This is a genomic window from Shewanella sp. AC34-MNA-CIBAN-0136, assembly GCF_040309945.1.
Classification (GTDB): Bacteria; Pseudomonadota; Gammaproteobacteria; order Enterobacterales; family Shewanellaceae; genus Shewanella.
In genome coordinates this window covers 57,672-115,342 of the sequence record NZ_JBEOPJ010000011.1, presented here as the reverse complement: position 1 = coordinate 115,342, position 57,671 = coordinate 57,672, and the positions used below count along the sequence as shown (strand labels likewise).

General features: G+C 41.7%; 46 protein-coding genes and 1 pseudogene (2 of these 47 cut by a window edge). 12 read left to right on the top strand and 35 right to left on the bottom strand.

Going from position 1 to position 57,671, the window contains the following annotated elements; translation table 11 throughout:
• The 5 genes in view from AAEY94_RS12620 to AAEY94_RS12600 are tightly spaced (at most 21 nt apart) and all read right to left on the bottom strand, a layout consistent with a single transcriptional unit that may run on beyond the window.
• Positions 1-1,183, bottom strand: the 5' portion of a protein-coding gene (locus AAEY94_RS12620; RefSeq protein ID WP_350979000.1) for a type IV pilus secretin PilQ. The gene continues 866 nt to the left of window position 1, outside the view; only the first 1,183 of its 2,049 coding nucleotides appear in the window; its start codon is at positions 1,181-1,183; the stop codon falls past the left edge of the window.
• A gap of 21 nt (positions 1,184-1,204) precedes the next feature.
• Entirely contained in the window at positions 1,205-1,723 is a 519-nt protein-coding gene (locus AAEY94_RS12615) for a pilus assembly protein PilP (protein WP_101087309.1), read from the bottom strand.
• Positions 1,723-2,340, bottom strand: a complete 618-nt coding sequence (locus AAEY94_RS12610; protein ID WP_101087310.1) for a type IV pilus inner membrane component PilO — start codon at positions 2,338-2,340, stop codon at positions 1,723-1,725. Before AAEY94_RS12610 ends, AAEY94_RS12615 begins: the two co-directional genes overlap by 1 nt.
• Positions 2,337-2,921 carry a PilN domain-containing protein gene (locus AAEY94_RS12605; RefSeq protein WP_101087311.1) on the bottom strand — a complete coding sequence of 195 codons (585 nt, stop codon included), beginning with the start codon at positions 2,919-2,921 and terminating at the stop codon, positions 2,337-2,339. The genes AAEY94_RS12610 and AAEY94_RS12605 overlap by 4 nt, the downstream gene beginning before the upstream one ends.
• On the bottom strand, positions 2,909-3,988 hold the full coding sequence (locus tag AAEY94_RS12600) for a pilus assembly protein PilM (protein WP_101087312.1): 1,080 nt from the start codon (positions 3,986-3,988) through the stop codon (positions 2,909-2,911). The genes AAEY94_RS12605 and AAEY94_RS12600 overlap by 13 nt, the downstream gene beginning before the upstream one ends.
• 186 nt (positions 3,989-4,174) lie before the next feature.
• Here AAEY94_RS12600 and AAEY94_RS12595 point away from each other — a divergent pair, with 186 nt between their 5' ends.
• Positions 4,175-6,760, top strand: coding sequence for a penicillin-binding protein 1A (locus AAEY94_RS12595; protein WP_350978999.1), 2,586 nt, complete (start codon positions 4,175-4,177; stop codon positions 6,758-6,760).
• Positions 6,761-6,839: 79 nt separating this feature from the next.
• Here the strand turns inward: AAEY94_RS12595 and yjjG are convergent, their stop codons facing one another.
• From yjjG to AAEY94_RS12580, 3 genes are all read right to left on the bottom strand, one after another.
• Positions 6,840-7,541 (bottom strand): pyrimidine 5'-nucleotidase, encoded by a 702-nt coding sequence (yjjG, locus tag AAEY94_RS12590; RefSeq protein ID WP_162022138.1) that lies wholly within the window; start codon positions 7,539-7,541, stop codon positions 6,840-6,842.
• A gap of 133 nt (positions 7,542-7,674) precedes the next feature.
• The gene (locus tag AAEY94_RS12585; RefSeq protein WP_350978998.1) at positions 7,675-8,745 is read right to left on the bottom strand and encodes a phosphotransferase enzyme family protein; all 1,071 of its coding nucleotides are present in this window, start codon (positions 8,743-8,745) and stop codon (positions 7,675-7,677) included.
• A gap of 76 nt (positions 8,746-8,821) precedes the next feature.
• A complete protein-coding gene (locus AAEY94_RS12580) occupies positions 8,822-10,111 on the bottom strand; it encodes a DUF805 domain-containing protein (protein ID WP_350978997.1) in 1,290 nt (429 codons plus the stop codon).
• A gap of 363 nt (positions 10,112-10,474) precedes the next feature.
• Between AAEY94_RS12580 and gmk the strand changes: the two genes are divergently transcribed.
• From gmk to spoT, 3 genes are read left to right on the top strand one after another with little or no spacing between them, the layout of a single operon-like run.
• Positions 10,475-11,098, top strand: a complete 624-nt coding sequence (gene gmk, locus AAEY94_RS12575; RefSeq protein WP_102036136.1) for a guanylate kinase — start codon at positions 10,475-10,477, stop codon at positions 11,096-11,098.
• Positions 11,099-11,158: 60 nt separating this feature from the next.
• Positions 11,159-11,437 carry a DNA-directed RNA polymerase subunit omega gene (gene rpoZ, locus AAEY94_RS12570; protein ID WP_011635854.1) on the top strand — a complete coding sequence of 93 codons (279 nt, stop codon included), beginning with the start codon at positions 11,159-11,161 and terminating at the stop codon, positions 11,435-11,437.
• Between the two features lie 13 nt (positions 11,438-11,450).
• Positions 11,451-13,559: a bifunctional GTP diphosphokinase/guanosine-3',5'-bis pyrophosphate 3'-pyrophosphohydrolase gene (spoT, locus tag AAEY94_RS12565; protein WP_101087664.1), complete on the top strand. Its 2,109-nt coding sequence runs from the start codon at positions 11,451-11,453 to the stop codon at positions 13,557-13,559.
• Positions 13,560-13,616: 57 nt separating this feature from the next.
• Here the strand turns inward: spoT and AAEY94_RS12560 are convergent, their stop codons facing one another.
• Genes AAEY94_RS12560 through AAEY94_RS12550 form a run of 3 tightly spaced genes read right to left on the bottom strand, consistent with a single transcriptional unit; the run spans position 13,617 to position 16,473 of the window.
• Complete coding sequence (locus tag AAEY94_RS12560; RefSeq protein WP_350978996.1) at positions 13,617-14,420, bottom strand: hypothetical protein; 804 nt, start codon at positions 14,418-14,420, stop codon at positions 13,617-13,619.
• Positions 14,420-15,268 carry a hypothetical protein gene (locus AAEY94_RS12555; RefSeq protein ID WP_350978995.1) on the bottom strand — a complete coding sequence of 283 codons (849 nt, stop codon included), beginning with the start codon at positions 15,266-15,268 and terminating at the stop codon, positions 14,420-14,422. Before AAEY94_RS12555 ends, AAEY94_RS12560 begins: the two co-directional genes overlap by 1 nt.
• On the bottom strand, positions 15,265-16,473 hold the full coding sequence (locus AAEY94_RS12550) for a hypothetical protein (protein ID WP_350978994.1): 1,209 nt from the start codon (positions 16,471-16,473) through the stop codon (positions 15,265-15,267). Before AAEY94_RS12550 ends, AAEY94_RS12555 begins: the two co-directional genes overlap by 4 nt.
• 253 nt (positions 16,474-16,726) lie before the next feature.
• Between AAEY94_RS12550 and ridA the strand changes: the two genes are divergently transcribed.
• Together ridA and AAEY94_RS12540 are read left to right on the top strand one after the other, a co-directional pair.
• A complete protein-coding gene (ridA, locus tag AAEY94_RS12545) occupies positions 16,727-17,110 on the top strand; it encodes a deaminase RidA (protein WP_182697748.1) in 384 nt (127 codons plus the stop codon).
• A 157-nt stretch (positions 17,111-17,267) separates the two neighbouring features.
• Positions 17,268-17,484 (top strand): annotated as a pseudogene (locus AAEY94_RS12540) (transposase domain-containing protein); the annotation flags it as partial.
• A gap of 230 nt (positions 17,485-17,714) precedes the next feature.
• Here AAEY94_RS12540 and exeM read toward each other — a convergent pair.
• Complete coding sequence (gene exeM / locus AAEY94_RS12535) at positions 17,715-20,330, bottom strand: extracellular exonuclease ExeM (RefSeq protein ID WP_350978993.1); 2,616 nt, start codon at positions 20,328-20,330, stop codon at positions 17,715-17,717.
• A 579-nt stretch (positions 20,331-20,909) separates the two neighbouring features.
• On the opposite strand from exeM, the gene AAEY94_RS12530 reads away from it, so the two are divergent.
• A complete protein-coding gene (locus AAEY94_RS12530; RefSeq protein WP_101087669.1) occupies positions 20,910-22,349 on the top strand; it encodes a methyl-accepting chemotaxis protein in 1,440 nt (479 codons plus the stop codon).
• Positions 22,350-22,485: 136 nt separating this feature from the next.
• Here the strand turns inward: AAEY94_RS12530 and AAEY94_RS12525 are convergent, their stop codons facing one another.
• Together AAEY94_RS12525 and pmbA are read right to left on the bottom strand one after the other, a co-directional pair.
• Positions 22,486-23,853, bottom strand: coding sequence for a DUF4397 domain-containing protein (locus AAEY94_RS12525; protein ID WP_162024049.1), 1,368 nt, complete (start codon positions 23,851-23,853; stop codon positions 22,486-22,488).
• Positions 23,854-24,053: 200 nt separating this feature from the next.
• Complete coding sequence (gene pmbA / locus AAEY94_RS12520; protein WP_101087671.1) at positions 24,054-25,433, bottom strand: metalloprotease PmbA; 1,380 nt, start codon at positions 25,431-25,433, stop codon at positions 24,054-24,056.
• Positions 25,434-25,592: 159 nt separating this feature from the next.
• Here pmbA and yjgA point away from each other — a divergent pair, with 159 nt between their 5' ends.
• The 4 genes from yjgA to AAEY94_RS12500 all read left to right on the top strand — a co-directional run bounded on the left by yjgA (position 25,593) and on the right by AAEY94_RS12500 (position 30,570).
• Entirely contained in the window at positions 25,593-26,126 is a 534-nt protein-coding gene (gene yjgA / locus AAEY94_RS12515; protein ID WP_101087732.1) for a ribosome biogenesis factor YjgA, read from the top strand.
• Positions 26,127-26,172: 46 nt separating this feature from the next.
• The gene (locus AAEY94_RS12510; protein WP_350978992.1) at positions 26,173-28,653 is read left to right on the top strand and encodes an Ig-like domain-containing protein; all 2,481 of its coding nucleotides are present in this window, start codon (positions 26,173-26,175) and stop codon (positions 28,651-28,653) included.
• 291 nt (positions 28,654-28,944) lie between these two features.
• On the top strand, positions 28,945-29,346 hold the full coding sequence (locus tag AAEY94_RS12505; RefSeq protein ID WP_101087673.1) for a YajG family lipoprotein: 402 nt from the start codon (positions 28,945-28,947) through the stop codon (positions 29,344-29,346).
• A 333-nt stretch (positions 29,347-29,679) separates the two neighbouring features.
• Positions 29,680-30,570, top strand: coding sequence for a LysR family transcriptional regulator (locus AAEY94_RS12500; RefSeq protein WP_217351058.1), 891 nt, complete (start codon positions 29,680-29,682; stop codon positions 30,568-30,570).
• A 35-nt stretch (positions 30,571-30,605) separates the two neighbouring features.
• Here the strand turns inward: AAEY94_RS12500 and AAEY94_RS12495 are convergent, their stop codons facing one another.
• Positions 30,606-31,190 (bottom strand): aspartyl/asparaginyl beta-hydroxylase domain-containing protein, encoded by a 585-nt coding sequence (locus AAEY94_RS12495; protein WP_350978991.1) that lies wholly within the window; start codon positions 31,188-31,190, stop codon positions 30,606-30,608.
• A gap of 479 nt (positions 31,191-31,669) precedes the next feature.
• On the opposite strand from AAEY94_RS12495, the gene AAEY94_RS12490 reads away from it, so the two are divergent.
• On the top strand, positions 31,670-32,182 hold the full coding sequence (locus AAEY94_RS12490) for a tetratricopeptide repeat protein (protein ID WP_101087675.1): 513 nt from the start codon (positions 31,670-31,672) through the stop codon (positions 32,180-32,182).
• A 179-nt stretch (positions 32,183-32,361) separates the two neighbouring features.
• Here the strand turns inward: AAEY94_RS12490 and AAEY94_RS12485 are convergent, their stop codons facing one another.
• The 20 genes from AAEY94_RS12485 to AAEY94_RS12390 all read right to left on the bottom strand — a co-directional run.
• Positions 32,362-33,507, bottom strand: a complete 1,146-nt coding sequence (locus tag AAEY94_RS12485) for an ABC transporter permease (RefSeq protein WP_350978990.1) — start codon at positions 33,505-33,507, stop codon at positions 32,362-32,364.
• The gene (locus AAEY94_RS12480) at positions 33,504-34,676 is read right to left on the bottom strand and encodes an ABC transporter permease (protein WP_350978989.1); all 1,173 of its coding nucleotides are present in this window, start codon (positions 34,674-34,676) and stop codon (positions 33,504-33,506) included. The genes AAEY94_RS12485 and AAEY94_RS12480 overlap by 4 nt, the downstream gene beginning before the upstream one ends.
• 12 nt (positions 34,677-34,688) lie before the next feature.
• The gene (locus AAEY94_RS12475) at positions 34,689-35,678 is read right to left on the bottom strand and encodes an HlyD family secretion protein (RefSeq protein WP_101087678.1); all 990 of its coding nucleotides are present in this window, start codon (positions 35,676-35,678) and stop codon (positions 34,689-34,691) included.
• Positions 35,668-37,101 (bottom strand): TolC family protein, encoded by a 1,434-nt coding sequence (locus tag AAEY94_RS12470; RefSeq protein ID WP_350978988.1) that lies wholly within the window; start codon positions 37,099-37,101, stop codon positions 35,668-35,670. The genes AAEY94_RS12475 and AAEY94_RS12470 overlap by 11 nt, the downstream gene beginning before the upstream one ends.
• 180 nt (positions 37,102-37,281) lie before the next feature.
• Positions 37,282-38,730 (bottom strand): metalloprotease TldD, encoded by a 1,449-nt coding sequence (tldD, locus tag AAEY94_RS12465; RefSeq protein WP_101087680.1) that lies wholly within the window; start codon positions 38,728-38,730, stop codon positions 37,282-37,284.
• Between the two features lie 95 nt (positions 38,731-38,825).
• Positions 38,826-39,656: a carbon-nitrogen hydrolase family protein gene (locus AAEY94_RS12460; RefSeq protein ID WP_101087681.1), complete on the bottom strand. Its 831-nt coding sequence runs from the start codon at positions 39,654-39,656 to the stop codon at positions 38,826-38,828.
• Positions 39,580-43,896, bottom strand: a complete 4,317-nt coding sequence (locus tag AAEY94_RS12455) for a YhdP family protein (protein WP_350978987.1) — start codon at positions 43,894-43,896, stop codon at positions 39,580-39,582. The genes AAEY94_RS12460 and AAEY94_RS12455 overlap by 77 nt, the downstream gene beginning before the upstream one ends.
• The gene (rng, locus tag AAEY94_RS12450) at positions 43,896-45,386 is read right to left on the bottom strand and encodes a ribonuclease G (protein ID WP_059747760.1); all 1,491 of its coding nucleotides are present in this window, start codon (positions 45,384-45,386) and stop codon (positions 43,896-43,898) included. Before rng ends, AAEY94_RS12455 begins: the two co-directional genes overlap by 1 nt.
• 81 nt (positions 45,387-45,467) lie before the next feature.
• Positions 45,468-46,055 carry a Maf family protein gene (locus AAEY94_RS12445; protein WP_101087683.1) on the bottom strand — a complete coding sequence of 196 codons (588 nt, stop codon included), beginning with the start codon at positions 46,053-46,055 and terminating at the stop codon, positions 45,468-45,470.
• Between the two features lie 57 nt (positions 46,056-46,112).
• Positions 46,113-46,604: a rod shape-determining protein MreD gene (gene mreD / locus AAEY94_RS12440; RefSeq protein ID WP_011639151.1), complete on the bottom strand. Its 492-nt coding sequence runs from the start codon at positions 46,602-46,604 to the stop codon at positions 46,113-46,115.
• Positions 46,601-47,557, bottom strand: coding sequence for a rod shape-determining protein MreC (mreC, locus tag AAEY94_RS12435; protein WP_101087684.1), 957 nt, complete (start codon positions 47,555-47,557; stop codon positions 46,601-46,603). Before mreC ends, mreD begins: the two co-directional genes overlap by 4 nt.
• Before the next feature lie 63 nt (positions 47,558-47,620).
• Positions 47,621-48,670: a rod shape-determining protein gene (locus tag AAEY94_RS12430; RefSeq protein ID WP_011639153.1), complete on the bottom strand. Its 1,050-nt coding sequence runs from the start codon at positions 48,668-48,670 to the stop codon at positions 47,621-47,623.
• A 192-nt stretch (positions 48,671-48,862) separates the two neighbouring features.
• On the bottom strand, positions 48,863-53,509 hold the full coding sequence (locus AAEY94_RS12425; RefSeq protein WP_350978986.1) for a DUF6701 domain-containing protein: 4,647 nt from the start codon (positions 53,507-53,509) through the stop codon (positions 48,863-48,865).
• Positions 53,499-53,960 carry an MSHA biogenesis protein MshP gene (locus tag AAEY94_RS12420; RefSeq protein WP_335692192.1) on the bottom strand — a complete coding sequence of 154 codons (462 nt, stop codon included), beginning with the start codon at positions 53,958-53,960 and terminating at the stop codon, positions 53,499-53,501. The genes AAEY94_RS12425 and AAEY94_RS12420 overlap by 11 nt, the downstream gene beginning before the upstream one ends.
• Positions 53,950-54,777, bottom strand: coding sequence for a prepilin-type N-terminal cleavage/methylation domain-containing protein (locus AAEY94_RS12415; protein ID WP_335692191.1), 828 nt, complete (start codon positions 54,775-54,777; stop codon positions 53,950-53,952). The genes AAEY94_RS12420 and AAEY94_RS12415 overlap by 11 nt, the downstream gene beginning before the upstream one ends.
• A complete protein-coding gene (locus AAEY94_RS12410; protein WP_335692190.1) occupies positions 54,777-55,313 on the bottom strand; it encodes a prepilin-type N-terminal cleavage/methylation domain-containing protein in 537 nt (178 codons plus the stop codon). Before AAEY94_RS12410 ends, AAEY94_RS12415 begins: the two co-directional genes overlap by 1 nt.
• Positions 55,303-55,815, bottom strand: coding sequence for a type II secretion system protein (locus tag AAEY94_RS12405; RefSeq protein ID WP_443024146.1), 513 nt, complete (start codon positions 55,813-55,815; stop codon positions 55,303-55,305). Before AAEY94_RS12405 ends, AAEY94_RS12410 begins: the two co-directional genes overlap by 11 nt.
• A 253-nt stretch (positions 55,816-56,068) precedes the next feature.
• Complete coding sequence (locus tag AAEY94_RS12400) at positions 56,069-56,572, bottom strand: type II secretion system protein (protein WP_335692188.1); 504 nt, start codon at positions 56,570-56,572, stop codon at positions 56,069-56,071.
• Between the two features lie 65 nt (positions 56,573-56,637).
• Positions 56,638-57,243: a pilin gene (locus AAEY94_RS12395; RefSeq protein WP_335692187.1), complete on the bottom strand. Its 606-nt coding sequence runs from the start codon at positions 57,241-57,243 to the stop codon at positions 56,638-56,640.
• A 109-nt stretch (positions 57,244-57,352) separates the two neighbouring features.
• A protein-coding gene (locus AAEY94_RS12390; RefSeq protein WP_350978985.1) for a hypothetical protein crosses the window boundary here: on the bottom strand, positions 57,353-57,671 show its 3' portion. Its footprint extends 260 nt past the window's final position; the window shows 319 of its 579 coding nt (coding positions 261-579); the start codon falls outside the window, past its right edge — the gene reads right to left on this strand; the stop codon is at positions 57,353-57,355.

Below are 57,671 nucleotides of genomic sequence, written 5' to 3'. Positions count from 1 at the left end.
GAGATGATAATAACGTTGAATCCGTAGTTTTAAGTAACTCGGCAATATCGATCGCTTTAGCATAGTTTATTTGTAAGTATTCAGAATATAGTGGTGCTAACTCTTTTACTTCTTGGCGATTCTTCAGATCGTTACTTTCGCGAATGGCAAGCTCTTCACTCGGTGCCACCATTAAAATATTGCCTTCAATACGCTTGTCGAGACCTTTAGTTTGCAATATAAGATCTAAAGCTTGATCCCAAGGCACATCATCTAAACGTAAGGTAATCTCACCTTCAACGGTATCGCTGGTCACTAGGTTAAAGTTGTTATAATCAGCAATAATTTGCAACACAGTACGCACTGAAATATTTTGGAAGTTTAGTGATAATGAACGACCATTATATTTCTTTGCCTCTTTCGCGACAGAGACACGCTCAACTTTATCGACGCTAACTTTAAACACATTGCCATCTTGGCGGTAGTTATAATCATAGTTGCCATCAACATCCACCAAAATACGGGCAGTTAAATCATCTTTAAATGTTTCAAAACTATTTACCGGTGTAGCAAAGTCTTGTACATCCATAACGTAAAGTAAGTCATTGCCAATATCGGTGTTATAAAGTTTTATTTCAAGCTTTGAACCAACTTGTTCTACATTCGCCGCTACAGAACGATTGCTAAGATTGAATAATATTTCTCCACCGCCGGTTTTATTGCGGCGAAAATCAATACTACTAATACCATTAACAAATGGATTGTTTGCTTCTACCGGACCAGACACATCATCATTAATAGTTAATCTATAACTATTACCAACAATTTTACCTTGATATGGTTTTACGTTAGACATTGCAACAATGATTTGTAAATCGCCACCTTGTTGTTGTGTAGTTAACTCTATTACACCAACAGCGTTTATCGGAATTTTACTTTTATTTAAATTAGAAATAGTGTCTGAGAAATTCAACATAATTTCTGCTGGGTCTGCAGATAAATCCACAGACGGTGACACTATTGATGATTCAAAAATTAACTCTAATTCTAATTGGTGATCAACCATTGAATGATATTTGACGTCCATAAGACGATTAGCAGCTATCGCACTAGGTATTAAACCCATTAATAATACTGCGCCTAAAAACGCTCTAAAAAATAATAACTTTGTTATTGCTTTTTTTATCGCGGCAGAAGATTCCATTATTCTCTCATCCTTCGCACGTTATTTTCCTGATAATTCTAAATTGCTGGATCTTTCTGCCCAACAACCTGAACCATCAGGGATTAATTCTATAATTTCGATAAATTGCGGCGTTACTTTAGCAATTCGGCCATGATAAAGCCCTAAATACTCACCTACACCCATGCGATAAACATTGGCATCACTAGATTCGACTAAAGCCCAAATAGTACTCTCTTCACTCAATGTTCCGCGCATTCTTAAATTGTCTAATGCATAAGTTTCTAAGCGACCTTTGCGACGTTTCAAGTCTGGTTGTAAACAATCTCTAGATGTATCAATCACCTCTTCTGTCAATTCCCTTGATGGTGGAACAAAAGGACTGCGCATTAATTCAGCTTGATAAGCAAAATGTTCAAACTTCGGTGTTTGCTTTAATGGTGGTATACGGGCAACGTGTTGCGCCTTTGTAGTAGTAACAAATAGCTCTAAATCGCTGCGTTCGCCAATACAACCACTCAATAAAAACACCATTGATAACAATAAAGGCAAAAATTTCATTATTTCTGCCCCTTATCGGCCTGTTTCGTTAATTCAGCCCCTTCTTTAAAACGATACGTTTTGGCGAGAATATCCATTGATAATCCACCGGCATCGTTCTGCTTGATAGTAAAATCATGCAAACTGACAATTCGAGGTAATTTGGCAACACCACTGACCATATTACCCATTTGATGATAATCACCTACTACTGACATCTTTATCGGAAATTCAATATAGAAATCACGTTCAATTTCATCATCCCAATCTAGGCTATTAATTCTGAGGCCAGCATCAGTTGCAACAAATGTTAAATCATCTAATAAACCTGGCATTTCATTTTCGGATGGTAGCATTTTAAGCAATTCGGCAAACTGCACCTCCATCACGTCTAATTGTTCACGGTATAGCTTAAGATTAGCTGCTAAACGATATTTAGTTTCAAAATCTTCACGAAGTTGAATTTCTTTTTGCTGTTCAGCTTCCATTTGATCGATCGAATCTGAAATAAACAAATAATAACTAGCACCGATAACACACACAGATAAAAATGCAGCAAAGACAATTTTTACCAGCTTGGGCCAACCACCAATATTTTCAAAATCGATATCGTTAAATTGATCTAGGTCGAGATTCATTTTCTCGCTCCTTGGTTCGGATCAACATTAGTGACTTGTGAATCATCACGGATAGTGACACGTAATTTAAACCGCTGTAACTGTCTTAATTCTTCATTTTGCGTCACAATCGATTGCATACTCGGATCGTTAAGATAAGAAGATGTTTTAACTTTTCTCATCATATTCGCGACGTTATTATTTGATTCGCTTCGTCCTTCGATTAATAACACGCTACCTTTTTTCTCTATACTTGAAAGATAAATACCCGGTGGCACTATTCGGACTAATTCATCTAAAACATGAGTAGGTAAATTACGCGACTGCTGTAAGTTGAGAATAATTTCAGTTCGACGTTCAATATCTTTTTTACGTTCGGTAATTTTTCTAATTTCTGCTATTTGGGTATCAAGTAAGGTAATTTCTGATACTAAATATGCATTACGCTGACGCTGATCTTCAGTGACAACCTCTAGAAAACCCAGAAATAAATATACTACAAGTGATGTCACTAAAAAAACTAACGCTAAAATACCGATAAAATCGCGTTTTTGCTTCTCTCTAGCTTCTTCACGCCAAGGTAATAAGTTTATGTTCGCCATTGAGCATAACTCCTTAGCGCAAGACCACATGCCACCATATATTTACTCATATTAGGTTGAAGTTGACTTTTCATAACATCATCTGCATGCAAACACCCCTGAAAAGGATCTGCAACTATGGTATGAGTGCCTAACTCGTTAGTTAGTAATTCAACCATTCCTTCTAGCTTAGCTGTACCACCACACAAAACGATATAGTCAACTTTTTCACGTCCACTGGCAGTACAATATATTTGTAAAGTTCGTTTAATTTGTTGTAACAATTGCATTTGAAACGGAGATAAAACTTCGAACATATAATTACGCGGTAATTGTCCAGTAATCTTAGCGCGTTCAGCCTCATCATGGGGCATCCCATAAAATGACACAATTGACTGAGTGAATAACTCACCGCCAAAAGCTTGCTCACGTATAAACGTCGTGTCACCATTTTCAACCACAGAAAATGTGGTCATATTGGCGCCGATATCAACCATGGCGATTGATTTATCTTTAGCGCCATCAGGTAACTGACCATAAATTAATTCTGCAGAGCGTCCAAGTGCATAAGCTTCCACATCAACAACTTTAACGTCTAGTTCAATGGCATCCAAAGAGTCTACACGTGAATCAATATTTTCTGTGCGGCATGCGCTCAGTAATACGTTAACTTTGGTTGGGTCGGTAATATTCGGGTTAAGCCTTTCAAAATCGATGCTGACTTCATCAAGTGAATAAGGAATAAGATTGTCAGCTTCAATTTCAATTTGAGCTTCCATCTCCTCTTCATTTAACGCTGCATCCATATAAATGACTTTAGTCATAACGGCAGAGCCAGAAACCGCGACAGCTGCAAACTTTAGGGATTTAGGTAAACCCCGTCGAATCTGTCTTAGCGACTCAATTACCGCTTCAGTATCACGAATATCATGATCGACCACAGCTCCCTTTCTAACAGGAACTGACGCATGATTTTGAATTTTATATCCATCCGCAGTCTTGCTCAACAAAATGGCTTTTATTTCATGAGACCCAATATCAATCCCAACCATCTGAGGTGCTTGACGCTTCCACAATTTAGAAAGCATAGTCCGTCATCACAATTCTATTTTTATTTTCTAAGAGATTAGCACATAATCAACTCGTTATAAGTATTTGTATAAAATGTTTCAGCATTTTACAAATTATATTTAGTTATTTCATGTTTTACTTCACCAAAAACTCTCCCGCTTATATACTACCGCTACTATTTTTGATTTATCTGGAATTATTGAGTGAAGTGGTTTAAACGTTTATTAATTGCATTTTTTAGCCTATCACTACTTGGCATTGCTGCTATAGCTGCCGCTTACTTTTATGTGCTACCTGACTTACCCGATGTTAATTCGCTAAAGACGGTCCAATTACAAACTCCGCTGCGTATTTACAGCCGCGATGGCAAACTGATTTCTCAATTTGGTGAGAAACGTCGCATACCTGTCGAGTATGAAGAAGTGCCCTTTCAGTTAATTAATGCCGTACTCGACACTGAAGATGCGCGCTTTTTTGAACATAATGGTATTGATCCGATTGGTATTATCCGCGCGGCAATCATATTAATAACAACAGGTAAGAAAAGCCAAGGTGCAAGTACGATTACACAACAGGTTGCCCGAGGATTTTTCTTATCTAACGAAAAAACATACATTCGTAAAGTAAAAGAAATCTTCCTTGCATTGAAAATTGAAAAGGCGTTATCGAAAAAAGAAATTTTAGCTCTTTATTTAAATCGTTCATTCCTAGGTAACCGCGCTTATGGTGTTGGTGCTGCTGCTCAAGTCTATTATGGTAAAGAACTGAGCCAATTGACACTACCAGAAATGGCAATGATAGCAGGCCTACCACAAGCTCCATCTGCAGCTAATCCAATTAGAAACCAATCACGTGCAATATCTCGTCGTAATTGGGTATTGAGTCGTATGCTAGAGAAACGCAATATTACTCAAGCAGAATATCAAGAGGCGATCAGTAGCCCATCGACCGCGAAATACCATGGTGCTGAAATTGATTTATACGCTCCGTATGTTTCAGAAATGGCGCGTGATTACATGATCCAGAAATACGGTGAAGAAGCAGCCTATACTAACGGCTACAATGTCTACACCACGATATCATCCGAACTCCAATTGATGGCGCAGGAATCATTAAGAGATAACGTTTTTGCTTATGATCAACGCCATGGATTCCGTGGTCCTGTGACTGAATTATGGACTGATACTCCGCTCGACCATGATGAGATTGTCGCTACGTTAAAACGCACCGACTCAATGCAGGGCATTATGCCCGCTGCAGTTATAAGCGTTCAAGATCAACAAGCACAGGTAATGGATGACAAGGGCGAACTGATTACACTTGAATGGAAAGGCCTAAAATGGGCGCGTAAGTTTATAAGCGATAAACGCCAAAGCTTACCACCAAAACAAGCCAGTGATATTTTGACCGCTGGTCAACAAGTGTGGATCCGTCATAATGGTAAGTATTGGCAATTATCTCAAATACCACAAGTATCTAGTGCGACAGTGTCACTTGAACCTCATGACGGTGCGATTAAAACCCTCGTCGGTGGATTTAGCTTTAGTCAAAGTCAATTCAACCGAGTGACTCAAGCTAAACGCCAATTAGGTTCCAATATTAAACCTTTTATTTATGCTGCTGCGTTAGAAAAAGGTTACACACTGGCTACGCTCATCAATAACGCTCCGATTAACAAACCAGATACCCGTCAGGGCACTGCGTGGCGTCCTAAAAACTCACCAGACATTTACGGTGGTCCAACACGTTTACGTGTCGGTTTAGCTCAGTCTATTAATGTTATGTCAGTCAGAGCAATGCGCCACACAGGCTTAGATGACACTATCAAAAAACTAGTACAGTTTGGTTTTGATCCGAGTGATTTACCCCGAAATGAATCGTTAGCATTGGGTTCACCTTCAGTGACACCGTTACAGGTCGCCACTGCATTTAATAGCTTTGCAAATGGTGGTTATTTAGTTGAACCTTACTTTATCGATCGCGTGACCGACTCATACGACAACACGATTGAACAAACCATTCCCGCTATTGCATGCAGCAAACCAGTCCCCTCTGTTGAAGATGATGTGGTTATTGAAGATCCATTTGCTGCGATGGCTGAAGAATTCTCTCAGCAAACTCCAGAAGCATCAGTAGATACATTAGATGGAGAAGTTGAAGCAACGTCCATTACCGCTGAACAAAACATTTGCACTAATCCACAAGCTCGCTTTGCTAAGCGAGTCGTTTCAGAACAAACTGCATTTTTGATCACTGAAGCGCTAAAGAGCGTAATTTGGGGCGGCGGCGACTGGAGCAAAGGTACTGGTTGGAATGGTACAGCTTGGCGTGCATCTAAATTAATTAAGCGTCATGACATTGCGGGTAAAACAGGTACAACTAACGAATCTCGAGACACTTGGTTCAGTGGTTTTAACCCTACACTTACAGCAACTTTCTGGGTTGGCTTTGATGACCATGGACGTCAGCTAGGACGCTCAAGCTGGATGGCTACCGGCGAACCAGATCAGATATCAGGTGCGGAAGCGGGTGCTAAAACCGCTGGTCCTGGTTGGAATGACTATATGAATAAGGCCCTGTCTGGTACGCCTGAACCTTCTGTTATCCCGCCAAAAGGAATTGTATCTGCACGTATTGATTTAGCGACTGGCAAATTGACTCGCAAGACAGACCACACTACCGAGTTTGAGTATTTTGTTGAAGGTACAGAACCCAAAGAATATGTTACTGAAACACAGCAAAGTGGCGATATTTTTATCGACAATGTTGCTGAAGATTTATTTCAATAATAGGGTTTAAAATAAATTGATTAAAAAAGCCATTCAGTCGAATGGCTTTTTTATTACTGATTTTATAGCGTATTTAATCTTAGACAATGGTGTTGGGTATCAGTAATTGATGCAGTTCAGTTAAATTACGAACCTGATAACTTGGAGAGATATCATCACTTATAGGTTCGTCATGATGATTTAACCAACAAGTGTCGATACCTGCATTGATACCGCCTAAGATGTCAGAATGTAAGTTATCGCCAACCATAAGTACTTGATGCTTCTCCGGCTTTCCCATTAAGCTAAAAGCATGATGAAAAATAGCAACATCTGGCTTTGCTATACCTAGTTGTTCAGAAATAACCACCGGATTAAAAGCATCTTCAAAGCCAGTACGGCTCAAGCGGATATTTTGTAGCTCGGTAAAACCATTAGTAATTATACCAAGGTTAACTTTACCGCTTAGAGAATCAATCAGTTCCCGGGCACCAGGCAATGGCTGACAAATATCGGCCATAGCCGCAAGAAACTGACTGTTTAGATGCTGTGGAGTAACAGATAGTTTGTTCGCCCAGTGATGGAATCGGGTATGTTGTAAATGCGTAGCACTAATTAAACCGTTTTGATACTCGACCCACAAGGGTTTATTTACTTGCTGATAAACAGCAAAGTCATCAATATTAAAATCAACTTCAAAGCGCGAAAACATTAATTTCAATCCAGCAAAAGCATCGAAATGAAATAGCGTTTCATCGGCATCAAATAAAATCCATTTATATTTATTGAGCAAATTCGACATCTACGAAGTCCTTCTTTTGTTTAAATGAATAACTAACCTCAGATCAAAATAATGCCCATTATTATAAAACTTTTTGTGCTGCTACTTATGGTAATAGGTATGATCTCAAGCTGAAGTGAGTTAACGATGGTGACTACGAGTTAAATAATGACATTAACTGCGCTTCTTGCTGCAGTAGACTTTGATAAATAGTTAACTGATTTATAGCGCGATCAAGATTGTGAGTTTGATACTTGATCCCAAAATATGTATCGCCATTTAAATAATCCGTTAAAAACCGTACCCCAAGCATTAATGGCATCACTTTAGTGCCGAGCCATAAACTACGTTTTTCGAGCGGAGTAATAATGTCAGCTAGAGATTCCATGTACGATGTTGTAGCTGCAATAATAATCTCAGGTCGGGCATATACATTGGTTAAATTAGTTGAGTCCTCTGGCTCTGGAGAGCAAAAAGCGCGCACCATATCACCAAAGTCATACATCAAATATCCTTTCATGCAGGTATCTAAATCAATAATGGCCATGCTGGACATATCTCGCCCATCAAACAGCATATTATTGATTTTAGTATCATTATGACATATTCGAACCGGTAATTCGGCTTCGTATTGTACCAATGTTGCCAGTAAATCTGTCTGTGACAAACACAAATCGACCCAATCTTTACAATGACTTAATCGATTATGAGTGTCAGCTGCCTTTGCATCACGCAATTGAGCGATACGTTGAGGTAAATTCAAAAAATCAGGGATAACATCGACAATGTAACTAGGGTTCAAATCACTTAATGCTGCGGCAAAATGACCAAAAGCCTCAGCTGCCAACTTAGCTTGAGCTGGTGTATCAACCACTTCAATCGTGTTGCTATGAGGTAAGTAATCTATTGCTCGCCAAAAACCTTGTTCGCCTAAATCCAAATATAGTGCACCTGCTATAGTGGCTATTGGACTAACCACTTGTAATGGATAATGGTGCTGTTGGTGCTTAATCAATAAATGCTGGCTAATATTGGCAGCATTTTGAATGACCACCTTAGGTTCAATAAATACTTGGGTATTAATGCGCTGCAACACCAACGATTTTGATTTATCACTCACCAAGAAGGTTTGATTAATATGGCCATTACCCAATGGATAAAGCGTACTATGCTCACTACTAAAACCAAACTGAGGCAATACATTTTTACGGATAAAATTGACCAATCAAAAACTCCAAATCATGTTCATCAAAGCCAAAGATAACCAACACATTTCTTCTGTTTGGTTACCTTAATAATGGTTACTGGCTTAGTATCATTTCAAATTGAGGGTTTTGCATTAATGTTGCTTGGCTGCCCTTTAAACTAAATTCATAACCACACAACTTAAAGCTACCTCTAAGCGCAACATGATTAACAATGGCATCTTTATCCAGTGGCGTAAATCGAGCTTCACTGGCACCATCATCTAGTAGATCAACCGTTATTGGCCGGTAACGGCTACCGTCATTAAATTCAAGGTTGGTACAGGTTTTATCACCTATTGCAGTCGCTAAACGCCATAAATTTTGTTTATCACCACTTTCACCTAACCAACGTACGATAAGGATTTCGCCCTCTAAAGCGAGCCAAAACCCATCAGGCAGTTTGATCATTTGTCGAATGCTGGCTTGTTGTTGATTACTCATATCATCAACATGCTCAGTTTGCTCTGTGCCGTCGCCAGAAAATACACTGATTAAAGTGAAAACCAAATACACAACCACACTAACAGCAATAATAGCCGCGGCAATTTTACCGATTAAAATCAACTTTGTCTGGTGTAACTTAGCCACATTCAGCCAAGATTTTGCAAGTTCAGTAATCGACCCTGACTGCAACGCATCTTGATCAACATAAAGCGGCTGATGACTACGTTCTGGCGACGTCGAAAACGAATTGACCGGATCATATTCTGTTGCTGTATCGAAATGTTGATCCATGTGCGTGCCAGCTTGCTCGAAACTTGTTTGCGGCACAGCATCATCATTAAATGGATGTTTGTCTCTATCGGCAGAATCTGGATGAGTTACCCCCGTAAACGCTACTTCATCAGCTGGCTCTCTTGATGAAAAAGTGTTATCAGGCTGCTCATGAACAGGCATAACCTGCCCTTTCATTACCGGTTCTTGTCGATGAAAAACCGAGCCCGAAATGGATACTGATACCATGCTTGGTCCATAATATCCTTGCACATAGTTAATTGAATTTTTAGCCGGTAAGAATGCTAGGTAGCCACCACAAGCCAGGCCAAACAAAAACACTCCTGCTAGTGCGCCTAAAGGCGCCATTAAGTAGGTTAATATGCCAAAAACCAATACCGGAACAACACATACCATTGCCAATTTAATCGACTTATTGGCATCATTTAAGCGACGAACAGCCGATAAACCAACAACAGGCATTACTGCTAGCGTCACAATCCAATTAATTACACTTGCCGGAAATACAACAGCAGAGATTATTAGCAACAAAAATGCAGCTAAAATAACTCCCATTAACCTTAAGCCTGTGTCACGACCATCTCGGCACAGTAGGGTTTTTACAGACATCAATCATTCCTATTCATTTACAAAAAAATCAAAAAACAGCTGGCTACATAACAGAATGAGTCGGTGATTATCGTGCGTTATTACAACACAAATGGATTGTTCTCATCATCAAAATCGACACCCGCTATTAATAGCGCAAAGCCTACAGAATTTATCTTATAAAGCCATACCCAACCTAGATTTTGCGTTACTTTTTTATTCATTATCGCGTAAGTTACTTTTTATCAATCTAAGAGCTGATTTTACTAATCTAATAGCAATAATACACAATACCAATATCTATCATTGCGCTAGCATAACCCTACAGTTAACGAGTATAATATTAAGCTTTCTTAATGAATAATCGGATGAGAAACCCTTTTTATGAGCACTCGTGGAAATCTTTTTATTGTGTCAGCCCCTAGTGGCGCAGGTAAATCATCACTTATATCAGCACTATTAAAAGATAAACCCAGCGATAAACAGGTTTCAGTGTCACATACGACCCGCAAACCTCGTCCAGGCGAAGTCGATGGCCAACATTATCATTTTATTACTGTGGAACAATTTAAAGCACTAATTGCCCAAAATGCCTTTATTGAATGGGCCGAAGTTTTTGGCAATTTTTATGGCACTTCCAAGCTCGTCATCGAACAAACATTAGATAAAGGCATCGATGTATTTCTTGATATTGATTGGCAGGGCGCAGAACAAGTAAAAAAATTAATGGAAACGGCGATTGGAGTGTTTATTTTACCGCCCTCTAAAGCTGAGCTTGAACGTCGTTTAACTGGCCGAGGTCAGGATAGTCAGCAAGTGATTGATTCGCGCATGGCACAAGCCGTTTCGGAAATGTCACATTATGCGCAATACGAATTTATAATTGTAAATGACGATTTTGATAACGCGCTAGCCGATTTAAGCGCCATTATTCGCAGTCAAAGGCTAACCTGTGCTAGTCAGCAGCATGCGCAAAATGATATGATTGTTGATCTCTTGGCAGATTAATTGTCATAGTGTACAATTTTGCGTCATTTTTTCCCATAGATAACACTGGAGTTTCAACACATGGCTCGCGTAACTGTAGAAGACGCCGTAAATAAAATCGGCAACCGTTTTGATATGATCCTGGTTGCAGCGCGTCGTGCACGCCAAATCGCCGTCCAAGGTAAAGAACCTATGGTTGATGAGATGAATGATAAACCAACGGTTGTCGCTTTACGTGAAATCGAATTAGGTTTAGTCACCTCAAACACTTTAGATGCTGATGAGCGCCAAACTGTTCGTGAACGTGAAGCAGCTGAAATTGCCGCTGTCGCAGCCATTGCAGAAGGCCGCGTTTTATAAGGAGTAGCGCCACTTGTATCTGTTTGAAGGTCTAAAAGAGTCAGCATCCAGCTATTTAGAGCCGGATCAAGTAGAATTACTCAAGCAGGCCTATTTGGTTGCGCGTGATGCCCACGAAGGGCAAATGCGCACAAGTGGCGAGCCTTATATTACCCATCCGGTTGCGGTTAGCCGCATCTTGGCAGACATGCGTCTCGATCACGAGTCGCTTATGGCTGCCTTGCTTCATGACACCATCGAAGATACTCCTGTCACCAAAGAAGAACTCACAGAGTTATTTGGTGTGGCGGTTGCAGAACTGGTGGAAGGTGTTTCAAAACTTGATAAAATCAAGTTTCGTGATAGAAAAGAAGCCCAAGCGGAAAATTTCCGTAAAATGATGATGGCAATGACTCAAGATATTCGAGTTATCCTCATCAAGTTGGCTGACCGAACTCACAACATGCGCACACTGGGCTCACTTCGCCCTGATAAACGTCGTCGTATTGCTCGCGAAACCCTAGAAATCTACGCCCCAATAGCTAACCGATTAGGTATTCACAATATCAAAATCGAACTTGAAGACTTAGGTTTTCAAGCCTATTACCCTATGCGACATAGAGTGATACGTGATGTTGTCAAAGCAGCTCGTGGGAATCGTAAAGAATTAATTAACAGTATTGAAGTGGCCATTGAAACACGCCTTGAAGAAGCTGGGATCCCCACTAAAGTCAAAGGTCGTGAAAAAAACCTCTATTCGATTTATCGAAAAATGCGCAGTAAAGAACTGCAATTTCAAGAGGTTATGGATATCTATGCGTTCCGAGTTATCGTTGACTCTATTGATACCTGTTATCGCGTGCTCGGCGCTATGCACGGATTATACAAGCCGCGCCCAGGACGTTTTAAAGATTATATCGCTATTCCCAAAGCCAACGGTTATCAATCATTACACACATCATTATTTGGCCCTCATGCGGTTCCTGTTGAAGTGCAAATTCGCACCGAAGAAATGGATCAAATGGCCGACAAAGGTGTTGCTGCGCATTGGATGTATAAAAACAATACCGATACGGCTCAACAAAGCACTTCTCAAGTTCGTGCTCATAAATGGATGCAAAGTTTGCTTGAGTTACAGCAAAGTGCCAGCAGCTCATTTGAATTTGTTGAAAACGTTAAAACTGAATTATTCCCTGAAGAAATCTACGTTTTTACCCCTGAAGGTCGTATCTTAGAATTGCCGGTCAATGCCACTGCCGTCGATTTTGCCTACGAAGTGCATACTGATGTGGGCAATACCTGTGTTGGCGCACGCGTTAATCGTCAAGCATACCCGCTGAGCCAACCATTAATTTCAGGGCAAACCGTTGAAATCATTACCGCAAAAGGTGCTCGCCCTAATGCTGCATGGTTAAACTTTGTCGTAACGGGTAAAGCTCGTGGTAAAATTCGTCAAGTATTAAAGAGTCTTAAAGGCGATAACGCTATCGCATTAGGTAAGCGTTTACTAAACCATGCCTTAGGTGATACTAAGCTTGAGACCATTCCGGCTGAATTACTTGAGAAAGTGATCAAAGAAACCAAACACACATCTTTAGAATCGCTGCTAGCAGATATTGGCTTAGGCAATGCCATGAGCATTGTGATTGCCCAGCGCTTGGTTGGTGAGCAGTTTGATTCGCAAGATAGCAATAAAGAAAAACCACAAATGCCAATTCGCGGTGCTGAAGGTATGTTGGTCACTTACGCCAATTGTTGTCGCCCAATTCCTGGTGATGCCGTCATCGCCCATGTAAGCCCAGGCAAAGGTCTGGTAGTGCATATGGAAAGCTGTGCCAATATTCGCGGCTATCAAGGCGAACCTGATAAGTATATTTCAGTGCATTGGGATAACGTAGAAGGCGCAGAATACCAAGCAAATCTACGGGTTGAAATTGTTAACCATCAAGGTGCATTAGCAAAAATCACTTCTATCATCGCATCTGCTGGATCTAATATTCATAATCTCAGTACCGAAGAACGTGATGGCCGAGTGTATTTGATTAATTTACGTATTTCAGTTAAAGATCGTGTTCACCTTGCAAACGTTATGCGCAGAATACGTGTTTTACCTGAAGTGCTACGTACCTCACGCAATAGATAGAAATAATATGAGGTGAGGTGTGCAAAATTGGCATCTCATGAATATCCATATCAAAATTTAAATGTTACTTCCCAATAAGGTTTGCGGCGCCTCATCAACATAATCAGTTAATGACACCATCTCCATCACTCGTTGTTGAGTTTTATCAGCAGCCTTGCGCCACTTTTTATGCTTGTCAGAACGGTCAACTTGATGATTAAAGCGCACCACTAAATAATGGCCTTCATCTAAACCTAAACAATACATGTCGGTGCGACTGCGTGAATGGGGTTTAACCAGTTGATGAAACACCCACTCAGTACCATTTATTTGTACCGTAGTAGCATCTGGAATTTTTGGGTAACCACCATTGTTTATAGCTGCTTCTAATTGAATAGCCATTACCTCATCTGAAAGAGTGGTTTGTTTACTCATTTCTTGCCTTATCCTAGTGTTGCTACCTTTTCCTTTTTCGCCTGGAATAGGGTGATTATAATATTCATCATATTCTTGATTAAGCCATGAACCAAGCACCTGATTATCCAGCGCATTAATACCATCAGGGTTTTTTTTTATTCTAAACACACTGCTGAGCATACCGTATTCACTGCAGGGCTGAATGCCAATAATAGGTAAATACATCCACAACTCAGTATAAATATGTACATAGGTTTCGTGGGTGTGAGTTTCTTGTTTATGACTAAACCAGTAGTTGCTTCTATAAGGATAATTAACTTCTTTTGGGGGCTCTACCGTGGCAATATTGCTGACTGGCATAGTTATTTTTAACAGTTTATCTTCTAAAATAAACCGTTCAGTGACGAGCTGAGTAAAATCAGCACCACCAACAAAGCCTTGCCACAAGCTCTTCAATAAACCCATTATGCCGTTTCTTGCCTAGATGAAGTTTGCAGAGCTGACGAAGTATCATTGGATAGTCGCGATTGTGGTTCATCTGCAACATAATCAGTTAATGACACCATCTCCATCACCCGTTGCTGCGTTTGATTGGCCGCCTTGCGCCACTTTTTGTGCTTATCAGATCGGTCAACACGATGACTAAAACGCACCACTAAATAATGGCCTTCATCCAAGCCTAAACAATACATATCTGTCCGACTGCGTGAGTTCGGTTTCACTAGTTGATAAAATACCCATTGAATATTATTAAAGCTGACTGTAGTGGGAGCAGGAATTTCAGGGTAACCACTACCATTTATATAAGCTTGCAACTGTGAAGCCATATGAGAAGTAGTTAGATCACCGTGTCTTTGTTGCATTTCAGCAATTAAAGCAGTATTCCTTCCTTTAGATTTATCTCCTGGTTCAGGGTGATTATAATATTCATCATATTCTTGATTAAGCCATTGACCTAATGCCAGATTATCAAGCGCATTCACTCCCTCAGGAGTTTTCTTAATCCGAAATACACAACCTAACATGCCATATTCACTGCTAGGAAAAATACCGATAATCGGTAAATACATCCAAACTCGAGTATAGATATGCACATAAGTTTCATGAGTATGAGTTTCTTGATTAGTGTGAAACCAATGGTTATTTTTATAAGGGTAATTGACTTCTTTAGTCGGCTTTCGAGCAACAACATTACTAATAGGAATAGCGACTTTGAGTAGTTTATCTTCTAAAACAAACCGCTCTGTCACCAGCTGAGTAAAATCGGCCCCGCCAACAAAACCTTGCCATAATGCTTTGATTAATTTCTTCATAATAACTCGTTCATCTGTTCAGCTTGATTGATATATTTTCTAACATATGCAGCTCGTTTATGATCACCTAGCATCACCAGTTGCTGATGATAGGTTTTCACCCCAAGAAATGGCAAGGTATGCGGACTTACACCAGATGAGCCTAGCAATGCTCTGGCAAATTTTAACGACCGCGCAAAACTACTTTTTGACAGATCATTTTTACCGGCTAGATTAGGCACGGGATCGAATGGATTATTACGCGGCCGATGGGTTTTTAACCCTGCCAGTTTAGCGGCTTGTTGTAGCTCCGCTAAATTTGCACCACTGCCATGAATCGCTAGCTCTTGGCCCGTTAATTGCCCTTGATAATTAACTCGATAATATTGCAAAGCAGATAAAAATATTATCGCCCCTTGGCTGTGGGCAACCCACTTGACCTTTTTACCCAACTGTTGGTTTTGCTTTAATACTGCCGCCAAGTGCTGGGCATTATGGGAAGTATTGCTTTGGCTTTTATCAAAAGCACATTCAATAAGATCGCGCACCACTTTATCACTGGGGTTATGAAATAAAGTATAAGCTTTAATTGCATCACTTTGATACGCAGTATCTAAATGGGTACCCATTAGCCACTGCGCTTTAGTAAACTCATTTAGCATACCGTTAACCGCAGCATGAGTGGTATTCACTTGGGTGATTGGTTTAGGATCGCCCCATTCATTGGTAAGCTTCTCTATTTCATCTTCCGTTTTTACACCATCATATTTTGCCCCTATACCAATTCTTTCAACTTGATACAGCATGGTGCGCTCATCTGTGTGGCGATCTTTTTCACCATACAACTGTTTATCAAAATAAATATCGGTGACATGCACTTGGCAGTTGGTAGCTATTTTGTAATCTATAAAATAGTGATAATTACGGAAGGGGATATCTGTGCGGCGCATATGCCTAAAGGGATTACGGCTTTGTTTAACTGACGAGGCTGCTGTTGGGTGCAGGCTGATAAATTGAATTTCTTTAATCACCTGCTGTTGGTCATAATCATTAAGGCTTTGCAGCATAACAAATGCTTGATAGGAAAATTCAACTTTTTGGTAATTAAAGTCAACCGGTAATCGAAGTCCATGCTCTAATGCTGTTTGATGATCTAAACCCATTAAACTATGAGGTGAACTCGGTTGTAGTGCGTCTTTATTTGTACTGCTGTTTTTCCAAGTCATGCTATTCATCCGTGATACATAAATTGTGTATCATAAAATGGATTGTTGATTTTATATATAGCTACAAATGACTGATTTTATTAAAGTAAGTAATACTTGATGATAGTGTGTTAACAATAAACTCATGTCGATCAATTTAGGTCAGACGTTAGTCATAGTATTGAAACTGTTTAAGGAGGCTTGCTCAAACAGCGCTAAGCCGATACATTGACGAGTAATTTTTACCAAACAACACAATTAAAGAGAATTCAACATGGCTGAAAAAATTATCATCGCAACCGACAAAGCTCCCCAAGCTATTGGTACTTATTCACAAGCAGTTAAAGTCGGCAGTACCGTTTATCTTTCAGGTCAGATCCCATTAGACCCAAAAACCATGACCATGGTGAGCGATGATTTTGCAGAACAAGTTGTACAAGTGTTCGAAAATTTAACCGCGGTATGTGAAGCTGCTGGCGGAAAAATGAGTGACATCGTTAAGCTAAATATCTTCTTAACCGATTTATCTCATTTTGCCACTGTAAACGAAATTATGAGTCGTTACTTCCAACAACCTTATCCAGCTCGTGCCGCTATTGGCGTCAAAGAGTTACCAAAGGGATCATTGGTAGAAATGGACGGAATAATGGAAATTTAACGAAAAATATACCACTTTTAAAACGCGCCTAGGGCGTATACCGAATCAGTTAAGCGGTAAAACGACAAAATTTAACTGATCGGTTGACCGATCTTTCTAGCCTGCGAAAATCCGATAATCTTTATTATCGGATTTTTTATGGAACTTTCACCACCCCTTGCCTCACACTTCAATTAATCGTCTAACTGAGTTTTTTATCTCTCGCTGATGTACTAGAACCCGGGATTATTCAATCCTGCCTTAATTCAAATGGCGTAGCGACGTTAAGGCGATGTAAATTGCCCATGGACGCGATAGTTTGGGTTGTTATAGGCATGTCTCTATTCCGCTCAGAATACGTCCGTCAATTGATTAATAAGCTTGATACTGTGTTGCTAATGGCAGGGTTTCACCCGCTGAATATGAAAATCATCATTTTAGAACGTTACAAAGTGTCCAGTATTCCTAGGCCTTACCAAAGGCAAGCGAGAAAGGCGTTATCCACGGCACTTAAAAATTCATTAAAAACAGTATCCTGTAGCAAAAAAAAATACCGCTCACCTTAAGTGAACGGCATTACGCCTAGGGCGCCTTTTTTATATATGTATCATTAATAATGCAATAATTAACTGCGACGGCGTAAGCCTAGAGCACCTAATAACATCAATGCAAAGTAACCTAAACTACCACCATCACTGTCTTGAACAGGCTCTGGTGTTGGCGTAGGAGTTGGCGTTACTGGCGCAGGATAGCTTAATGCAATAATCACTGGATCATGGTCTGAAGCTGAGAATGGACTTTCAGTTTTAACCAGATCTCCGGTGTACTTGCTACCATATTCAAACAGGTTAGATTCAACTGAGTTAATGTGCCAGTCGTCAATACCGACTAACTTAGCCGCTAAACTCTCATTGGCTAAAGCATGGTCTAAATTACCTAATTCACCACTGTAACTATATGAATAAGTGGCTGCGCCATGTGCTTGAGTGTTTAAGTTAATTAAACCATAACCTTTATCTATCACGGTGCCTTCACGCTCGTACACTTTACCGTCTAAGGTAGTCCACGATGCAGTGCGGATAACATGATCTGTAGTTGAGGCATCGTAATCTGTTAATACTGCTACCGGATCTTCTTTGCCGTAGGCATTTAAATCACCAATAACCAGTACATCACCAGCAACATCTTTTAGTGACTCACCGAGTACTTTGGCTGCTGAGACACGGAATGCATTACACTTTCCTTGCAAGTCTGCTGGCTCAGCGTTTTCGTTAAATTCAGCCCAGTCTTCAATACAGCCTGAACCTTTCGATTTTAAGTGGTTAACCACAACAGTTAACTTTTCATCGTTAATGCTAAAGGTTTGCACTAAGCTATGACGTTGGAACTTTTCATAACTCGGGCTTTGCTCAACAACGCCATCTTTCTCACGGGTTTGCGCACCTTCTGCAGCATGTTGTTCTGGCGTCGCAATCACTTTTGCCGCGCCGTCTAATGTAATACGGGCTGGGCGATATAACATGCCAACTGTAATCGCATCACTGCCGATGAATTTGTCTTCATACTTATCAGCATCTTCAATTTCAACAAAGCGATACGCTTTATCATCAGTTAATTCTGCGTTCAATGCATCTACAAGATTTTGAATAGCACTTAACTCGCCAAAGCCATTGTTAGCGATTTCCATTAAGCCAACAACATCAGCATTCATGGCGACAAGCGCATTCACTATTTTAGTACGCTGCAACACCATTTCTTCTTCGATTAATGCACCACGATTGCTGTTTGATGGATTAGCATCACCGCCAACAACGTCATTAAAGAAGTTCAACACGTTAAAGCTCGCTACGCGAATGTCGCCCATATCTGCCACTGTAGGCGCATCGGTACGATCGTTTACACGGATAAAATCGCCAGCAGTAATCATGTTGGTCGGTAAAATACGGAATGCGTTGTAGCTATAACCAATCACACCTTCAAGGTTAGTCAATTGATCGCCCACACGAATGTAACCCGTTTCTGCGTTAAACTCTGGGAAATAAGGTACTTCACCATCTTTCGCTTTGAAATCAGATTCAACAAATAACTGGTTCACCGCGTTAGCTTGAGCCAGTGCAATAGAATCTGCTGAGTTTGGCTCAAATACTTGAGTTGGTTTCATTAATGGCGCTTTATGTGACAACACCATATTGTTACGACGTCCGTCATAATCGTAGCTAAAGGTACGGGTGATTTTCATCTCACTACCCGCATCTAATACTACTTTCATGCCTTCAACACGCTCTAATGCTTGCGTTAGGGTTTCGCCATCGGCAACATAAAATGCACTGGCTAGAGGCACTTCACCTAACGCGCCAACTTCAATTTTTTGATCGTCCTTAAGGTTAATCTGAGTCGAGCCGTAATACTCGTTTACTTTACCTTGCACACACACTTCAGTGCCTGGCTGAATAATGTCTGGTGCAGCTTCGTTCAAGTAGACGAAAATGCCGTCTGAAGTATAAGGTGAATTGTCACCTTGCATATCTTGAATAAAGAAACCTTTGTATAAACTGTCGCTTCTAGAAGTAACAATCCCTTTTATGGTCACTTCATTAGCCGATTCATAACTACCATCGGCAATTAATGGACTAGAGTCACCTGCACCTTGCACATCATAAATGTTGGTCAGTGTGGCGCCATTACAGGTAAATACTGTTGGTTCTGGTGTTACTGCCGCATCAAGCGAGCCTAAACCACTAAAGGTGTCTTTATCTAATGTGGCCCATTGGCTAGCATCATAAGTAGTGCTGGCGGTTAAGGCGTCTAATTTACGCTGGAATGTGGTGTCAAACCCCCAACCTGCTGGAGTTGGAATGTCACCAACAACATCAACCAACACACCGTCTTTTAATAGGCCGACAGCATCGCCACCATTAAAGTATAAGTTACCGGTCATCGAGTCGGTTGAGGCTGGTAAGGTAATCGCTGCACTTGAATGCAAAATGACTTTGACACTTTTAGCAGCAATAGTGTCAGTTAATTCCACCATATCAAGCGCTGCAGAGTCACCGTCTTTGTAACGTACTAATTTGTAGCCTGTTAAATCAATTGCAACGTCACTGTTGTTATACAGTTCAATCGCTTTGTTGTTTGAACTACCTTCAACGTATTCACTAATTAACACCTCTGCATTTGCCATTATCGGCATTGCAGCGGCTACTGCGAGTGAAACCGCCGTTAGTTTAGTCAGTCCTTTCATTTTTTAACCCCATATTTTGTAATATAAATGCTATTTTTTTGTAATATGCGGGGCGATTGTCCCAAAGTTTGTTTACAGAAAAAAGAACATTGATCACATTAATGGGGTAAACAAATTTACTATCTGATTGATTATCAAGTAATTTTGTTTTAATTAGAAAACGATGATAAATAAAATCAAAAATACCTCAACTAAAACAACATTTAGCGTAAAAACAAGCGTTGACGGGATGGTTGTTAAAAAATATAGATTTTGTAACACTTATTGTTCAAAAAAATAAAAAAATGACAACATACTGTTTGATATTTTAATTCATGTCATGAAATCATCTTGAAAATGTAAGGTTTTTACCCGATTATTACGCTAACATTGACCACCAACACTCGTGGTATGTTGAATACACCATGAATAAAAACCAATAAATCACTTAAGGTATGTGAGTTATTGTCGATATTGATCATGACTCGATGTCATGTTGGTCACAACAAAATATTATTAAGCTGACTATTTAGTATCAATATACTAAAAGCTCATCTAGTATTTGAATTTATTATCTTTACCGGTTTAGGTGCTCAAACCATGAAACAAGTTGATTTCAGAAATATCGATAAACTTTTCATCAAAATGTCCATTAACGATAAGTTCTGGGCTATTTTCGGACTGTTCCTGATTATTTTATCTAGTGTATCGATTAGTAGTTACGTTAATAAAATTGAAAATATAGAACAGCAATCATTACTGGTTTTAGAGCAAAAAACAGCAGCTATGGTTCAAGCACTTGATGCCACGAGCCAACTAGAACAAGCTTCAACATTAGGTTTACAAGTCTCAGGACGTTCACAAACAAGTTCACGCCAACGAGATACTATTACTGCCGTTTATGCATTAGATGGCCAATATTATACCCTGAGCGAATCTGTTTCTGGACAAGAAGCCAGCGCAAAACAAGCTGCTTTGATATCACTGTTAATGTCATTTTTATGGGTATTGCCTTTTGTAGTAGTGATTTATTGGACGGCCACTTTCCTTGGCGGTGCACTCTGGGTGTTATGGGATACCACGGAAAAAATTGCTAAAGGTGATTTAACCTCTCGTTTAGGCTTCCATCCTGGTCGTGATGAATTTGGCACCATTGGTTGCGCACTTGATAAAGCCATGGACACATTAACCGATCTCGTTGTCGCGGTGAAGAAAAGTGCCGATACATTGCAAACAACCTCGAGCTCATTCGCCAATGAAGCAGTACAAAGCGCTGAACAAATTGATTTACAATATGCTTCACTTGACTCGGTTGCTACAGCGATGGAAGAAATGACGGCATCAGCTGCTGAAGTCTCTAATATCGCTCGAAATTCAACTCAACGTGTTGAACAAGATTCAGAGTATACGCGTCAGAGTTATGACCGAGCTAAGCGTGCGATTAATGAAATTAAGCAGTTATCGACCTACATTGAACAAACATCAAACTCGGTCAATACCCTAAAAATTAATGCGACCAATATTAATGAAGTGATCACCACCATTAATGCTATTTCAGATCAAACCAACTTACTGGCATTAAACGCAGCAATTGAAGCGGCACGTGCAGGTGAAATGGGCCGTGGTTTTGCGGTGGTTGCCGACGAAGTAAGAACCCTTGCGGGTCGTACTCAAGCTGCGACGGTTGAAATTCATAAAATGATTGAATTACTGCAAAGTGAAACGCTCAATATTGACAGCATTACTCAAGATACTGTCAAACAAGCACAAACCAGTAGCGATCTAATTACTAATATTGGAACCGATATTAATGCCATTTCTGAATCTGCGAATTCAATTATGGACATGAGTTTCCAAATTTCTACATCGTCAGAAGAACAAAGTGCAGTGGCCAATGACATTGCAAAAGAGCTGACGGACATAAGACAGAAATCAAATATTATTAGAGGCTTATCGCAACAGTCTTCAAGTGGTGTTAAAGATCTAGCAAAAGCATCAGCTGATTTGGGTAAAATTCTTAGTCGATACCGTACTAATTAATCTCAGCTCAGATTATAACTTATTAGTTTGTATGTTTATTTGAATATAAGCGCTAAATGAAAAGCCGATATCGATGATATCGGCTTTTTTATGTTTAATAAGCAGTGGCTTAACTCACGGTTAATTCAACTTAATATTACTGTAATGACGTAAGTCTATGACCTAAAGCGCTTGTACTGTCTGGAGTCAGCACAAAAGTATAATTACTGTCGCCATCAAAGCTGATTGAATCAGACTGATAAACTAAGGTTTGCGTGCCATTATCGGCTTCGTAAACAATGTTAATTTCATAATCATCTTCAGGCAATGTCAGGCTGAGTTTTTCGACAAAATCTAAATCCGTTAAGGTATATTCGGCGGTTTCAATGGTTTCTGAAGCGCGGACAAAATACACGGTTAAGTCATCATAATCGTAAGCTAAATTCACCACATCGACTTTATATTCAAAAGCTCGAGGTCGTAAGTCTTGCTCGATCACCATACCTTTAACAGAACTGTCTTCTTGCTGATAAATCAGTAAAGACTTCACTTCATCTTGGTTAAACGTTACCAACAAGTTATCAAACAACTTGGCTTTACTGGTCGCATCTTTAGTGGTGATACCATAATCATTAAACGATGTTGATTGGTAATCCGTTACTGTGAAGGGTGAAATACCATACAAGTATTGTGTTTCTTGCTTACTGGCAATATCAACATCAATGCTTTGCGTTTCTAAACCATTAAACACGCGGTAATCGGCAGTTGCCTCTAACGCGGCGTAAGTGACAGGCGTTGTAGTTGAGTCAATGCTGTCGATAGTGACGTTAATATCACCTGCACCAAAACTGTTACGAATAATCAGTTTATAGGCGGTTTCGGAGGTTAAACTCATGCTACCTGTGGTGTAGAGCACATTTTTAGTGCCGGTTTCGGTCAGATAGACAATATAATCATCAGTATCGAATATCTGTTCGCTGGTGTAACTGCTATACGGCACATTACCCAGCATCACCGCTTGGTCAATGGTTTGGGTATCAAGTGAAATATAGGTATCAAAAGTACCTTCATCAGTCGCTACGTTAGCCACTAGCACTTCCATTTTGCTGTAGTCATTATCATCGTCGGCATTTAACTCGTCCATTTCATCGCGTGAATAGTTAATATCCAATAGTTCTGGATCGTGATAATCACCATAAAGTACAAACAAATGGTTCGAGTCGCTCGCTAAATCAACGGTGTCGCTGTAAACGGTTACCGTTTCACTATCTTCGTCTTGACCATAAATTTCCAGTTCTGTGCTCCCTGTACTATAAGCATAGCGCGGCATTGCATCAGCAAAATCAACCGCCGTATATGAATAGTCATCCAGTACTAACGAAGTCGATGTGCTATTAGGTGATGCATTATAAAACTGCACATAAGCGACATCATCACTGCTTTCTTCACTGTCTGAGCCACACCCTAGTAACAAGGCTCCCATTGCAGACACCATCATCAATCGACTTATTTTTTTGTTAAACATATTTACTCCATTAACCATCTAGTTACATTTGCAAGAGTTATGACAACCCTTGCCTGTAAACGACTGTCAAGAAAGGTAAAGTAAAGATATAAAGCGTAAAGAGCCAAATTAAAGTTAAAAAAAAGCCTCTTTATCAATTAGATAAGAGGCTTTAATTCTTTTTGCATTTAAACCATAAATGCATTTTTCAGCAAAAGGAGTTAATTACCCGCGATTTTCATCTCGCTCAGTAAAATACCGCCGGTGCGGATTGATGAACGTAAATCGCGATCTTTACCTACGCCTTGTATTCCCATAAACATGTCTTTTAAATTACCCGCGATAGTAATTTCTTCTACTGGATACAACACTTCGCCATTTTCAACATAAAAACCTGCCGCGCCACGTGAATAATCACCAGTAACGCCATTAACGCCTTGGCCCATCACTTCCGTAACAATTAAGCCGGTATTCATGGCTTTAACCAAGTCATCAAAGGTTTGATTTGAATGGCTTAGGGTCCAGTTATAAATACCACCAGCATGGCCTGTATTGGTCATCGATAATTTACGCGCCGAATAACTGGTTAGTAAGTAAGTTTCTAGTTGGCCACGATCAATAATACGACGGTCTTGGGTTGCCACGCCTTCACTGTCGTAGTTAGCACTGGCCAGTGCGCCAATTAAATGCGGTTGTTCTTCAATACTAAACCAGTCTGGGAATATTTGAGTATTCAGAGCTTCCATTAAGAAGCTCGACTTACGGTAAATACTACTGCCACTAATCGCGCCAATTAAATGTCCCATTAAGCCTGTGGCAAGTTCAGGAGCAAATAACACTGGCATTTTCGCCGTGGCTATTTTACGGGCATCCAAACGACTTAAGGTTTTGTTTGCCGCTTGCAAACCAACCGCTTCAGGTGACAGTAAATCATGATATTTACGGGCAACCGTATAGTCGTAGTCGCGCTGCATATTGCCATCAGACTCTTGGCCTATTACAACACAACTTAAACTGTAGCGAGAGCTGCAATAGCCGTTAAGAAACCCATGGCTGTTACCATAAACCCTAGCCGCAGTATGCGCATTGGCACTCGCGCCGTCTGAGTTACGGATACGGCTATCAACCGATAAACTGGCTTCTTCTGCGCGAATGGCCAACTGTGCGAGCTCTTCAGCATCGATATCTTGTGGATGATATAACTCCAAATCGCGAATATCTTGCGCCATCAAAGCGGGATCAGCCAAGCCACTAAAAGGATCTTCTGAGGTATATTTTGCAATGCCATCGGCTGCTTTTACCGCTTGGCGAATTGCTTCAGGGCTTAAGTCTGAGGTCGATGAACTGCCTTTGCGACCATCACGGTAAATGGTAATGCCCAACGCACCGTCTTTATTAAACTCAACGGTTTCAACTTCTTTTTCACGGGTTGAAACCGACAAACCTTGCTGCTTGCTGATAGCCACTTCAGCGGCCGAAGTGCCTAACTCTTTCGCATATTCTAATGCGACAGATACCGCGTCTTTTAACGCCGATAATTCAGAATCAATTCTAGGTGTTGGTTCAGTTGCGCTAGGCGCTGAAGAAGGATGAGAAGCCACAAATTTACTCTTTGATTAGTCTAATTGACGTTAGCATATCAAATTCAATTGGCGATTGATAACCGCGCATTTATATCGCAGTTGATCATCAATAAATTCTGCATATTCTAGGCCAAATAAATGCTATCATTAATGCATATTGACTTGAGGTTTATGACTATGAAAATTGTTGGCGATTCTGAGCTATTTCAGCAGCCCTATGATAATGATGACAACTATGTCAGCAGAACAGGCGTTAAAAAAGAAAGTGAGGATGCTCAAGCACTTGGCATGCGTTTAGTGGCCCTGAGCAAAACTCAATTAGACAAAATGGGTTTAGATGAATTTCTATATGATGCGATTCTAAAAACAAAACTGATTAAACAAAAAACTGAAGCCTATCGCCGCCATTTACAATACATTGGTAAATTAATGCGTGGCTTTGAGCATGAACCTATTGAAGCAGCACTGGATAAAGTGTTGAACAAAAACAATAATGAAGCCGCTCAAATACAGATTTTTGAAAAAATGCGTGAACGTTTATTAGCGAATGGCGACGATGAAGTCCAAGTATTACTGGATTTACACCCACAACTTGATCGTCAAAAAATGCGTCAACTGATCCGCCAAGCGAATAAAGAACTGGCTAAAAACCCAGAATCAAAATCGTCTAAAGAGCTATATAAGTATTTAAGATCTGAAATAAAAGACTAGGGTCCATCTCAAAAATAGTCTGTTTAATAGAATAAGGATGTTGCTAATGCGGCTAAAAATGATGACTCGCACACTATTGTTATTATTATCTTCAGTGCTGTTATTTACAGGTTGTAACGGTGCCGCGGACGGCACCGATACTGACACACTGAGTGGTAATTATAGTATTACCGTCAGCTATCAAAATGTCGTCAATGGCCAATGTGATGCGAATACGGACTCACTGATTTTTGATCTTGATGGTAGCTTTTGTGCCATTGCACATCTCAAAATTGGTAGTACTAACGTTAGTGGAGCGCTCATTACTTTTAGCACCACCAATGCAACAATATCGCCTACCACGGTGTTAACCTTATCTTCTGGTCTTGCGACAACTCTGGTCACATCAAGTAGTATCGACGCTGGCACGCTTAGCGCAACTTACTCTCCAAGTGATGCAGATGCTGTTAGTGCGACTCGCAATTATCAATTTAAAGAATATGACACCAGTATCCCTGTCGAAGCGATTAAATTAACCGCTTCGATAAGTGATGCTACCGGTCCTATTACCCGCTTTAATATTGATAAAACAGTTCAGCTCAATGCCTTGCTTACTGACAGTAATAATCAAGCTATTGCTAACCAAATTGTGACATTCAATGCCGGTAGCGCTACGTTAGCGCCAGCAACTGCACTGACAAAATCCTCAGGTATTGCTACGCTAAACTACACGCCGTCCGAGGCAGAGTTAGGCGCTAGCCTGTTAACCGTCACCACAGAGTATCAAGGTAGCACTCTCACCAGCAGCAGTGCTTTTGAAGTGTTAGCGTCTGACGATATTGCCACGAATGGTAATGTTAAGATGGGCTCGTATAATGCTAATGGTGAGTTTGTTGAAAGTGAATTAGCGACAACGCTAGTCGCAACAACTGATGGTAGTTATAGCATTAGTGCCGGTGGCACATTTGGGATTAGCGCTACGTTAGTTACCGAAAGCGCCGATGGCACATTTACACGCCTACAAAGCCCAACCAGCATCAGCTTTAGTTCCGACTGTTCGACCAATGACAACGCCACACTTGATTCACCTGTCACTAGCTTATCAGGTTCTGCCAGCTCAACCTTTTCAGATGTCAGCTGCAGTGGCAACAGCGAACGTAATGACATCATCATCGCGACAGCAACGGTTAATGGCGCTAGTTTAAACGCAAGTTTGCCTTTTACCTTAGCCCGTCAAACATTATCTAATGTGAGCTTTGTGTCAGCTGATCCAAGCCAAATCCGTATCAAAGGTTCAGGCGGCACCGGTTCAACAGAATCGTCGTTAGTGACCTTTTTAGTCACCAGTGCTAATGGCCAGCCGGCAGCACAACAAACGGTTAATTTCAGCTTAGACACCAGTGTTGGCGGTCTGCGATTTGCTAATGGTGAAGTGACCGACAGCAGTATTACCAATTCCCAGGGATTAGTCAGTGTGCGAGTGCAAGCGGGTACAATTCCAACCCCGGTAAGAGTGGTGGCATCAACCACAGACGCCGACACTAACCAAACCATTACCAGCCAATCAGAACAGCTGACCGTCAATACCGGCTTGCCACAACAGCTTGGTTTTAGTATTTCAAGATCAAATGGCAACCCTGAAGCGGGCGACTACAACGGCGAACAAGTTACCATTACAGCTTATGCCTCTGACAGTTTTGCAAACCCTGCACCAGACGACACTACCATCAACTTTACCGCTGAAGGTGGTCAAATTGAACCATCGTGTTCCATGGAAAACGGAAAATGTTCCGTCATTTGGACATCGGCATCACCACGGGTAAGTGACCATCGTGTAACGATTATGGCTTATGCGCTAGGACACGAAACCTTCTTCGATACCAATGGCAACAATGTATTTGACGATGCTGATGGTGGCGTGGTTAACGGCTGCTTAAGCGGCACAACGTCAGTAGCATGCAGTGGCAACGGCATGGATGTAGAAACTTACCATGGCGGTGGTTTTGTTGACTTGCCAGACGCCTTTAGAGATGACAACGAATCTCGCACCCATGATTCAGCTGAACCGTACTTTAATATTCAAGCGAGCAACACATACCAATTAGCTGACGGTCAATTTAACGGCCCACAATGCCAAGGTGCATTATGTGATAGCACGGCTATGAGCACTTATATCCGTAAAGCATTAGTATTAACAATGTCAGGCTCTGAAGCTAATTTTGTCGTTAGCCAAGATGGCAGCTTGATTAATGATTACGACACTGATGTTCAACCTATTGCACTAGATGAAACGACAAAGTTTGATGTGGTAATCACTGATAGCGCCAATCAAATATTACCTTCTGGTACAACCTTAACCGTTACTAGCACCGAAGGTGAATTGCAGTTCTCTGGCTATATCGTACCTAACAAGAGTTCAGCAGGAGGAACATCAACCCCATTTACCTTGAAAAATAATGGTACACCAGGCACAAGCCAAGTCACACTGACAGCAACTACGCCTAAAGGTGTGGTCACTAAATTGATATTTGATGTGACCTTGTCATAAGCTCAATATTCTCACTCCTATAATATTTATCGATCCTTCAAGCCTGCTACTTCAGCAGGCTTTTTTATACTTGGCATTCACAAATATGTTGATACAATAAGACGTGCAATACGGTATTTAATTGATATATTGTTGAAATAAAAACTATTTTTGCTACCTGACGTTATGTTCACGCCTTAAATAGTGCTCAACATTATGCGTTTCGATACCATCAATAGCATCTGTAAACAGGGCTAGTTTACTATTACGAGGGACCGATTTACGACTCTCGACGCATACTAAGGAATAATAATGCGCAAAATTTCTCTACTTCTTACTATAACTGCAGGTGTACTACTCACCGCTTGTGCCGCTAAACCACCAATCGTGGCTCAAAACAAAACGGTTGTCGTCAATGACCAAACCTTCGTGCTTGGCGGATCGTATGATAAAGCAAATAATAAACTGCTATTGACCGCTAATGGTGACCCGATCATGCAGGGTCGATTCCCGCCAATGACGCCTACCCAAAATCTTAATGCAAACTTTAAAGATATGAAATTTAAAGGTGATTGTTACTTTGGTTCGGTACTCGGAGATCAAGGTGGAAGCTTTGGTATTGTTGCTAGCATTGTTCAATCAGCAAAATCGAGCACTGCAGATAAATGCGACATTTTTATCGATGGCACCAAGCAAGAAACACTGTACTTCTAATTAGACATATTAATTAAGCGCTAGCCCTGCTTACCTACCTATTAATCCATTTCGTTATCTCAGTTGAGATAACGTAACATCAGTTAGCACCAAATTGGTGCGAACAAGGTTTATTCAGCACCAGAGCAACTCAATCAATTTTTATAAAATTAGTTAACACTATGTTTAAATTAGATTTTAACTACTGGTCTAATCCTTGCTTTCTCTTCAAGAATAGCCCCTAGTCTCACTAAACTATTACTCAGTAGTCGACCCGCATGCATTACAGATGTCATCACAATTGATTATCATCAAGGGGAAGTGAGTTGATAAACTGTCCTTGTTGAGAATTGAATGATCCCTTTACACACCTCCATGCGCGGCCTACGTTGTTTTTGCGTCGCTGCTGAATGCTTAAGTTTTAAAGAAACCGCTAAAAGACTGTATCTAACCCCTTCGGCGGTAAGTCATCAGATTAAACAGTTAGAGGAATCTCTAAACCAGAGCTTGTTTATTCGTCAAACCCGCGCGGTGACATTGACCGAAGTTGGCGCACGCTTTTACCAGGCCATCGAGCCGGTCATGCAGCAATTAGTCAACACAGTCAGTGAATTTAACCAGTCAGACAGAATGCTCGAAGTCAGTATTTCAATGCCAGAATTCTTTGCCAGTGAACTGTTTATGCCTAAACTCATTGGTTGGTCATCTAAATATCCCACCATCAATCTTAAGCTCGAAACCATTAAGTCGCGCAGCGATACAATTAAGCACACTGATGTATCCATTATGCTCTCTGGTAAACAACAAACGAATGCCGATGTGTATGATTTATTTCCAATCACTTATATCCCTGCGTGTAATGCACAACTGCATGCTGAATTGTCTTCACAAGGTTTTAAAGCATTAACTAAGGTGCCATTAATATTGCATAAAGCTCGACCTTACGCTTGGCATCAATGGGCCGAAAATGTTGGCTTTGATGCATTTCAGCCTAAGCAGATAATTCAACTAGACAGTATGTTCAGTGTCGCCCGCGCTGCAGAACAAGGATTAGGTATTGCACTCATTCCATTACCCATCAGCCAAGCATGGTTCGATAACGGCACCCTTCTACCATTATTTCCTCATCCACTTTATAGCCATGATCGCTATTATTTGATCCGCCACACCAATGAACAACAGCGACCAGAAGTGCAATTACTAATCGATTGGATCCTCAAAAGTTTCCATGATGAAAGTCATTAATAATTAGAGTGATAATGACTTTATTACACTGTTTATTATCGTTTCAATAGCTGTTCAGCGTATTGCCGAACGTCGTCTGGCACCATATCTTCTGTGAAGGAACAAATATCCGACCGAAGAAAATCCAACATTAATGTGGCACGATATTGAGCAGAATCATTCCAAGCTTCATGTTCAGCAGTATCATCAAATATTAAACATTTACCTTCTTCCCAATAACGGGTTTCGCTGGCAACACGAAGCCTGCAGTCAGGTGGCACCACTAATCCAAGATGTAAACGATATACATTATTAGCCCAACCGACATGTGGTGTTATATGCGTATGGGGGGCTAGTAGCGAAAAACCAGCGAGAGAAATGCCGCCGATGTTTTCAACGAGTTTCGCTGTTTGAGGACATTTAACGCATGCACCTTCAACACTATTCCCAAGCGCATACAAGCCGAAGACACTCCAGCCTTGACCATGCATTTGTTGTTGAACCCATGGGTCAAACGAGTCATTTGGTAGTGCAAGAAATTCATCTCGAATTATTTCCCAATTAGCTTCAAGCTCTTTCACAAAAGAAAATTTAGAGGCTTCAATAAACATAATCATTAATCCTAAATATACTCTTAGCATTATCAGCCACATTTTGGGCTAAAAATCAGTGATCATTGCCAATAGTTTCTGGCCGCCTTTTATTAAGTATCAATTATAATCCTACATGCCCTATCTTATTGATGTAAAGACATTAAAATCTTAAGCAGTGCAGACGCAGACAGTATAAATAGACTTTGAATCATATCAATATGGCTTACACACTATCAGTATTAAATCCCTTGATACCGTTGAAGACTGTTTATAAAAGAATGTGTAAGTCGTTAAGGTTTCAGGTTCAATGAAAATTGTGGAGGTTAAAGAAAATCGTTGGATGACCATGTCATGAAACACATCGACGTTAATTGCCGCGGCCATTAATTAAACAAAACTATCACACCTCCCCATAAGTGAATTTTTTTAACCCATTAATGCGTTTTTTATCGTTTGTCGACGCTAGTCGTTTTGACTAAAGTTCACCTGTAGCGCGGCGCTACACAAACGTTTAAAGGAGCGACATCATGAAAAAGAGCATCGTTAATGGCCTAATTTGTGCCACATTAGTACTGACAGCATCGACAAGCGTAATGGCTGATGAGCAAGGTCAACAGATCAAAAGTAATGCCTACAAAATGGTATTAGTGGAAGATGTGCCTGGTGTTAACGCATTGCAGTCTGGTGATGTTGAAGCAGGCTTAACCGCTACTTTGTCTGCAAGTAAGTTCGCCGTGGATGACTATTCTCGCAACGTGAACTTATGCGCTGGATATGTGCAATTAGCGGATATGGAAAAAGCCCAAAAAGCCTGTAGTGCAGCCGTGAAAAGTGCTCGTACCCAAGTGGCGATTCCATCAATGACGGTTCGGGCTTATGCCTATAATAATCGTGGTGTAATGAAATTACTGAATAATGACAATTTAGGCGCATTAGCTGATTTTAAATATGCTGCAAAAGTCGATCACAGCGAGATATACCAACATAACGTTAAACGTTTAGAAGCAGCTTTAAACAATGCCCAAAACGGAATGATGTAATTGGACTCTGACCAAGAAACCGTCACGGTTGCCCTTTATCAGTCAACAATAAACCCCATAAAACAAATGAAATAGACAGGTCTATCGAGAAGATAACTGTCTATTTTTTTTACTCAGTGACAAACCTAGCTATAACCTTATTTCGATATGATAAAACCTGGCTAACTTCTATGGGTGATTTATGATGCAACATCAACATTTTTCTGTTTCCGCCCAATGGCGACTATGGCCATCGTGACGAATACTGCAAACAAGCCCCACAATTGTAACCATTTAGGCATTACCGCCAACCAACCAGCTCCTAATTGATTTAACTCGAGCATCCCCATAATCGCTGGAACAGCTGGAATAACTTGAGATGCTAATACCAATGGTTCTGGAATTAATGCAATCGGCCACACAAACCCTGACACAAATAAAATCGGCATCGACACCAGTAAATACAATTGGGTAGGTAATTCTCGACGATTAAATAAACTGCTAAGATAAATACCTAACGATCCCGTGGCTAATAGAAAGGGCAACATAAATAGCCCAACTTCAATCACCGTAGCCACCACGCTTACTTTGTACCAATAAAAACAAAAACCTAAATAGAAACTACTAAATAGCGCGTAAATCATCATAAACACACTTAACCGTGCAAGCACCAAGGTTACTGGACGTACTTGCTGCCAATAACCGGGTTTGCGCCATTGGCCTGCACCCAAAATACCGGTGCCAATTAATAAGGTTTGATGCAGAATTAATAAAAATAATCCCGGCACCACATACGGTGTGTAACCTAAACTAGGGTTAAACGCTGGAACTGAATTAATATTAATAGAATTAACAGCTTGCTGGGCAAGTTGGGGGTTTTGGCCCCGAGCCAATAAACCAATTAACTGCACTTGTTTACTGGCATCTATACCTGCTGACACTAAGCCTTCTACTACGGCTGAATAAATCAGAAAGTAACTCGCATCGCCGCCGTAACTTAATGTTGCACCCTTGCCTAACAACAAATCGCGTCTAAAGTTAGCCGGAATAACCAGTAAGCCGTGAGCTTTACCTTGATCGATCCACATTTGTGCTTGCTCAATACTGCTTACCTTAGCGAGTATTTTTATCTTAGCACTGGCATCTGCGTGGCGAGTCACCAACCTACTGAGTGACGAATTATCGTGATCTACCACCACGACCTTTTGCTCTGTCGGCACCTGATTCAAATACGGTAACGGATACAGAACCGAGTAAAATAACACTCCACCAAATAGCGTCATCACAATCGCTTTGTCAGCCAATATAGCTTTGCATTCTGCTACGATTAATTGCCAGAAGTTCATCGGTTGACCTCCAGAGTAACCGGGTGACTAACATGACCCTGTGGCGGTATTTTTTGCGCGTGGCGGCCCAGCACATAAAGCAAAGGCAATAACAGTAAAAAGCCCCAATAAGAACTGATTTGAGTCAATACTTGCGGCAAGCCAACACCATAACTGACGACGCTGATATGAGAGTCTATATAGTGACTCGATGGCATCACCAACCGCCACCATTTAGCCAATAAGGGCATATCGTTTACGGGAAAGGTTATGCCCATAAACGCAAATGCTGGAGCAAATAATGCGGTACAGAAACTGACCGTGCGAGCACTGTCACGCATAATCATAAAAATCACCAATACTAACAACCACAATGCCATGAGCATGAACGCCTGCGCCAGTAACAGTAGCCATAATGACCCCGCAACGGGCAAAGCTAAATAGTGGTATAACCACACTAAAATAAAGCCACTATGAACGAGCATGATCGGACTATAAAATAACACTTTAACCCACACTTTTGGCCAAATGTTTCGAGCTAAATAATAGCGTTCACCTTGAGGAATAAGCTCCGCATTAACACTATTAACAAATACCAACATCGACAGTAATTGCCATAATGCAATCAATATAGGCGGGACTAAAAAACCAACATAGTTATTATTTCGGTTAAATAACGCCGTCGTTTGGTTACTAATAGGCGTTAAGCTCACATCAACGGTGGCTTTATTTGCGCCTTTAAGTAATAGGCTCACCTCGCCAATATGCGTTAACCCCTCAGCAAGGCTGAGTTGTAACTGGCTGGATAATAACTTACCTACTAACAAAAATTGGCTGTTATAGCGAATATCAATAGTGGGTTGTTTTGATGTGAGTAAATCTTTTCTGAGCTGGTAAGGTAAAATAACTAGCCCGTATACTTGCGCTTGACGCATAGCTTCAATCGCCGCAGCTTCATTGGCAAATGAACGTGGTGCAATTACGGCATTGGCCGATAATTGCCTTGTTAGCATGCGGCTAATTTGGCTGTTATCTAAGTCAACCACGGCAACAGGGAGCTGCCTTGGCAACCCCGCACTAAATAACCACCAAAGTGCGATCACGCTAATTAGCGGAATATAGCTCACCAAGGCAAGTTGCCATGGTGAATTCCACAACGCTTTACATTCTCGCCTGAATAAATGCCTCATCAGCAAGCCTTATTAATGTTCGGCAAGCTTGTCGGCACGAAACAATACCGACATACCAACTCGTAAATCGACAATCTTTTGCTTAGGTGTCAGTTCAACTTCAAAGGTACGCATATCAAAGTCATGGCCGCTCTCTGTCGAGCGCCAAGTGGCAAAATTACCCATAACACTAACGTGCGAAACGGTAAATTCGACTTGCTGCTGTAGTGCTGGAATATCTAACATGACAGTTTGATCTTGTTTAAATAGCTTCAACAAATCTTCTCTAACTTGTAAAACGGCCCACGCATCACTCATATCAATAATGCTTACCACCGGAAAACCACTCGGCGCAAGCTCACCTGCTTGTAATAATACTTCACTCACCTCCGCTTTTTTAGGTGAGCGCATTTGGCTGTCGGCTAAAATGGCATTGACCTCGTTAACCGCACCTTCTGCCATACGAGTTTTTCCTGCGGCTGCGGCTTTAGTTTCAACCCGCGCGCCTTCATTTGCCATTTGATACATAGCGTAAGCTGCTTGCTCGGTATATTTAGCCGCTTGCCATTGGGTATAAGCTTCATCGCGCTTTTGCCGTGCGACAACACCTTCATCAAATAAGTTTTCAATTCGTTGGTAAGTTTTTAGGCTAAGTTCGGTTGCAGCCTTGGCTTTTAACCACTGTTCTTTAGCTGCGGTAACTTGTTGCTGCCTTGCGCCATTTTTAGCTTGTTGCTGCATAGCCGTTGCCGCTTCAAGGCCGCCTTGAGCCTGCAGTAACTTAGCATCTAATTCTGGGCTGCTGATGGCAAACAAAATATCATTCACATTGACTTGGTCGCCTTTGCGAACCAAAACTTGCTCAACTCGTCCAGGAACTTTAGACGAGATATTATATTCACGAGCTTCTATTTGCCCTTGCAACACTGTCGGTTGAGGCGTAAAAGCTAGCATGACACCGTACCCTAACAATAATATAACTAGCACGAATGCGACCACTGCAATAATCTTGTTAGCCCGCATAAGCAGCCCCTTGAAGTTGAGTTCGGTTAATAAATTCATCTACTTGACCACTAATGGCCATCACTTTGGCATAGGCTTGCATATAACGATATTTTGCACCTAATTGCTGAGTTTTCACTGCAGTTAAGCTCAACTCGGCATCGATTCGGTCAATTGAAGTGGATAAGCCTTGGTTAAAGGACAACTCTCGCAATCGTAAATTCTCGGTCGCCAATGCTAATGACACATCCAGCGCATCCGCTTCTTCTTTAGCTTGCAGCATTTGCCGATAACTCTGATCAATCAACAAACTTAAATCTTGTTTGGTTTGTGCTTTGGTGTAACGCGCTTGCAGTAAAGCACTTTTCGCCGCGAGCACTTTTCCACTGCGACCATCACGGCTAATAAGCGGTATGCTCATACCAACACCCACCATCCAGTCCGGCTCTACTTGAGAAAATAAGCTGTCATCTTCATACAAGGTGTAGTTGCCGTATAAATACACCGTGGGGTAGTAACTGCCCTTTTCTAAGTCGACTAAACCATTGGCTTGAGCTTCTTTAGCTTCGAGTAGTTTTAACGCCGGATGCTGAGTTAATGTCAGCTGGCTAAGACGGGGCAATGAAGGTTGTTGTTCGAGTAAAAACAGTGCCGAAATAGGATCGACCGACGGTATATGTAACATTCTTGCTAGCGCAATTTCGGTCATTTCGTATTGACGCTTGGTTTTGCCCCAGTTGACTTTGGCATTTTCTAATGCGACCTGGGCATTTAAGCGTTCAACTTTGGCTATTTGGCCTTGTTGTTCTAATTTTTGGGCATGACTCACATGCAAAGTCAACGAGTCCACCAGCTGCTTTTGGGTATCGATTAAGGTTTTTGTCACCGATACTGCGTAGTAGCGATCAACTAACTGAAGAAATAACTCACGCTGAGCTAGGGCAAACTCTTGTTCTCTCTCTGAGACTTGGGCAGCATGTATTCCTTGGGCTGCAGTAATTTTACCACCGGTATAAATGGGCCACATGGCTTGTAAACTGGCACGAAACACATCTTGTTCGGTAAAAGGAGTGACAAAGAGAGAGCCTGGGATTTCAGCTAATGCACTACTAAGAGCTGCTGGTAATGTACTTGTGTCGAGAGTCGCTAATGGATTTAAGTCACGTAAATCAAGTTCGATAGGTTTTTCGAGGCGAGTATAGCTGCCAGCAATATTAAGCGATGGGTAATTTAACGCATCACCGGCATCCTCTTCCGCTTTGGCGCGGTTGACTAGCTGAGCTTTAGCTTGAAGCTGATCACTCACTTGCGCCAATTGCTGCCAAGCATGACTAAAGGTAACGGGTTCAGCAAAAACACTAAGATGGACAAATAAAACACTGAAACACAGAGTAAAGTTCACTCGTCTGCGACAATATGTACTGATATGACGTTGTGCAACCATAAACACCTCTAGAGTTAATACTCTAATTCCTTGATGAATTATAACGTAATTCCGTTATTATCACAGCCACTAGATCATAACGTGCATATTCACTCACATAAGATAGTGATCACAGTGTAGATCACCATAACTCACTGAGCATAAACACTCAGTGAGTGACCAACACAGTAAAAGTTAGTGTTAAGCGGTACCACCAACTGTTAGGCGATCAATTTTTAGAGTAGGCTGACCCACACCAACGGGCACGCTTTGTCCGTCTTTACCGCACACGCCAACACCTTTATCTAAGGCTAAGTCATTACCTACCATTGAAATGAGTCCCATAGCTTCAGGGCCATTACCAATTAAGGTCGCGCCTTTAATCGCCTGAGTCACTTCACCGTCTTCAATCAAATAGGCTTCAGAAGCCGAGAACACAAACTTACCTGAAGTAATGTCGACCTGTCCGCCACCAAAGTTAGGCGCGTAAATGCCTTTTTTAACCGACTTAATAATATCGGCTGGATTTGACTCACCTGCATTCATATAGGTATTGGTCATGCGCGGCATAGGTAAATGCGCATAAGATTCACGGCGACCGTTACCTGTAGGCTCTTGCCCCATTAAGCGGGCATTTAACTTGTCTTGCATGTAACCTTTTAAAATACCGTTCTCAATTAAGGTGGTTTTTTGGCTTGGCACGCCTTCATCATCGATGCTTAATGAACCGCGACGATTTTCTAAGGTGCCGTCATCCACGATGGTCACTAAGGTAGACGCCACCTGCTGGCCCATTTTACCGCTAAATGCACTGCTGCCTTTACGGTTAAAGTCGCCTTCTAAGCCATGGCCAACTGCCTCATGCAATAAAACACCAGGCCAACCATTACCTAACACCACGGTCATTTCACCGGCAGGTGCATCAATAGCGTGTACATTAACTTGAGCTTGGCGTACCGCTTCGCGGGCAAACTCAAAACTCTGCGGTAAGCCAGCTTCATCGGTGGCTAAAAAGGCGCTGTAATCGTGACGACCACCGCCACCAGCACTGCCACGTTCGCGCTTACCTTTGTCTTCTAAGATAACACTACAGTTAAAGCGCACTAATGGACGAATATCTGCTGCTAATGTGCCGTCACTGGCGGCTATCAATATTTCTTCATGTACGCCCGATAAACTTACGACGACTTGAATAATACGGCTGTCGAGGCTACGAATATAAGCATCGGCTTGCTTTAATAAATCGATTTTCTTCACTTCGTCCATAGCCGCTATTGGGTCAGCACTGTCATACAATTTATGGGCTGTTTGGCGCTTAAAAGCTTGTACTTTATGCTGCTCACCAGCACTGGCAATTCCGCGGGCAGCTTTTGCTGCTGCATCTAAAGCTGCTGGGGTGATTTCGTCAGCATAAGCAAAACCGGTTTTTTCGCCGGTAATAGCGCGCACACCTACTCCACGTTCAATGTGAAAGCTGCCTTCTTTTACAATGCCATCTTCTAATACCCAAGACTCATGACGACAAGCTTGGAAATACAGGTCTGAAAAATCGATATTGTGTTGATGAATGGTATTTAAGTAACCTTGCAGTCCATCTAAGGTTAATCCATCTTGCAATAAACTCTGCTCTACTTGGGTTAAAAATGGCATTAAAACTCTCTTTTTTAATTGGTAACGCGTACTGCGAATTTGGTTTCTGTCAGGCTCGTTCAGTGTTATTTAAACCAGTATTATTTAAGCCAGTGTTATTTCAACTGCGGTTCTATAAATCGATTATGGCCTATCACTGGCATTTGTTGACGAATACGTCGTAGTTCCGTTAAATCGACTTTAGCTTGTACCCAGCCGCATTCAGTGGCTTGCTCTGCAATCACTCGGCCCCATGGGTCGACGATCATACTGTGACCCCATGTTTCTCGACTGCCCTGGTTATGTTGTCCCCATTGGCCCGCCCCCAACAAATAACATTGAGTTTCAATGGCTCGGGCTTGTAATAACACCTGCCAATGCGCTTCACCAGTGACTTTGGTAAAAGCAGAAGGTAACGCAATATAGTCTGCTCCCGCTAAACGCAACGCTCGAAACATATCGCCAAAACGGATATCGTAACAAACGGCTAAGCCGACTTTGCCAAAAGGGGTGTCTATAACACAAATGCTATCACCGGGATGAAAGGTATCACTTTCACGATAAGTCTTAGTGCCATCTGCCACCTCAACATCGAATAAATGCAGTTTATCGTAATGACCTAGGGTGACGCCATGATCATCAAAAAAATAACAGCGGCTAAAGACTCTACCATCATCTGCACGCATGGGAATGGTGCCGGCAATAAAATACACTTGGTATTGTTTTGCCATTGCAGCTAATGCATCTTTAAGCTCACTTTGATGCTCGTTGCCAGCATGTTCAAGTTGCTGGCTTTCATGGCCACCAAACAATAAACAACACTCGGGCAACACCACTAATTGCGCTTCATCGGCCTCGCGGGGTAAGTCTTTAAGCTGCGAGTCGACAAACGCGAGATTGGCTTTGACATCGCGACTGCTTTGACATTGTAATAAGCTGATTTGCATTTCTCACTCCTGGTAGCATAACGACATTAGTTGCTGGCTCGGCTAAAGTTTTGCGCATTCGATCAACTTCAGTGTCAGTCGCTGACGGTTGATTTGCATCAGATGAATTATCGATATCTGGCATAAGTTGCGTGGATGGCGAACTTCTTGGTAGCGATTTATCTTCCGCTTCACGAGCGTTATCGCCACGCTGAACATCTGCCTCAACGTTATTTTCTGCTTTACTGTCTATGTTAGCTTTAGTTTCTACGTTAGCTGTAGTATCTAAGTTAGCTTTGGCTTTAGTTCCAATAGTCGTCTCTACACTGGTCTCGTCCGCTTGCGGTAAAATTGCTTTAGGTATTTCGATTTCTTTACTCTTACGCTCAAGCTCTTCTAGCTGCGGGTTGTCCATGGTACCGGTGACTCGGAAACGAATTTCAGAGATAACTTCAATAACCGGTTCTAACACTTTCGTTAGGGCAAACGCGCCTAAACCGAGGGTCCATGCACTCGTACTCAATAACACCACGGTTGGCACACTTGACGCAAGTTGCGGCACAAAACGAATGTCATAATTTAAGCTTTGGGTGGTTAAGTCGGTGTAGCCTCTTACTCGCATATTACCAGCAATAGCATCCATTTCAGAATCAGTGGTTTTAACCACTCCATTATCAATCGTCAAGTTACCGTTAAATGTATTGAAATATAAACCTTCGCCAAACACGTCCGAAAAATCTAACGATAATTTGCGCAACAACGAATCTAAACTAAATAACGAAAACACTCGGGCGCCTTTATCACTAATTTCCGATAAATGACCTTTGCCCAAATCAAACTTAAGTTGGCCATTTAAGGTGTCGAGGGCGAAGTGATAAGGTGCGCCTTGCCAAGATAACTGACCAGAGAGGTCCAGTGGTGCATCTTGTAGCCCAGGGTTTATTTTTAACATCGTCGATAAGTCATCAAACTTGTCAGCCTGTAAATTAACCTCAAACAGGGTTTTATCGATACCATTTTCAACAGACCATAAACCGTTGGCCTGTAATGCTACCGTCGGTTTTGTGATGGAAACAGTTTGAAATTGGTAGCCTTGTTTATGTGGTAAGCCTTGCAGCACTAAGTGACCTAGTGATAAATCATTAACGCTAAAGTCATCAACATCTACAGCTAAAGTGGGCAGATGCTCTAGCATCGACGTTGGCGCTAACGCAACGGTTTCAGGGCCACTCACTACCGGGAATAAATGCAGCTTTTTCGCGACCACTTTGATGCCTTGGTCACGCCAGTTAGGATAAAAATCGATACGTCCCGCAAACTGCTGCGAATCAGCGTCAACGCGCCACACATGTTCAGTGGGTTGAGCATCAAAATGCAATTTATCAAATGATTGCCCCAATACATTTAATTGAGCGATGTTGGCATGAATACCGACTAATTTAGGGAATGCGGGGGCTTTAGCGTCAATCGAAGAGGTGGCATTTTGTTGTGCTGTAGCGCCAGGTAGCTCTGCAGCCGTTAAGATGCGGTCGCGTACCGATGAGGTGATCACTTCAGGTTCTGAGGTGGCACTAAAGCGATTAATGAGCGGGAGCCACTGCGCTAAATCCACTTTTGGCAAGTCTAAATGTAGATGTCCTTGTTGCTTATTTAAGTTATCACCTAGTCTAAAGTGGCGACCAATCATGACATCATAATAGGCAAGCTGACTGCCACTATCAGCATTAAATCCCCCCCAAAACTCCAGATCATTGCCCAGTTTAATGCTCAATGATGATTGTTTGTTATCGCCAATAAGATCCGCACTTAGCTTTCTGGGCTCGTCTGCAGATTTTTGATAAGGCATAGGTAAATCCAATGACGTACCGATAAGATCGGAATTAGCAGAGACTTGTAAGCTGTAACCACTGGGGTCAAAAATCATGGTTAGCCCGCCGTTCCAGTCTAGCTGCCCATGGTACGTTTCCGTCATTGGGTTATGTAAACTGGCAGGCAGAGCATCAAGATCCCATTTGCCACGCATATCGACATTCAATGCTAAATTGCTGTTGTGTTTACCGGTCTTTACGCTAAACGTTAACGGCTGTTGAAATAATCTGGCCTTAATATTTTTACCTTCAATCAATTGATTTACAAAGCTCACTTGACCTGACACAGCCTGTAAATCTAAACCAGGCGAGTTAATAAACACTGGGTTATTATCAAGTGTGACTTGGCCTTTAATTAATTGTTCACCCCCTTTATATAAGGGAATGGAAAGATCTAATGTGGTATTAATATTTCGCTGAATTTGCACCACATCTAACGTTGCCCCAACAGAACCCCGCAATGAAGAGGCATTAATCACCTTAGTGGCGGCTTGTGCATCGGTGGTGATATCTGCTTCTACTCTTAATAAAGATTCTTTACCAAGATGTGGAATAGAAACTCGCGCACCGTCCACCACCACGTTATCGAGTTTGCCCTGATCAATATGCAAATCCATCATGTCATTTTCAAATAATGCGGAAAGCGTGAGCGAGCTAACGGCAGGCCAATTTGGTTGAAATTTAAAGATGCCGCTATCAAGGGTAAAGCCCGCTTGAAATACTCCACTGCTATCTTGATAAGGATAATCGCCTAATGCACCATGCCAAACGACTTGTGCATCGTTTATATTCCCAGCCACTAAACCGTCATTCAGGTAGTTGATTAAATTGGGGCTCATCGCCATTAATGGAAAATAACGCCCAAGATGAGAGACATCATTAATAGTCACATGAGCAGCTAAACCCATATGTGTCTGCTGGGAAAACTCAAGATTCAAACCTGCTTGCAGGGCAATATCATCATTAATAAATTCAATATTAGGTACTGTTAAGCGTTGTTGTTCGACATTATAACGCCCCATAATTGGGCTGCCGCGCAGCACAATTGGTTGACCAAAATCACCGCTAAAATCGAGCGTATACTCCTGTTCTGGTAAGGCAAACTCGAGTTGATTATTGGCCCAGGTTAATTGAGCATCAATAGGGCTAATACCAGGTACTGACAGATAAGGTTGCCACTGTAATTGCTGTAACTCGACCTTGGCGATAAGGGGTTTGTCGTCCGGTTTATACAGCCTAATCGGCCCAATTAGCCCTTGAGGGTTGAGTTGTTGCCAAATATTCACTTGCTGCTTACCCAAATCGGGCACTAGCGGCAACATTGGGGTTAAGTTCGCTGGAATAATCTGGTTAGCGTAACCAAAAAAGTCACCCTCGCGAGTGCCAATTGCCAATGTTAATGATGGCCAAGTTTGATCATTGGTCGATAAATCTAAATCGTGGCTGTCTATTTTCCAACCATCGGGTTGTAGAGTCCATTGCAATGAACCTGAGTTAATTGCAAATTTTTGCTGGGTGTCTGCATCGTGCCATTGTAACCAGCTGGGTTTAAAAACCAATATGCCATCACGAATTTGACGATGAGCAAATGTCATCCACGCATCGAGGTTTATCACGCCTTGAAATTCAATATTATCAGTGTTTGTTTGAGCGGTATGCTGCCTTGACGCCCATTCACCTAGGTCTAATGAATCTGCAGTAACATAAAGCTGGCCTGCTACAGTATCGGGTTGATAACCATCCCCTGTAAGGTCAATGCGTAATGTTAATTGCTCTTGCTCCGACTTAAGCTGATCAACGTGGATAATACCTTGCGCTTGGTGACGATTAGCCGTGTTTTGCCATAGCAGATTATCGATAAAAATCGGCTGATAAGCATGTTGTTTACTCACCAGTTGTAAAGACGCGTCGGTAATTGAAAAATGTCCCAGCTGCTCTAATAACAGACCATATAACCAATCAAGATTAGCTTTATCGCCCACTTTAGCCTGGTCATCACTAGCCGCTAACTCATCAAGATTTAACGCGACTTTAACGCCATCAAATACTACCGTTTCAATCTGTGGGCTCAAGGTGAAAAGCGACTGCCAAAAATCGAGTTTGATATGCACATTTTCGCTGATAACGGTAATCGGTAAGTTATCTTGTGGCGGTAAGACTAAATTATTAACGGTAAGTGCTGGCCCAAAAGCTTGCCATTCTGCACTCAGTTTATCCATCTGCACATGCAGTTGGTATTCACTTTCAAGATAATGGATTAACTCAGTACGTACTTCAGGAATATGGGGCAATAAACCACGAATAAGGCTCACAACCAGTGCAAAAAGCACCAGCGCGATAGCCAAAATTTGCCAACATAATCGGTTGATAGTTACTGCCTGAGTTGTCGACACTACATCATCACCACATCATATTTACTTTGAATGTATAACGGTTCATTTTGCAAACGAATACGCTTACCAATGTAGACTTCTAATTCTGCCAGCAAATGCGATTCATCACCACTAAAGCTCATATACACCGCCGGCGAGCAATACAGTAAAAACTCATCGGCTTTGTATGCTCGGTCTAAACGGATAATCTCTCGAAAAATTTCATAAGACACGGTTTCAATCGTTTTCATGGTGCCGGTGCCTTTACAGGAAGGGCATTCACCACACACCACATGCTCTAAACTTTCGCGAGTACGTTTACGGGTCATTTCCACTAAACCTAAGCCCGAAAAACCACTGACACTGGTTTTAACGCGATCTAACGCCAATGCTGCATTTAAGCTTTCTAGCACCCGCGCTTGGTGTTCCTTACTTAGCATATCGATAAAGTCGATAATGATAATCCCACCCAAATTGCGTAACCGTAGTTGCCTTGCAATTGCTTGAGTGGCTTCAAGATTAGTATTGAAAATGGTTTCTTCTAAGTTGCGATGGCCAACAAATGCGCCGGTATTGATGTCGACGGTGGTCATGGCTTCAGTTTGGTCAATGATTAAATAACCACCAGACTTAAGTTCAACTTTACGGCCCAAAGCCCGTTGAACTTCGTTTTCAACATCATACAATTCAAAGATAGGTGCGGGGCCGGCATAATGTTCAATTTTATCCGCAATTTCAGGCATAAACTCTTGCACAAACTGTTGCAGCTCTGCATAAGTTCGACGCGAATCGACTTGAATATGGTCAAGTTCGGTTCCGACAAAATCACGAATGATCCGCACTGGTAAGGCTAAGTCTTGATACAGTAAAGTGACGCCTTTACGCTTACGACGCTCGCTGACTTTAGCCCACACCCGGCGTAAAAAGGCCGCATCTTGAGCAAGTTCATCTTCACCCACATTTTCAGCCGCGGTACGAATAATAAAGCCGCCGTCATCATCAACATAAGGAAGAGTAATATTTTTAAGGCGTTGACGTTCGTCTTCAAGCTCAATACGTTGCGATACGCCAACATGACTAGAACCAGGCATAAAGACTAAATAACGTGAGGGTAAGGTAATGTCAGTCGTAAGGCGGGCGCCTTTGGTACCGAGTGGGTCTTTGACCACTTGCACCATAATGTCTTGCCCTTGACGCACGAGCTCAGCAATATCACGCACCACAAAGTTGCCTTTTTCGACATCGGCAACACATTCGGTATGAGGAACAATATCTGAGGCATGTAAGAAAGCAGCTTTATCTAAGCCAATATCAACAAACGCGGCTTGCATACCTGGGAGGACACGGCTGATTTTACCTTTGTAAATATTGCCGACCAAACCTCGCTTCATGCGACGTTCAATATGCACCTCTTGTAAAACACCATGCTCGACTAATGCAACACGCGCTTCTGTTGGCGTGACATTGATAAGTAATTCTGTGCCTTTTTTACGTTGTGCTTTTATGTTCATAAGCCACCAGTATTCGGGTCATGCTCCAATCGTAATATTGACAGCAGTTGTACCACCGTAGATGACCGATTAAAGCAAAGGTTAAGTTTGCTGCATCATGCAGGCTAATAATTCACGTGTTTCGACTAACGGCAAACCAACCACTGCAGAGTAACTGCCAGTAATCGATTTAACAAAACAACCACCCAAAGCTTGTATACCGTAAGCACCGGCTTTGTCCATCGGTTCACCTGAGGCAACATAAGCATCTATGTCTGCTGCAGACAATTCACAAAAGCTCACTTGGGTACGGCATAGTCGGTTAAAGGTGTGTTCACCGTCTGTTAATGCTACCGCGGTCATCACTTCGTGAGTTTGACCGGATAATAATGCCAGCATACGTTTGGCATCATTTAAATCTGTTGGTTTACCTAATATCAGGCCATTTAACACCACTATCGTATCTGAACCCAGAACTTGAGGCTTAACCACATGACCGCTAAGCACTAGGCCCGCTTGGGCTTTTTCAAGTGCGAGACGACAGACATATTGCTCTGCCGTTTCAGTCAACAAAGGTGTTTCATCAATGTTGGGTGCGACAAGCTGAAACGAAAAATCGAGATGACTAAATCCCGCTTGCGCCAATAATTCTTTTCTTCTTGGTGATGTTGAAGCCAGTACCCATGCCATCGGTTATTTACCCTAATTAGTGTACATTAAAATCATACTCACTTTAGTGCGTAAGGATTAACGTACTTTATAATGGCGGCGCATATTGCGTAACACCCAAAACACCCACCACCAAATAAATAAACTCGAAATAGCGGGTAAAAACATGTCCACATTAAATGGGGCTGCGCCTACAACAACAAACTGCACCCAAAATATCACAGCATGATAAATACAAATAAAACAAGCAACCAGTAACGACTGTTGCCAGCGAGGATAGTTACGTAACTGTTGGCACAACAACACCACAATATAAATCACTAATGATAATGCTAATGAACGGATCCCTAGATGAGCTCCCAACAACACATCAAGCATCACCCCTAACAACCACGCAGTGAGAATACTGTAACGATGCGGTAGCGCCATGGCCCAATACATCATCACCATCAATAGCCAATCCGGTCGCCAGGCTTCTACCATTTTTGGCAACGGCATGATCTGAAACATCATCCCGATGAATAAGGTCAGCCATACCACTAAGCGACCATTTGCAATATGTGCGCTCATTGGTTTACCTCGCTTGTTACTGGTGTAGTGGTTGTTTCTACGGGTTGAGGTTGGGGTGCTGAAGAATTTGCAGTGGCAGCGGCTTTATCTGCCGCTTCTTTTATTAACTCTTGTACGTCATTAGGCAGCGTAAACGGTTTGGTTTCATCAGGCCAAATCAGTAACACGTATCGAATACGATCTAGCGCTGCCAAAGGCTGAGCATAAATTACGGCATAACTCTGGCCATCATCACGCGACACACTAATAACGCGCGCGACAGGATACCCTTCAGGAAAACGATTACCCAGCCCTGAAGTGACTAATAAATCACCCACTATAATGTCAGTGCTTTTCGCCACATGACGTAGTTCAATTTGATCAATATCACCCATGCCATTCGCAATGGCCCGCACATCGTTACGGGTAACACGTACCGGAATACCATGAGTGGTATCTGACACCATCAATACTCGACTGGTAAACTCACTAACCTCCACCACCTGTCCCACAACGCCCTGGGCGTCAACCACAGGTTGACCAACATAAATGCCGGTTTGTGAACCATGATTTAACACCACAAATTGACGAAATGGATCACTGGCAACTTCCATCACTTCAGCCACCATTTTACGAGAATCCATGTGCACAGGCGAACCGAGTAATGCACGTAAACGCTCATTTTCTTGGCGAACATGCTCAAAACGTTGTAAACGTTCTGACATAACCAGTTGTTGGCGTAACAGTTCTTTGTTTTGCAGTTCAAGCATATTGCGGGTGGCAAAAGCCTCGGCTGACCAGTCGAGCATCACCCCTGGTACATTGGCTAAATACTGTAGAGGACTTAATACTGAGGATAAAGATTGGCGTATTGGATCAAGGCGATTATTGGTCATAAGTAATGCCACCGACAAAATAATTGCCAGTGTCAATCTAAATTGACTCGAGACGCCACGAACGAAAATTGGTTTCATAAATTGTTCGCAACTTTGTTAACCCATAAAATGCCATTAACAAAGCCGCTCAGCAGTTGATAATTAGTTCTCTTCAGAGAACAAATCACCACCGTGCATATCAATCATTTCAAGAGCTTTACCACCACCACGAGCAACACAGGTCAGTGGATCGTCTGCGACCATAACTGGAATACCGGTTTCTTGCATTAATAAGCGGTCTAGGTCACGAAGTAAAGCACCACCGCCAGTTAATACCATGCCGCGCTCAGAAATATCTGACGCTAGCTCCGGTGGTGATTGCTCAAGGGCAACCATTACCGCGCTCACAATGCCAGATAATGGCTCTTGTAATGCTTCTAAGATTTCATTGCTGTTTAAGGTGAAACTTCTTGGTACACCTTCAGCAAGGTTACGACCGCGCACTTCAATTTCAAGTACTTCGTCACCAGGGTATGCGGTACCAATAGTATGTTTAATACGCTCAGCTGTTGCTTCACCAATTAAACTACCGTAGTTACGACGAACATAATTGATAATGGCATCGTCAAACTTATCTCCACCGATACGCACTGATGAAGAATACACCACGCCATTCAATGAAATAATCGCCACTTCGGTCGTACCACCACCAATATCGACAACCATAGAACCGGTCGCTTCAGATACTGGTAAACCCGCACCAATCGCAGCAGCCATTGGCTCTTCAATTAGGTAAACTTCACGAGCACCAGCACCCATCGCTGATTCGCGAATAGCACGGCGTTCAACTTGAGTCGCGCCTACCGGAACACACACGAGTACGCGAGGACTAGGACGGAAAAAACTGTTGTTGTGCACTTGTTTGATAAAGTGCTGAAGCATTTTTTCGGTAACATAAAAATCGGCAATTACGCCGTCTTTCATTGGACGAATAGCTTGAATATTACCAGGCGTTCTGCCTAGCATTTGTTTTGCCTCTCTACCGACTGCAGCAACTGACTTTGGTCCATTGCTATTGCGTTCGCCGCGAATGGCAACCACTGAGGGTTCGTTCAACACGATGCCTTCATCGCGAACATAAATAAGAGTATTTGCCGTACCTAAATCGATGGATAGGTCGTTAGAAAAAATGCCGCGCAGCTTTTTGAACATGTATCAGGCCTGTATTCTGTGAAATCAGAAGAAGAAAAATCAGCTAACTTTATCAATGACACCCCCATTCTACAAGACCGAACAGGTTAACAATTGCTAATCTGACGTTTTTTTTTGTAAAAGTATCTAAAAAAATGCTAATCGGTCAAATTTAATCCTAAAAAGCGTAAAAGAGATGCTTTTTTATTCGGATCATTGACTCACCTCACGCCAATAAATGATCTTATCATGGCCTCGGTAGCGACCAAAGTACGCACTTGCTCTTGGCTCATAGAGCTGAGTCGGACTTACTTGGTCCCAATTCCAATACCACTTAAGCCAATCCTCGACTTGTAGCGGTGCGGTCACTTGACCTCGATATGCGACAGAACCAGTGTTTTGCCATAATAAGGGGAGTTGGCCATTGTTCATCGTAACGTTCACGGCACTGTTGCCATCACTACGGGTAACGGTTTCACCAGAGGTTAATAATGGGTCGTATATTTCGCTACCATCAAGTAGATCGACTACTCGAGTACAGCTATCACTGACGTTAGTTATCCAGCCGCTACCATTCCAATATTGAGCATACGTTGGCATGCGTAAAATTTCATTTTCAGGGCCATAGGTATTATCCATCACCACTCTGCCATGACGAAAATCTTGAGTCGACAATTGTTTCGCATTGCAGGTGTTACTGTCAGCGCAAATAGCACTGCTGTCTGCACGCATATCAGGTGAGGCAATAAACGACACCCCTCCATCATTATCAAATGCTTGTACGCCAAGAGCTAACTGACTAAATGGTCCATCCACAGCCGGTGCCACGGTACGACGAAAATTTGCTTGATAAGATAATCCGACGTTTGCTTCACCCAAAGCCCAAGAACCAGCATTTATTGGTAAAGCACTTAATCTACCACTCAAATCTACACCATTATTGATGTTTTCACCCACAAGGCTTGCACTACCTTTAGCAAAGGCTCCTTGATAATTTTGGGTTACGTAAGTACCGGTATTCAAGGCACTTAATGTTAATGTCAAACCAAACGGTTGATCCATGTAGGTAAAGCTACCGCAAGATGGCAATACACTTGAACTGCTGACTAAAAATCGGTCTGGTATAAAACGACCTATATTAGGAGATGCTGCTAATGGAATGTCATAAAAACTCGACCCTAAATAGCTACTCGGTGGATTAGCGGTAAAGCTAAAGACGCCCACTTCGGTTACCGACTGAGACACGGTATTACTATTAGTGGTTTGGGCGACATGATTGTATAGCGATGATCCCACAGCCCCTAACACACCTCCGGCTGGAGCAACCAACTGATGACCTAATACAATATTAGTATGGGAATAATTAGGGGTATTTACATTATCGCAGTAATTTGTGTCCCCATCCGCTTGCCATGCTTTACCTTGAATAATTAAATCAAATGACTCGCCAGCTTTTTTATATCGATTACAAGTACTACTAATATTTGCAGAGCACTCTGCAACACTATCTTTGGGGGTAACGCATAAGCCCACAGGGAAACTAACAAACTGATCTGAACCTAACATGATCAACCCCTGCTCATCGCCTGTGCCAGTATACTTTGCATCTAGCTGCATTTTTCCTGCATCAGGATAGTTAACAATAATATCTGCTTTTCCTTCTGCATCGAATGCCAACGCAAGCGTGGTTGCAGTGCTACTCTGTTTACCTACCACGGTATTATTTACAGTCGATGACTGGCCATTAATTGGTGTATTTGGGGTGATATAAGAGCTCCAAAAGTCGACATTTTTAGTCATTTTAGAAAACAGAGGTACACACTGTTGAGTGATATCTGAGGTTTTCACTGCACTAATAGTAATTTTCTCGGTTGGTTTATTAGCCAACTTATCCGGCACAGCAAAAATAAACCCGCTGCTTGCAAAACTTAAAGTACAGCTTGCTGTATTTAACTCGCCCGAACCACTGCGGCACAGGGTATTACTGCCTGCTATGGTTAAAGGAACGGAAGATGTCACCCCAATAGTGGTTGGCGTAGTCACATTGTTGCGTAAAGCGACCGTTGTACTGCCATTTTCAAATTTCACTACATTGGTTTTATTACCGTCAACATACCAAGCGCCATTTGAATTAGGAGCAAGCGATAGATTAGCCTCTACAGGCTCAGTAAATAAATTACATACCGCATTTTTACAGGCTCTGACCGTCATAGTTTCGGCCTTACAGGTAAATGGCGAGCTCGTATAGTCAAACTCAAAATGATGAATTTGTTGACCGACCGGATTGGATTTAAGGGCACAAACCTTAAAGTTATCCATCTCATGATTATTATTGGAACCACCCGTGGATCCTGTAATTGATAGGTAAAAATCTTTAGGGACAGGAGCTTGCCCTGAGAAACTTAATGCATCAAAAGGAGCTATTAGCGTTTCGTAATTATCCGTGATGCCATTATTCGTGGTATCTCGCAGCACTGACACCATTGCCTTCCCCGACACTCTTGAGTCAATAATGATTTTATATTTATGATTAGGCTGAGCACTGGATGTACTTCGAACGTCAATTTTAGGACTAATATCAGCACTAGTACCGATTAAATACCGATAACTTGTTGCTGCAGAACCACGAATTGCCACGGCTTGCCGCCTAAACCCGGGGCCGCCATTTTTACCTTCGTTGGGGCTAGAAAAGTTACCGTATTCATCCAATGCTATACCCAACCAACCACCAGCAAAACCTGGAGTGCCATTATTACGCTGGGCATATCCCAAAGCACCACCAAAGCTGCCAGGTTGAGGGGTAATGCTTGCATCAGACAAAATAACGGCAATGCCATCAGCACCCGTCCCACTTTTGTCCGACCAAGCATAATAATCAAACTCCAGCTCAACTAAATTATTCGCAGCAGGGAATAATCGCTGATAAGTACTGGATGTCGCTTGATTACCGCTAGCAGAGGTAAAACGCAGACGCCCTTCTTTTATTGAGGGCGGTAATGAAGAGCCTAAGACCTTGAGCGCCCAATCATCACCAACATCAGAACGCGTAAATTCGTCACGAAAACAAACTAAGGTGTCTACTTTTTTCTCAAAAGCCACAAAACTGTAATTCTCCCAACGATGTTTGCGGTCGTTATCTCTAAAAGTATCTTCGTCAACGACCATACTCACTTTGTCGTTAGTCAACTGACAACGACGAAGCCAGCCGCCATCGCCACCTAAGCGGCTATTTTTACCCGCCACCAACATAGGAGCATTAGTAAACCCCTTTAATTCGGTCGTTACAGCACATTGATCTGTAATATCCTTAGTGCCGTTATCCGTAAACGTTTGCGCTTGACCAAAGTGGTAATTGGTTTCTACACCATTTAAGGTCATGGTACCGCTAGCCGTTGTACCGCTAGGGGTGCTCAACGATAAATAACCAATGGTTTCATTTTGAATTGAATTGTTATTTAAATTATCTGGTTGACATCGACTATTGCTATAAACCTCTGACGCATCTAATGCAAGTTGAATTCCTGTGCCCGTAAACTCGGAGGTACTCGTTAACCAACAGTCATTATTCTGAGTTTGAATCTGATTCAACACCACATCTTGGGTAGCAGGTAAAGTAACAGAGGTATAAGGGGCACTGGAACCAAATATAGCCTGATCATAATCAACTGAACCTGCAATTAGTGTTACGTCGTCTGGGAGTTCATAAGTGCCAGCTGTGACGGCTATCCAGTGTACTTCAGGCATTTCAGTCGATTTCACATAACGGTTTGTGGTTGAACTAGGTTCTTTTTTAGACCAAGTAAAACCTTGATTAGAAACACTGCCAAGGAATACCGATGCAGGACCATCGTTGTTACTTTCTTCGGTGGTTGGCATTAAGAAAATTAATGGTGTGACGGCAGTGGGAAATGCTGCGTCAAATGTTACATATGTTGAGCCGCTGCCAGATACAGTAGATTTACCATATTGAATATGAAATTCCGCCTGAGGTATATTAATAGTGCAATTAGGCACTGTGGTAATATTAGATACTTTATTATCAAAATTGACCCAGCTATTACCCTCTAACTTTATTTTGCTTGCCGTTAATGCCCCATCCAACTGGGCACTACCACTAATGGTCGCGTCCCCCTCAGCAAAGACATAAGCATTAAGTTGAGCATTACCATTAAGCACAAAATCGCCATAGGTATAAATCATAAATCTTTCAGACTCATTTATTAAGTTTAGATTGTAGTGTCTATAATCATTTTTAATAAAAAACGTCACTGTACCTGTGGTTGGAAACTCAAATTCCACACCATTGTTTATAGATAAGGTTTCAATCCAATATTGCCCAGACGATAGCACTATTTTACCTGATGATGCCGTCAGAGACTTCATTTTGTAAATGCCATTTCCCGTATTGAAAGTCAGTGTCCTATCACTGCCGCCGCTTAAATTGATATCGCCATATTCCCCCTGTTCAACAGTGACATTGGGGGCAGCCGATGTAGGAGGCCCTATTTGTTCAGTGCTAGTAGAAGTACATTGACTAAAGGCTAAGCGGTCGCTGGGAATAGTCGCAATGGGAGACGAAGCCTTACATTTTTTTTCCTTGTCATTATTTGGCACGCAGGACTTATCCACCTCATCGACTCGAGTCGCGGGCAACTGACCATTGGTTGGTGCATTATATAATCGAGCTCCACTGGCAAAATCTATGGTGGCATCAGTACCGTGGGCATTAAGCCCTTCAATAAAGCTACTGTCCCAACTCGCCATCAAAGGGAAACCAGTTAAGCCGAAACTAAAACAGAGTAAGAACTTAAAAAATAAGCCCCAAGCTTTACCTTTCAGTAACCCAGCTTTATTTCCCACGCGCTTCTACCTCCACTTGGCGACTCACTCGCAAACACGTTGAACTGCTGGAGTTACCAGCACAATTACCGGTTTTACATACCGCTGAGCTGTTAATTCGATATTGCGTGACACTGCCCACAGAGGCAGTATTGCAGCTAATCGACACAGTGCAGTTATGGAACCCATTGAAGCCCAACCCTATTGGCGGCATCCATGTTGAACTGACATCAGTACAACTTTTGGCAGTGCCATCGACAGGAAACAGCTGAGCTAACGCGGCATCAGCGCCACTGTTAGCACTAAATAATGCCCGAGTGCCCCACACTTCTTGATTAACTGACTCATCAGCATCACCAACAATGCGGATTAGACTCGCCGCAATAAGAAACATCACCGTTAGCACAAACACACCAATGATGAGTGCGCTACCTTGTTGTGAATGTTGGGTTAATTTCAGCTTAGGGAACATTCATCACCTGTACTTGATGTTGATATTGAAATGTTTCACCATTGACGCTAAATAGTGGCTGCAAATGCACTATAGCATTAGTCACCAGTGTCGATGGAGTCAAGATCACCGCAGGATTAACAGCTAAGGTATTAGTGACATTTTGTGCCATCAATACGCCATTGCCCATTGCTGCTGGTGCAGGCTGATTGACCTTATAACCATAGTTTTGGTACAGGCGCAGATCAACATTGCTAGCTGTATTAACAAAACAGTAGCTTAATGGGCTATCGGCAACAAACAAGCGTTTTAACGGTGAGGCCTCAGTAAAACGCACACTTTGGGTTAAGGTAATGGTAAGTTGGTCGCCTAATTCAGTTACACTTTGCACAATAAATCGTTTCGCCGTTGTCCCTTGAGGGTTATAAATTTCTGCGGTGGTAAGTGGATATATCAGCACTGACTGATTGTTAACTATTGGACGAATACTTTTAATTGCTGTTAAATTGTTTTGCGCCGTTTGCGGCACAAACGGTGCATTAATATAAGACGTACTGGCTGCAATAGGCAACAACTCCAAACATTGAAAACTACCATCGATTGCGGTTAACGTTCGCATACTGTTGGGCACCGCACGTCGAATATCCCGTGTCATCCGCTCGATACCAAAACGGCTTTGACTGAGTACTTGATCTACCGCACTTGATTCAACAAAAATACGGGTACCAAAAATCACAAAACTACTAATCCCAACAATAATAATCCCTAAGATTAAAATGACCGTAACCATTTCAATTAAGGTAAAACCTGCTGCTTTTAATACTCGTCGTAAAGGCATTAGTAGTTACTCCTTACCGCTTGGTAAGTGATCACTTCATTGGCAGGCGTTGTCACCGATACTGTAATTAATTTTTGCGCTTTCGTTGCTGAGTCGAGATATGCCACAGTGACTTGCAACTGATAGCGAGGATAGGCTTGGACATAAGTTTGGCTTGAGTCGAGCATGTTATCGTCTTCATCCAAACCATTATAATCATCAACGTCGTTGAACGTGTCTCGGCTTTCACCGTCTAGGCCTAATGCTGATGCTGCAGTACAAGCGATACCAGTAGGTGCATTACACGCTGGTACTCCGCCATTGGGATTAGTATTTTGGTCATATCGCTTACCCCAAATTTCATTCATTACCGAATGAGCTAATTCTGCCGAACGCACTCTTTGTAATGTTGATGCTGCTCTATCCGCCTGGGGAAAAAGCATACTGGTGAGCATCACTATCGCAATGCCGATCACCATCATGCCAATAACAAGTTCGATTAAAGTAAAGCCACGAGTAGATTGTGATAAACGATGAAATTGAGTTTTACAGAGCATAAATATACCCCTCTGACTCGACCGCAATGGCTAAGGTTTCATCTGCCACCACATTAAAGCAATGGCCAGAACAAGCCGGAGATAACATGCGACCTAAGCTGTCGAAGGTAATCGAAAACACTTGGCTAGCATTACTGGTTAAGGCGACATGAGCATTGCCGCTGAAGGTTTGTTGTTGCTCTATACGTACTTGGTTTGTACATAAGCTAGCGGCTCTTCCGCTAAAATGGCGTAACGTATAACCGCTTGATGTCACATCAATTTGATAACACTGATCAGTATTCTGGATGGCTTTAAGTTGGACCTGGCGTAACTCACTAATAAATTCACTGCGTAAACTGTAGGCACTAAAAGATGAATCAGACATCAAACGCGGCAACACCGCCACGGCAATAATACCAATCACAATCATGGTGGTAACCAATTCAACCAAGGTAAACCCGGCTTGAATATGATGTTGTCGATTCACTATGATGATGCCCTCATTCAATCTGATGAACATTATTAACGTTCAATATGCATTAAACCATAATGGTGTCAATAACTTATATTAACTTATTCAGTATGGCAAAAGTCGGCGATTTTGTCTGTTTATTTATTAAGTAATATCATCAGTTAGAATGACTAACGTATTTCCAACATTATAAATAAATGATATCTAAACAAAGTCTTTTATTACCATCCAAACTAATACTTTGAATAATGAAATTTCAAAAAAAAACCTGCAAAATGCAGGTTTTTTTTCATTTGAATAATTAACAACCAGTAGTCTTTAATTCATATTTAGGTAACGTAGTCAATGTCGCAGGAGTGTACTCTAAATGACAATCAACAGCTGCAGTTGCTGTTGCGCCTGTACCTGCTGCAGCATATGGTGAACGTGATTGGTAAATTATTGTTGCTGTTGTTAAATTAGCTCCAGCTGTAATAGTCCAATCTGACGCAATGTCTATTTGTAAAGCATCTTCTAAAGATGTTGCATCATTTTGTAAATAGCCATAAGTAATCATTACCGTGTCAGCAGTACTTGAACCAATTTGAACAGTTGTGTCTGCAGACTTCTCATCGCCAGCAATGGCTGCTTTTGAATAAACTAAGGTATTTGCACCTTGTAAGGATGCTTTTAAACCACTTAACGTAGATTCATAAGCATCACCTTGCAAGTTAATAAACTTAGGTGCTGCCGTAACCGCTAAAATACCTAGAATAATGATCACTACCACTAATTCGATTAATGTAAAACCTTGTTGTTTTTGCATATTAAATAACCTCTATAGAAAATAAATGGGTAAACCAACATTACTGCGAACAGTGGTAAATCAAATTAGTTGTTTGTAAAAGATACGACCTGACCCGTACCTGCATTATATGTTACACCGTTAGCACCAACAGTGTCTAAATCAGGCGCAGGATCTGCTACACCCGACGTTTGATTTAGCGCTAAAGTAGCCACTTGGTGATAAACACACAAATCAAGACCAGTAACCGTTTGGCCATCAATACTGGTAGATGAACCGCCAACACCATTTTGCATTCTTACGGTATAACGATGATTACGAGCATCCTGATTGAACAGTACATTTCTAGGAGCATTTTGTAAAACTGAATCAAATACTTCCTGACATGTTTCGTTGGTCATTGAGGTAACATCAGTATTGGTTGTGCCAGTTGGAAAACCAAAACGTGTATCGAGTGATACACTAGTACCATCTAAAATAACATTGTTGTTACGACGACCATCAACTTCCCATTGTGCGCGAACAAAACTCACTGCTGTGGCTAAACCACCAGCAACACCATCAACGCTGGCGTCTTCAGCATCATCGGTCACATTTAAAAAACGTGGGATCGCTGTAGCGGCTAATAAACCGAGGATGACAATAACAATAACCAACTCGATCAATGAAAAACCTTGTTGTTTCAATTTCATAATAACTCACTCTTATCTATAGCGCCTACAACAGGAAATAATACTGATTAAGCTATAACTTCACTAATATTAGCAGCTTATTTAAAATTTAACACTAATGGTACAAACTTTATCCATCGCTCATTAAAAAAATAACTCTACCGGTTTGTAGCTGATAACTTAAACTGGCTGTATTGCCTGAATAGTAGCGGCAAATGTTCTCATCAGGCTGATAATCTACCGTAATATTTAACTCTTGAACATTAGTTGCCAATAAATGCCCCCACAGTTGTTCACAACCTTGGACATCATTAGTGTCAATGGTTGGCCAACCTTGATTAGACATAGCAATCCAATTATCGGTGCCAACCAAATCAACATCAGTATTAATAGCATCCATCTTACTCGGAGCATCTTTTGATACTGTATTGTCATCGCTAATCTTACTT

Excerpts from the sequence above, each read along its gene's own strand:
- AAEY94_RS12615 (WP_101087309.1), bottom strand. The coding sequence starts at position 1,723 with ATGAAATTTTTGCCTTTATTGTTATCAATGGTGTTTTTATTGAGTGGT.
- AAEY94_RS12610 (WP_101087310.1), bottom strand. The coding sequence starts at position 2,340 with ATGAATCTCGACCTAGATCAATTTAACGATATCGATTTTGAAAATATT.
- AAEY94_RS12605 (WP_101087311.1), bottom strand. The coding sequence starts at position 2,921 with ATGGCGAACATAAACTTATTACCTTGGCGTGAAGAAGCTAGAGAGAAG.
- AAEY94_RS12600 (WP_101087312.1), bottom strand. The coding sequence starts at position 3,988 with ATGCTTTCTAAATTGTGGAAGCGTCAAGCACCTCAGATGGTTGGGATT.
- yjjG (WP_162022138.1), bottom strand. The coding sequence starts at position 7,541 with ATGTCGAATTTGCTCAATAAATATAAATGGATTTTATTTGATGCCGAT.
- AAEY94_RS12580 (WP_350978997.1), bottom strand. The coding sequence starts at position 10,111 with ATGTCTGTAAAAACCCTACTGTGCCGAGATGGTCGTGACACAGGCTTA.
- gmk (WP_102036136.1), top strand. The coding sequence starts at position 10,475 with ATGAGCACTCGTGGAAATCTTTTTATTGTGTCAGCCCCTAGTGGCGCA.
- rpoZ (WP_011635854.1), top strand. The coding sequence starts at position 11,159 with ATGGCTCGCGTAACTGTAGAAGACGCCGTAAATAAAATCGGCAACCGT.
- AAEY94_RS12560 (WP_350978996.1), bottom strand. The coding sequence starts at position 14,420 with ATGGGTTTATTGAAGAGCTTGTGGCAAGGCTTTGTTGGTGGTGCTGAT.
- AAEY94_RS12555 (WP_350978995.1), bottom strand. The coding sequence starts at position 15,268 with ATGAAGAAATTAATCAAAGCATTATGGCAAGGTTTTGTTGGCGGGGCC.
- AAEY94_RS12550 (WP_350978994.1), bottom strand. The coding sequence starts at position 16,473 with ATGACTTGGAAAAACAGCAGTACAAATAAAGACGCACTACAACCGAGT.
- ridA (WP_182697748.1), top strand. The coding sequence starts at position 16,727 with ATGGCTGAAAAAATTATCATCGCAACCGACAAAGCTCCCCAAGCTATT.
- exeM (WP_350978993.1), bottom strand. The coding sequence starts at position 20,330 with ATGAAAGGACTGACTAAACTAACGGCGGTTTCACTCGCAGTAGCCGCT.
- AAEY94_RS12530 (WP_101087669.1), top strand. The coding sequence starts at position 20,910 with ATGAAACAAGTTGATTTCAGAAATATCGATAAACTTTTCATCAAAATG.
- AAEY94_RS12525 (WP_162024049.1), bottom strand. The coding sequence starts at position 23,853 with ATGTTTAACAAAAAAATAAGTCGATTGATGATGGTGTCTGCAATGGGA.
- yjgA (WP_101087732.1), top strand. The coding sequence starts at position 25,593 with ATGAAAATTGTTGGCGATTCTGAGCTATTTCAGCAGCCCTATGATAAT.
- AAEY94_RS12510 (WP_350978992.1), top strand. The coding sequence starts at position 26,173 with ATGCGGCTAAAAATGATGACTCGCACACTATTGTTATTATTATCTTCA.
- AAEY94_RS12505 (WP_101087673.1), top strand. The coding sequence starts at position 28,945 with ATGCGCAAAATTTCTCTACTTCTTACTATAACTGCAGGTGTACTACTC.
- AAEY94_RS12500 (WP_217351058.1), top strand. The coding sequence starts at position 29,680 with ATGATCCCTTTACACACCTCCATGCGCGGCCTACGTTGTTTTTGCGTC.
- AAEY94_RS12495 (WP_350978991.1), bottom strand. The coding sequence starts at position 31,190 with ATGCTAAGAGTATATTTAGGATTAATGATTATGTTTATTGAAGCCTCT.
- AAEY94_RS12490 (WP_101087675.1), top strand. The coding sequence starts at position 31,670 with ATGAAAAAGAGCATCGTTAATGGCCTAATTTGTGCCACATTAGTACTG.
- AAEY94_RS12485 (WP_350978990.1), bottom strand. The coding sequence starts at position 33,507 with ATGAACTTCTGGCAATTAATCGTAGCAGAATGCAAAGCTATATTGGCT.
- AAEY94_RS12480 (WP_350978989.1), bottom strand. The coding sequence starts at position 34,676 with ATGAGGCATTTATTCAGGCGAGAATGTAAAGCGTTGTGGAATTCACCA.
- AAEY94_RS12475 (WP_101087678.1), bottom strand. The coding sequence starts at position 35,678 with ATGCGGGCTAACAAGATTATTGCAGTGGTCGCATTCGTGCTAGTTATA.
- AAEY94_RS12470 (WP_350978988.1), bottom strand. The coding sequence starts at position 37,101 with ATGGTTGCACAACGTCATATCAGTACATATTGTCGCAGACGAGTGAAC.
- tldD (WP_101087680.1), bottom strand. The coding sequence starts at position 38,730 with ATGCCATTTTTAACCCAAGTAGAGCAGAGTTTATTGCAAGATGGATTA.
- AAEY94_RS12460 (WP_101087681.1), bottom strand. The coding sequence starts at position 39,656 with ATGCAAATCAGCTTATTACAATGTCAAAGCAGTCGCGATGTCAAAGCC.
- rng (WP_059747760.1), bottom strand. The coding sequence starts at position 45,386 with ATGAACATAAAAGCACAACGTAAAAAAGGCACAGAATTACTTATCAAT.
- AAEY94_RS12445 (WP_101087683.1), bottom strand. The coding sequence starts at position 46,055 with ATGGCATGGGTACTGGCTTCAACATCACCAAGAAGAAAAGAATTATTG.
- mreD (WP_011639151.1), bottom strand. The coding sequence starts at position 46,604 with ATGAGCGCACATATTGCAAATGGTCGCTTAGTGGTATGGCTGACCTTA.
- mreC (WP_101087684.1), bottom strand. The coding sequence starts at position 47,557 with ATGAAACCAATTTTCGTTCGTGGCGTCTCGAGTCAATTTAGATTGACA.
- AAEY94_RS12430 (WP_011639153.1), bottom strand. The coding sequence starts at position 48,670 with ATGTTCAAAAAGCTGCGCGGCATTTTTTCTAACGACCTATCCATCGAT.
- AAEY94_RS12420 (WP_335692192.1), bottom strand. The coding sequence starts at position 53,960 with ATGTTCCCTAAGCTGAAATTAACCCAACATTCACAACAAGGTAGCGCA.
- AAEY94_RS12415 (WP_335692191.1), bottom strand. The coding sequence starts at position 54,777 with ATGCCTTTACGACGAGTATTAAAAGCAGCAGGTTTTACCTTAATTGAA.
- AAEY94_RS12410 (WP_335692190.1), bottom strand. The coding sequence starts at position 55,313 with ATGCTCTGTAAAACTCAATTTCATCGTTTATCACAATCTACTCGTGGC.
- AAEY94_RS12405 (WP_443024146.1), bottom strand. The coding sequence starts at position 55,815 with ATGTTCATCAGATTGAATGAGGGCATCATCATAGTGAATCGACAACAT.
- AAEY94_RS12400 (WP_335692188.1), bottom strand. The coding sequence starts at position 56,572 with ATGCAAAAACAACAAGGTTTTACATTAATCGAATTAGTGGTAGTGATC.
- AAEY94_RS12395 (WP_335692187.1), bottom strand. The coding sequence starts at position 57,243 with ATGAAATTGAAACAACAAGGTTTTTCATTGATCGAGTTGGTTATTGTT.